Below are 52,736 nucleotides of genomic sequence, written 5' to 3' on the forward strand. Positions count from 1 at the left end.
GCGCGCCGCCACCAGCAGCCCCTGCGTATGGGCCAGCCCGCAGGCCAGCGACGCGAGGGTGAACAGCGTGATGCCCGCCAGGAACAGCCGCCGGTGGCCATACAAGTCCCCGAGCCGCCCGCCCAGCAGCAGGCAGCCGCCAAAGGTGAGCATGTAGGCGTTGACCACCCACACCAGGGACGTTTCGGTGAAGCCCAGGTCGGCCTTGATGCTGGGCAGCGCGACGTTCACGATGGTGGTGTCGAGCACGATCATGAGCTCGCCCAGGCACAGCAGGATGAGGGCGGGCCAGCGTGCGCGGCCTTCGATGCGGAGGGTCATGGAGCGGCGGGAGTGAAAAAAAGGATTCGCAGCGCGGCGCGTCCCCGCCAGGGGGGTGCACCGCGGCGGCTCAGGGGGTTCTCGTGTATTTTGCTTGCATGATCTGGTTCCAGCTGCCGTCCGGCTGCTGGCTGAACGACGTCAGCGTGCGCTCGGTGGCGCTCACCAGCGTGATCACGTCACGGTAGCGGGCGGTCTTGCCGTCGCCCTTGAAGCTGGGGCCTTCGGTCTCCAGCGTGAGCACCTTCTGGTCGGCATCGAGCGTGCCGCGATAGACCCACATGTGGGTCATCATCGAGCCCACCCAGGTGCCCAGGAACACGTTCTTCTCGGGGTCGTAGCCCAGCGTCATCTGCATGCGCGCCTCGCCGCCACCGGGCATGGTGCCGGTGCCTTCGAGGATCACCCACAGGTCGCCCAGGGCGCGGCCGTGTTCGGCGCCCACGGACTGCTGCGCCGGTTCGCCCGGCGGCGGGTCGCAGTCGGAGGTGCTGGTCCAGTGGCCCAGCAATTGCTGCAGCCAGCGGTGCATGGCATGGGGTTCGGGATTCATCATGGAAGTCTCCTTGCAGGGGAATGTGAGGGGGTGTGAGGGTTGGGGGGGTCAAGCCGCCCGGCCGTCGTAGTGGTGGACGGGCACGCTGCCCAGGTCGAGGCCCTCCACGCAGCGCAGATTGACCGCCGCCACGGGCTGGCCCTTGGGGTCCACGCCTTCGCCAAAAGGATGGATGCCGCAGGCCGGGCAGAAACGGTGCCGGATCACGTGCCTGTGGAAGGTGTAGGTGGCCGCGTCGGCCTCGGGCGTGGTCAGCCGCAGCGCGCCGCGCGGCACGAACCACAGCAGCGATCCGCGCCGGTGGCACATGCTGCAATTGCAGGCCAGGCCGCTGTCGACGGTGCCTTCCACTTCGAAGGCGACCTTGCCGCAGTGGCAGCTTCCCTGGTACTTCATGGCCGCCGCGCTCATTCCGGCGCCACCACCATCCACGACACGCCAAAGCGGTCGGCCACCATGCCGAAGGCTTTCGAGAAGAAGGTCTTGGCCAGCGGCATCTGCACCTGCCCGCCCTCGGCCAGCGCGTCGAAGTAGCGCTTGGCCTCCGCCTCGTTCGCGGGGCTCAGCGCCAGCGAGATGCCCTGGAAGTTCAGCTGGCCCGAACCCATGCCGTCCGACGCCATGAGCTGGGTCTCGCCCACGTTGAAGGCGGCGTGCATGACCATCTCGGGCGTGGGGCCGGGGCCGGCGCCCTCGGCGCAGCCCTGGCCGGCGGCGGGCTCGGGGTTGTCCTTGTAGCGCATGAGCATGGTGACCTGCGCGCCCAGGGCGCGGCGGTAGAAATCCAGGGCCTCTTCGCAGCGGCCTTCAAACATCAGATACGGCTCGACTTTCATGGGGGTCTCCTTGGGAAGGTCTCGGAACATGGATTTCGGCGCACAATTGTGAACACCGTTCACAAACAATACCAAAGATAATGGACAGTGTCCACATCTCACCGCCCATGACCGTAACCACTCGCAACACCCCCGCCGCACGCAGCACCTACCGCCATGGCGACCTGCGCCGCGCCCTGCTGGACGCGGGCATCGAGCTGGCGCGCCAGGGCGGCCCCGACGCCGTGGTGCTGCGCGAGGCCACGCGCCGCGCGGGGGTCGCGCCCAATGCGGCCTACCGCCATTTCGCCAACCGCGACGACCTGCTGGACGCGGTGCGTGCCGCCGCCGTGGCGGCCGTGGCCCAGGCCATGGAGGCCGAACTGGCCCAGGTGCCCGCCGCAGGCACGGCCACCGAGCAGGCCCACGCCAAGGTGCGCGCCGTGGGCGCGGGCTACCTGCGCTTCGCGCATGCCGAGACAGGCCTGTTCCGCACCGCCTTCGGCGGGCGCTTCACCGTGCAGCACGACCCCGACCCGGCCATGGGTGGCGCCACGGGGCTCAACCCGTTCCAGCACCTGAGCGCGGCACTCGATGACCTGGTGACAGCAGGCGCCCTGCCGCCCGAGCGCCGCCCGGGGGCCGAATACCTGGCCTGGTCCACCGTGCACGGCATGGCGCTGCTCTCCATCGACGGGCCGCTGCGCGGCACGCCGCAGCAGATGCTGGACCTGCTGGGCCTGCGCCTGCTGGACATGGTGCGGCGCGGCCTCTAGGCGCCCGTTCCCGGCGCGCGCAGCGCCGCATGTCCGAAGCCATTCCACGCGCTGGCGCTTGAAGAACAAGCGCTTTAAGCTATATATTTGATAGCAAGTTCAATTCTGCTGCTCAGCCACCGTCCAGCCCGTACATCCGCGCCGTGGCCCGCACCCGGGCCACCAGCGCGCGGCGCAGGGCGGCGGGCCGCAGCACCTCCACCTGCGGGGACAGGCGCAGGAGCTGGCCGCAGGCGTGCTCCACCGACTCGATGGGAATGGTCACCGCCACGCGCCCGTCCGCCCGGCGCGGGGGGGCGGCCGTGGGCGCGGTCGCCACGGCCCGGGCCACCGCGCTGCTGAGCGCGCGCAGCCCCTTGAGCCCGGCGGGCGTGGCCAGCAGCGCCGCCTCGCCGGTGTAGAGCCCGGATTCAAAGCGCCGGATCGAGCGCGCCCAGTAGCCCGGCAGGTCGAACCGCGCGGGGCGGCGCACCGGCGTGGCGAGCGCCTGCGCCGCCAGGATGTTCGAGACGCGGTAGGTGCGTGGCCCGCTGTCGCCACCATCGCCACCATCACCGCCGCCCTTGCCCGTGGCCTTGTCCGCCGGCAGCGCCACCAGGTACCAGGCACCCGCCTTGAGCACCAGGCCCAGCGGGCTCACGGTGCGCTCCACGGTGTCGGACCAGCTTTCATAGCGCATCGCGATCTGGTGCCCGCTCCACACGGCGGCGGCCACCGTGGACAGGTGCGGCGTGGGGTCGCTCTCGCGGTACCAGTCCACCGGGTCCAGGTGCAGGCGGGCGCTCACGCGCTGCGCGTCCTCGCGCCATGCGGCGGGCAGGGCGGCCAGCAGCTTCAGGCGTGCGCCCTGCACGTCGCTGCCCAGGCCCAGGTCCTGCGCGGGGCCGGGCAGGCCGCTGAGGAACACGGCCTGCGCCTCCGACGGCGTGAGGCCCGTGAGCATGGTCTTCCAGCCCGGCAGCAGCGCAAACCCGCCATGGCGCCCGCGCTCGGCATAGATGGGCACGCCCGCGGCGCTGAGCTGGTCCACGTCGCGGTACAGCGTGCGCACCGACACCTCCAGCGCCCCGGCCAGCGCCGGCGCGCTCATGCGGCCCTGGGTTTCGAGCAGCATCTGGAGCGAGAGCAGGCGGCTGGCGCGCATGGCGGGAAGGAAGTGGTCCGGTAGGGTGCGGCGCGGGCCCGGGGCCCCTGGCCAGAAAAAAAGAAGGCAGCTGCGGCGAAGATACCTGAAATACCTGCCATGCGGTGTCATGTATGGGGGCGCAGACTGCGGGCATGACTTTCATCGACCCCCACCCTGCAGGAGCCCGCATGCACGACACCGCCATGGCCACGCGCCACCCCTGCGCCCCGCCCACCGCCGACGAATGCGCCATCGTCGAGCTGCGCCAGTACACGCTGCACCCGGGGCAGCGCGACGTGCTGATCGAGCTGTTCGACCGCGAGTTCGTGGAGACCCAGGAGGCGCAGGGCCTGCGCGTGCTGGGCCAGTTCCGCGACCTGGACCGGCCCGACCTGTTCGTGTGGCTGCGCGGCTTCGGCAGCATGCAGGCGCGCCGCCAGGCGCTCGAAGCCTTCTACGGCGGGCCCACCTGGGCCGCGCACCGCGACGCCGCCAACGCCACCATGATCGACTCCGACAACGTGCTGCTGCTGCGCCCCGCCTGGCCCGGCGCGGCCGCCGCGTTGCCCCAGCACGCGCGCGCGGCGCCGGGCGCCAGCGGCGCGGCCCCCGGCGTGGTGGCGGCCACGGTGTTTCACCTGCGCGAGGCCGCCACGCCCGCGCTGCTGGACTTCTGCCGCCACCGCATGGCGCCCACGCTGCAACGCGGGGGCGCGCGCCAGGTGGCCTGGTACTGCACCGAGACCAGCCCCAACACCTTTCCCCGCCTGCCCGTGCGCGAGGGAGAACATGTGCTGCTGGGGCTGGCGCTGTTCGGCCGCGAGGCCGCGCTGGAGGCGTTCACCGGCAGCACCCCCTGGGCGCGGGGGGTGGCGCCGGGCCTTGCCCCCTGGCTGGCCCGCGAGCCCGAGACCCTGCGCCTGCAGCCCACCGCCCGCTCCGCGCTGCACGCCTGACGCCCCCCGCTTCACCGATGAAAGACCCCACCATGGCCACCCCGAACCTCATCACCATCCCCTCGCCCGCCGTGGCGCCCAGCGCCGCGCGCGACTTCGACTTCCTCATGGGCCCCTGGCGCATCCGCAACACGCGCCTGGTGCGGCGCCTGGCCGGCTGCAGCGACTGGGAGGTGTTCGACGCCACCGGCACCGCCCGCCCCCTGCCCGCCGGCATCGGCAACTGCGACGACTTCACGCCCCTGGCCTGGAAGCCGGGCTTCGTGGGCATGACCCTGCGCGTGTTCAGCCCCGCCACGCAGCGCTGGAGCATCTACTGGCTCGACAACGCCACCGGCGGCCTGGACCCGGCCACGGGAATGCTGCAGCCCCCGGTGGTCGGCGGCTTCCAGGACGGTGTCGGCATCTTTGACGGCCAGGAGCTGTTCGAGGGCCGCCCGGTGCGGGTGCGCTTCGAGTGGTCACGGATGCACACCGGCGCGCCACGCTGGCAGCAGGCGTTTTCCGAGGACGGCGGCGCCACCTGGGAGGTGAACTGGGTGATGGAGTTCACGCGCCCGGTGTAGGCGCGCTCCGGCCGTTCTCAGCGCGCGGCCGACATCACCCCGGCCAGCCAGTCCACGAAGACCCGCACGCGCGGCGACAGCTGGCGGCTGTGCGGGTACAGCACCGACACCGGCATGGGCGCGGGGCGAAACGGCGCCAGCACCTCGCACAGGCTGCCATCGGCCAGCCGGGGCGCGATGTGGTAGCGCGGCACCTGGATCAGCCCCAGGCCCGCGGCGCAGCAGGCGTGGTACGCATCGGCATCGCTCACGGCCACGGGGCCCTTGAGCTGCACGCTTGTGGCCACGCCGTCCACGATGAAGTCAAAAGGCAGGGGCTTGCCCGTGCGCTGCGAGAGGAAGTTGACGGCCCGGTGCCCGCGCAGCGCCTCCACGGTGGCGGGCGTGCCGTGGCGCGCCAGGTACCCGCGGCTCGCGCAGGTCACCTGCTGCAGCAGTGCCACGCGCCGCGCCACCATGGTGGAGTCGCGCAGCTCGCCGCCGCGCAGCACGCAGTCCACGCCCTCGCGCACCAGGTCCACCAGCCGGTCGCCCATGCCGATCTCCAGTTCCACCTCGGGGTAGCGCGTGCAGAACTCGCCGATGCGCGGCAGCACGAAATGCCGGGCCAGCGTGCCCTGCAGGTCCACGCGCAGCTTGCCACGCGGCGCGCTCGCGGCGTGGCCGAATGCCGCCTCTGTTTCCTCCAGGTCGGCCAGCAGGCGCTGGCAGCGCTCGTAGTACGCCTGCCCGTCGGGCGTGGTGCTCACGTGGCGCGTGGTGCGCTGCAGGAGCCGCGTGCCCAGGCGCTTTTCCAGCGCCTGCACCGCCAGGGTCACGCTCGCGCGCGGCAGCTGCCGGTCTTCGGCCGCGCGGGTGAAGCTGCCCAGCTCGACGATGCGCGTGAAAAGCTGCATGGATTGAAAGCGGTCCATCGCGAAGGGCTCCCCGGTGGGTCTTGATTGTTGTGCCGCATTGAACAGTGAAGTCAATTCTAGGTATTTATCAATCTTCACAACAACAGAACAATACCGCTGCCACACGCCGCCACCGGGTGGCGTCCCTTCCCCACCGCACCAGGAGCCTTGCCATGCAGCCGCTGTCCACCACCCCTTCCTCCTACGCCCCTTCCTCCTCCTCTTCCCCTGAGTCCGCCCCCACGGGCCCGCGCACCGCGATCGTCACGGGCGCATCGCGCGGCATCGGCGCCGCCATTGCCCACCGGCTCGCGCGCGACGGTTTCCGCGTGGTGGTCAACTACGCCGGCCGCACCGAAGACGCCCAGGCCGTGGTGCAGGCGATCACCGCAGCGGGCGGAGCGGCCGTGGCGGTGCAGGCCGACGTGGCCGACAGCGGCGCCGTGCGCCAGCTGTTCGATGCCACCGAGCAGGCCTTTGGCCGCGTGGACGTGCTGGTCAACAACGCGGGCGTGATGCCATCCACCCTGCCGCACCTGGCGCAGACGGACGACGCCACCTTCGACCGCGTGGTCGCCATCAACCTCAAGGGCACGTTCAACACCCTGCGCGAGGCCACGCACCGGCTGCAGCCCGGGGGGCGCATCGTCAACTTCTCGACCAGCCTGGTCGGCACGGCCCTGCCGGGCTATGCCGTGTACGCCGCCACCAAGAGCGCGGTGGAGACCCTGACCAGCGTGCTCGCCAAGGAACTGCGCGGCCGGAACATCACGGTGAACGCCATCGCGCCCGGCCCCACGGCCACCGCGCTGTTCCTGGACGGCAAGACGCCCGAGCTGATCGGGCGCCTGGCCCAGGCCAACCCCATGGAGCGCCTGGGCACGCCCGAGGACATCGCCAGCGCCGTGGCCTTCCTGGCCGGGCCGGACGGCGGGTGGATCAACGGGCAGACCCTGCGCGCCAACGGCGGCATGGTGTGACGGCGCGCTCCGCGCGGGCCCCGGCACCTACGCCGGCGCGTGGATCACCGGCGCGCCCCGCCCCAGCGGATCGAGCGCCACCGCCAGCCGCGGGGCATCCGCCAGATCGGGCCGGCCCGTGCCGCCCAGGTCTTCCAGCGCGGTGAACTGGCCGTCAAGGAAGAGGAAGCTCGTCGTGCGCGCGATGTGCGCCAGCGCCTCCCGCGCACCGGCGAACCCGCTGCCCGTGGCCTGGTCGCCGTCGAGCAGGTAGGCGTAGGTGCCGCCGTCTCCCTCCTGCGACAGGCGCCCCAGGTCCACGAGCTTGTGCCTGACGTTGCTGGCGTACACGCGGCCCTGCAGCGCATACAGCACGAAGCGCGCGCCCGCGGGCGCCGGGGAGGGCGAGGCGGCGGTGGTGTTGGTGTTGGTGGAAACAGGCATGCCGGGCTCCTCACGATGAACGGCGGCGGGCGGCCCACACGCCAAGGCCCAGGCCGACCACGCCCAGCACGGCCACCAGGCCCATGCCGTGGCGCCGCGCATCGCGCTGGCCGCCATCGATGGCGGTGCCGCGCGACGGTGCGAACAGGTTGCCGTCGCTGCGGGGCGCGGGCCGGGCGCCGCGCAGCGCACGCTCGGTCACCCAGCGCATCGCGGCGCCCAGGCGCTGCGGCGCCAGGGCATGGACCACGCGGCCCGGCGCGGCACCGGCGCCCAGCCAGGTCACGGCCCTGGGCCGGTCGGCCAGCGCGGCCACCGCCTGGGCGACCCGGCGCGGGTCCAGCAGCGGAATGCGGGGCTGGATGCTGCGGCCCGTGTAGTTGGCGCCGTGCGAGAGGCCCGGCGAATCGACGAAGGTGGGCGCCACGTCGCACACATGGACCCCCGGCAGGTCCGACACCTCGGCGCGCAGCGCCTCGGAGAGCCCTCGCAGCCCGAACTTGCTGGCCGTGTACGCGGCCGCATATGGCGACGGCAGCCAGCCGCCCACCGAGATCATGTTGATGAGCGTGCCCTGCCCGCGTTCGCGAAAGTGCCGCAGCGCCGCATGCGCGCCATGCAGGTGCCCGAGCAGGTTGGCCTCCAGCACGCGGCGGTGCGCGGCCAGGGGCGTCTGGTCGAACCGCCCCACCGCGCCCACGCCCACGCCGTTGACCCAGACGTCGATGTGGCCATGGTGGCGCAGCGCCGTATCGGCCAGCCGGGCCACGGCATCGGCGTCGGTCACATCGGTGGGCACGCCCAGCGCCGCCGCCGCGCCCGCGTTGCGGCAGGCCATGGCCACCGGGGCCAGCGTGTCGGGGTTGCGCGCGGCGAGCACCAGGCACGCGCCCCGCCGCGCGAACGCGAGGGCGGTGGCGTGGCCGATGCCGCTGGACGCGCCGGTGATGACCACCACCTGCGCCGGGGGCGGCGGCAGCGGCACGGTGGCGGCATCGGCCGGGGAAACAGGGTCGGCCGGCGCGGCCGAAGGAGCGCCCGGGAGCGCGGCGGGGTAAGTGGGGGAAGTGGGGGAGGAAGACACCATGGCAGAAGAAAAGCGCTTGCTGGAGGACTGGGGAATGGCTGGCCCACGGGCTGGCGGCAATGCGGCAAGCCTGTGCCTGTTGTAGATCGTCCGCCGGTCCGGCGCTGTAGGACGGCTGCCAGAAAGCCTTGCGGACAGGACAGCACCCGCCGCGGCGGGCGGGCCGGCGGATCCGAGCCCCCATGGCATCCAGCGCTGTCTTCGCAATGCCCCAATGCTATTCATTCAATAGCAAACGCAGCCAGTGGCCGCCCCTTCACGTCACGGCCGTCCCGGCAGCCTGGGGAAAGTCCGTCGACGCGGCCACGGCGCTCCACTGCGCGGTCTCGGCGGCCACCCGCGCATGCTGCTCGGCGATGGTGCGCAGCGTGTCGGAGCCCAGGGGCAGGCGCACCGGCGGCATGGGGCTGGCCACCAGCTGCAGCAGGGCGCGGGCCAGCCGCGCCGGGTCGCCGGGCTGCTGCAGGTTGATGCCGGGCACCGCCTGGCGCACCACGCCCGCGCTGGCCGCATAGTCGTCCAGCACGCGGGGCGAGACCTCCAGCGACGCGCCATCCAGGAACTCGGTGCGGAAGTACCCCGGCTGCACCGCCGTGGCATGGATGCCCAGCGGCGCGAGCTCGGCGTGCAGCGCCTCGGTGATGCCTTCCACCGCGAACTTGGTGGAGCAGTACAGGCCAAAGCCGGCACTCGAGCGCACGCCCCCCAGGGAGGAAATGTTGATCACGTGCCCCGCGCGGCGCGCCCGCATGGCCGGCAGCACCGCGCGCGTGACGTTCAGCAGGCCGAACACGTTGGTGTCGTACAGGCGGCGCACCTCGTTGGCGGTGGCCTCCTCCACCGCCCCCATCAGGCCGTAGCCCGCGTTGTTGACCAGCACGTCGATGCGGCCGAAACGCGCGAGCGCGGCCTGGACGGCGTGCTGCGCCTGGGCCTCGTCGGTCACGTCCAGCGCCAGGGGCAGCAGCGCGCCCCCGCCGCCCAGGCGCTGGCCGACGGCTGCGGCATCGCGCGCGGTGGCGACCACGGCATCGCCCTGGGCGAGGGCCGCTTCGGCGATGCGCGCGCCCAGGCCGCGCGAGGCGCCGGTGATCATCCAGACGCGGGAGGGTGAAACGGTGGTGGTGGTGGTCGTGTCGGCAAAAGCCATGGCGAATCCTTCGGGGGTTCAGGGGTGGTGGATGGGCTGGGTGGGCGCCTTGGCGGGCCCACGGGGGTGAACTGTAGGGAGCCCATTGACATCGGACTAGCCCATAATTTATGGATACATTCACAAGCAGCACTTGCCAATCCACTCCCCAATCCCACCATGGCCATCAACGAACTGCGCGCCATCGCCAACTTCGTGAAGGCGGCCGAACTGGGCAGCCTGCGCCAGGCCGCCGCCACGCAGGGCATCACGCCCCAGGCCTCCAGCCAGCTGCTGGTGCAGCTCGAGGCGCACCTGGGCGTGCGGCTGTTTCACCGCACCACCCGCAGCCTGAGCCTCACCGAAGAGGGGCGCCAGTTCCTCGCGTCGGCGCAGCCCGGCCTGGCCACGCTGCAACACGCCGTGCAGGGCGCACGGCGCGGCCGGGAAGAGATGGCGGGGCCGCTGCGCATCGTGGCGCCGCGCTCCATCCTGCTGGAGGTGATCTGGCCGGTGCTCGACGCGTTCTGCCGCCGCCACCCCCGGGTGGAGCCGGACGTGCAGCTCGACGACCGCATCGGCAACTGGGTGGAAGACCGCGTGGACGTGGGCTTTCGCTCGGGCTATCCGCCCGAGGGCGGCGTGGTGGCGCGGCGGCTGCTGGCGCTGCAGCTCATCGTGTGCGCCGCGCCGTCCTACATCGCACGACACGGCGCGCCCGCCAGCATCGACGCGCTGGCAACCCACACCTGCAGCGGCTTTCGGCACCCGTCCACGGGCAAGCCGATGCCGTGGGAATTCCAGGTGGGGGACGACATCGTCTCGCACGCCATCCCCGCCGCGTTCTGCACCAACGACATCGAGGTGGAAACCCGCGCCGTGCTGGGCGGGCACGCCATCGGCCAGCTGGTGGGCCCCACGGCCGCGCCGCTGGTGCGCAGCGGGCAGCTGGTGCCCCTGCTCACGGAGCACGTGGCCGAGCACCTGGGCCTGTACGTGTACTACGGCAGCCGCACCGCGCTGCCCGCCCGCGCGCGCGCCTTCATCGACCTGGCGGTGGAGATGGTGGCGAACAACCCCGCCCATGCGCTGACGCCGCAGGAGCTGGCGGCATCCCCCGGCCGCAAGGCCCGGCCGCGCAGGGCCAAGGGCCAAGGGCTGAGAAAGAGAAACCGCCCCGGGCTCGCCCGCGCGGCGGCTCAGGCCGCGAAGCCGCCGTCGATGAGCAGGCTGGCCCCGGTCACCATGCCCGACTCGGGCCCGGCCAGGTAGGCCACCATGCCCGCGATCTCGTCGGGGTGCGCGTGGCGGCCGAGCGCCATCAGGCCGTGCATGCTGCCGGCCATAGGGCCGTCGGCGGGGTTCATGTCGGTGTTGACGGGACCGGGCTGCACGTTGTTCACGGTGATGCCGCGCGGCCCCAGGTCGCGCGCCAGCCCTTTCGTGAGGCCCACGATGGCGGCCTTGCTCATCGCATAGACGCTGAACCCGGCCCATGGCACGCGGTCGGAATTGGTGCTGCCGATGGTGATGACGCGGCCGTAGGCGCCGCCCTGGCCCATGTGGCGCGCGGCGGCCTGCGTGGCCACGAACACGGCGCGCACGTTCACGTCGAGGGTGTGGTCGAAGTCCGCCAGCGCGAAGCTGTCCAGCTCGCCCGCCACCGCCACGCCGGCGTTGTTGACGAGGATGTCCAGGCGGCCCAGCGTGCGCGCCGCGCCGTCGATGGCCTGCGCGAGCGCCTGCGCATCCGCGCTGTCGGCCCGCAACGCCAGGGCCTTGCCGCCGTCCGCCTCGATGGCGGCCACCAGCGCCTGGGCGGGGGCTTCGGAGCTGCTGTACGTGAAGGCCACGGCCGCGCCATCGCGTGCCAGGCGCCGCACGATGGCCGCGCCAATGCCGCGCGCGCCGCCGGTGACGAAGGCGGCCTTGCCGGCCAGCACGCGTGAAGCAGCGGCGGGCCCGGGGGCGGGGAGTGTGGTGTGGGGCACGGAAGACATGGTGTTTCTCCAGAAAAAGTGATGGTGAAGAGGAAGCGGTTCGTGGCAGAACCGGGAACACCTGCAGTGTCGGAAAACCATTGCACGGGCGGTAGCCATGAATGGGCTGGATCTATTTCAACCAGCAGTTGAAAATGTGGGCCATGCAGCCCCTGAGCCATCTCGAGTCCTTCGTCCAGTCCGCCGAGTGCGGCAGCTTCTCGGCCGCCGCGCGGCAGATGGGCCTCACGCCGGCCGCCGTGAGCAAGAACGTGGCGCGCCTGGAGGCCAGCCTGGGCGTGCGGCTGTTCCAGCGCAGCACGCGGCGCCTCACGCTCACCGAGGGCGGGCAGCGCCTGCTCGCGCAGATCGGCCCGCCGCTGACGGCGCTGGCCGATGCGGTGGACCACGCGGCCGAGGCCGAGCAGCAGCCCGCGGGCACGCTCAAGGTGAGCATGGGCCAGGCCTTTGGCCGGGCCTACCTGGTGCCGCTGCTCACCGAGTTCTTGCAGCGCTACCCCGCCATCCAGCCCGACTGGCGCTTCGAGAACCGCCAGGTCGACCTGATCGGCGAGGGCTTTGACGCGGGCATCGGCGGCGGCCTGAACCTGAACCCCGACATGGTGGCGCGCACGCTGGGCCCGATCCACCTGGTGGTGGTGGGCTCGCCCGCGCTGCTCAAGGGCTGCAAGGCACCGCGCCACCCGGCGGACCTGGCGCGGTGGGACGGCATCGCGCGCCGCGCCATCCGCACGGGGCGCATCCCGGTCATCACGCTGCGCAACAGGGCGGGCGAGGCCGCCGCGGCCGAGTTCCGCCCGCGCGCCGTGTTCGACGACCCCGAAGCCATGTGCCAGGCCGCGCTGATGGGCCTGGGCCTGGCCGTGCTGCCCATGCCGTTCGCGCAGCCCTGGCTGGCCAACGGCGGCCTGGTGCGCGTGCTGCCCGGCTGGTGGGCAGACGCAGGCCCCACCTCGCTCTACTACCCCAGCAAGAAGCTGCTGCCCGCGCGCACCCGGGTGTTCGTGGATTTCGTGGTGGAGCAGTTCGCGCAGCGCGGCTTCGCGCAGCGGGTGCGCGGAGACTGACCCGCAGCGCCCGCGCGCAGGCGGCCGTGGCCCACCGGGCATGGCCGCGTGGGAAGCGCTGCTGGCATCATGGCGCCTGTCCGCCGACACGGCGCCCTCCGGCCACCCGCCCAACCGCATGACCGCTTCCATCACCCCCGCCCCTTCCATGCCTTCCGGGGCCGCGCCGCTGCACATCGGCATCGTGGGCTGCTCCGCCGAGGGCGCGGCGCTGTGCTACCGCACCATCTGCACCGAAGGTGCCGCGATCCTGGGCCAGGCCCATGCGCACCCCGAGGTGTCGATGCATACCCCCTCGCTGGCCGCCTATGTCGACTGCCTGGAGCGGGGCGACCTGCAGGGCGTGGCCGACCTCATGCTGGCATCGGCCCGCACGCTGGCACGCGCGGGCGCGGACTTCCTGGTCTGCCCGGACAACACCATCCACCAGGCCTTCGACCGCGTGGCCCCCCACTCGCCGCTGCCCTGGCTGCACATCGCCGAGGTGGTGGCCGCCGAGGCGGCGGCGCGGGGCCACCGGCGGCTGGCGCTGACGGGCACGCGCTGGCTGGTGGACAGCAGCGTCTACCCCGACAAGCTGGCCGCCCAGGGCCTGGCCTGCGTGCGCCCCACCGAGGCCGAGCGCACCGAGATCGGCCGCATCATCATGGACGAGCTGGTGCCCGGCGTGGTGCGGCCCGAGGCGGTGGCCACGTTCCAGCGCGTGATCGCGCGCATGCAGCGCGAAGAGGGCTGCGATGCCGTGGTGCTGGGCTGCACCGAGATTCCGCTCATCATCAGCGACGCGAATTCCGCGCTGCCCACGCTGGACTCCACGCGGCTGCTCGCGCGCGCGGCGCTGCGCAGGGCCGTGGGCAGCGGCGGCAGGGCCTGAGCGCAGGCGCGCGGCACTGCGCCCCGCCGCGCCGCCTTTGTTCTTTGGCCGGCGCAAAGGTTGCGGCGCCTACACTGCGCGCACCGTCCGTTCTTCGCCCGAAGGAGCCCGCATGCGCCCCCGCTGGACCCGCCGTTCGACCTGCATCGCCCTGGCCCTGCCCGCCTGCCTGGCCGCTGGCGCCGCGCTGGCCCAGCCGGCACCCGCCGGCGCCTGGCGCGAAGCCCCGGCCCCCGGCGAGCAGGCACTGGATGCCGCCGCCTTCCAGGGGCCCGATGCCGCGCTGGCCCGCGAGTTCACCGACGTGCAGAGCGCCGTGGTGGTGCTGGACGGGCGCGTGGTGTACTCGTTCTACCGCGACGGCGACGCCGAGAAGCTGCGCGACACGCAGTCCGCGTCCAAAAGCGCGCTGTCGGTGCTGCTGGGCACGGCCCTCGCGCAGGGCCGCATCGCCAGCGTGGACCAGCGCGTGGTGGACCTGGTGCCCGAGTGGGCCGGAGCCCACAGCGACCCGCGCGCGGCCGCCATCACGCTGCGGCACCTGCTCACGCTGACGGCGGGCTTCGCGGTCCGCGACGCCATCGGCACCGCCGCGCCGCTGCGCCCGCGCGATGCCTGGGCACGCCCGCTGGCCAGCGCCCCGGGCCAGGCCTTCGCCTACGACAACTCGGTCGTGCCACTGCTCGTCGCCGTGCTGGAGAAAGCCACGGGCATGCCCCTGGCCGACTACGCGCGCCAGCAGCTGGTGGGCCCCCTGGGCTTCGCCGAGCCGTCGTACCGGCAGGGCCTGCACCTGCGCACGCTCGACATGGCCAAGCTGGGCCAGCTCTACCTGCGGCATGGACGGTGGAACGGCCAGCCGCTGGTGCCCGAGGCGTTCGCCGATGCATCGGTGAAGGCGCAGAACGCGGGCGGCCCGCCGGTGGGCCTGTCGTACGGCTACCTGTGGTGGGTGGTGCCGTCGCCAGCGCCGCGCCCGACCTTCCTGGCCAGCGGCTACGGCGGCCAGTTCATCTGGGTGTATCCGCCCCTGGACCTGGTGGTGGCCACCACCTCCACCGTGTCGCCGGACAGCCACCGGCGCGGCCATGCGCTGCAGTGGATCCGCACGCAGGCGTTCGCGGCGGCCCAGCAGCGCGCGCAGGGCGCGCCGCGCTGACCCGCGAAAGCCGCCCAGGGAATTTCAGGCAAAAAGGCCTTCAGCGCTTATCCATTCAGCGCTGATAGCTATATTTTTAATAGCAAATGTAGACAAATGCGGACGACGGCGCTCAAGGCTGCGGCTTGTTCACGAAAGCCACCACCAGCCCCCGGGCCGTCACGGTGATGGGCCCCGGCTGCAGGCCCAGGCCGTCGAACACGGCCGTGTCCTGCGGGCGCAACTGGTGCAGCACCACCTCGCGCAGCGACTGCTCGGCGAGCACCGGGCCGTAGGCGTTGAGCATCTCGTTCACGGCCGGCTTGAGGCTCGGGAAATCCAGGCGCCCCAGCCGGATCTGGTGGGCACGCACCGTGCGGTCGCCGGCCTCGTAGCGCAACGCGAATTCCACATCGAACGAGCCCGCATGGCTGCGGCGCAGCGCCGGGCCCGTGACCTCCACGGCCATGGTGGCTCCCAGCCGGTTGGCCTCGGGCAGCAGGCGCAGGCGCGGCGCCTGCACGACCAGGTCCACCAGCCCCTGCACCGGCACGCTGCGCGGAAACTTCTGCGCCACGGCCTCCTGCAGCTGCCCGAGCGGCACGGTGTAGCTGGGCTGGGCCCGGGCGGCGCGCAGCCCGGCCAGGGCGGAGGCCCCCCCGGCCAGGCCCCGCAGCGCGGTGCCCAGGAATCTTCTGCGGTGCACCATGCGTGCGCTCCTTTGCTGCGGTGATGGTGGTGGTGGGATCGGCCCCGGGCGGCGCGGGCCCGCAATAATCGGCGCCATGACGCCCCCGCCCGTGCACCATTGCCAGGTTTTTGCCTCGCCCTGGCAAGGTGTGTACTGCACACGCGCCGAAAGTTCCCGCCGCTACGGCAAGCACTGGCACGCAGTCTACGGGCTGGGCCTGCTGGACGACGGCGCGCAAAGCTCGGCCAGCGGGCGCGGGCCGGTGGATGCCTATGCGGGCGACCTCATCACCACCAACCCGGGCGAGGTGCACGACGGGCAGCCGCTGGGCAGCGCATCGCGCCGCTGGCGCATGGTGTACATCGAACCGGCGGTGCTGCAGGCCCTGGCCGACGACGAGGGCGCCGTGGCGGGGCAGGCCGGCATCGCGCTCACGCGCCCCGTGATCCAGGACGCCGCCCTGGCCCGCGCGCTCCACACCCTGGTCGCGCGCATCGCCCTGTGGAATGTGGTGCAGCCGCCGGCGCCGCCCACCGCAGCGATGGCCGGCGCCGTGGACCGCCTGGCCTGCGAGGAGTCGCTGGCCCAGACCTGCGCCCTGCTGCTGCAGCGCCACGCCAGCACGCCCCCGGCAACTGCCCCGCGCACCGCCCACGCCGCGCCCGCGCTCGGGCAGGTGCGCGACTGGCTGGCCGACGCGCCCCTGGCGCCCCCCACGCTCGCGCAGATGGCCGCCTTCGCCGGGCTCAGCCGCTACCAGCTGCTGCGGCGTTTCGCCGGCACCTACGGGCTGCCGCCGCACGCCTGGCTGCTGCAGCAGCGCGCCGAGCGCAGCCGCCACCTGATCGGCCAGGGCGTGGGCCTGGCCGATGCGGCGGCGGCCAGCGGCTTCGCCGACCAGAGCCACATGACGCGCATGTTCACGCGGCAGTTCGGCTTCACGCCGGGCGCGTGGCAGAAGGCCCGGCGCGGCCCGGCGGCGCAATAACGTTCAAGACGCGCCGCGCCAGACGCCGCAGACTGGCCGCTGATTCACCACTTCGGCAGGGTTTCCGGTCATGTCAGATTCATTCAAGGGCCAGCTGCTGTGCAGCCTGGCGATGGTGCTCGTGGGCAGCACGGTGGTGGCCAGCAAGGTCATCGGCCAGGACATCGAACCTTTTCTCGCCACCGTGCTGCGGCACGCGCTGGCGCTGCCCGTGTTCTTTGCGCTGATGCGCTGGCGCGGCCAGCGGCTGCCGCGCGTGGGCCGGCGCGACGCGGTGCTGCTCACGGTGCAGGCGGCCGCAGGGAGCGTGGGATACTCGGTGCTGCTCATCCTGGGCGTCACGCTGTCGAGCGCATCGGACGCGGGCATCGTGGCGGGCACGCTGCCTGCCGCGGCCGCGCTGCTCTCGGCCGTGGTGCTGGGTGAGCGGCCCGCGCTGCGCCTGGTGCTGGCCATCGGGCTGGCCACGCTGGGCGTGATGGCCGTGGCTTTCTCGCCCGGCGGCGGCGGGGCCAGCCCCGCGCGGCTGGCAGGCATCGCGCTGGTGCTGGCCGCCGTGGCCTGCGAGGCGGTCTTCATCCTGGCCCACAAGCGCCTGGCGCGGCCGGTGCCCGCGCTGGCGCTGTCCACCCTCATGTCGGCGGGCGGCCTGCTGCTGTCGGCCCTGCCCGCCGCCTGGCTGGCGTGGCGCGCCGCCACCCCCCTGGCCTTCGGCGCGCCCGCGCTGGCGGGCGTGCTGTACTACGCGTGGGTGCCCACGGTGGGCGGCTTTCTGCTGTGGTACGCCGGCAGCGCGCGCACCAGCGGCGTGCGCGCCTCGCTGGCCACGGTGTGGCTGCCCGTGTCGGCCCTGGTGCTGTCAGTGCTGCTGCTCGGCGAGTCCGTGCGCCCTTGGCAATGGGCGGGCCTGGCCTGCGTGCTGCTGGCCATGGTGCTGGCGGCCAGGGGCGCCCCGGAGCGGGCGACGGCGCGCGGGGAACGGGCCACCCTGCGCGCCTAGCGCCCCACCACCGACCAGCCGGCCTGCTGGTTGGTCTTGTCGTTCTCGTACTCCCACGCGGTTCCGCAGCGGTCGCACACGTAGCGGGTGATGGTGACGGAGCCGTGGTCGCGGTCTTCCTTGCGATTGCCCCGCTGCACCAGTTCGGCATGGCCCGGCGCCTTGCGCCAGTTGCGCTGGATGCCCTGGCAGGGCTCGCACAGCGCCATGGGTTTGAGTTCGTTCTGTCGCGCCAGGTCTTTGGTCATGGGGGGGCAGCCTTGGGGGCCGTGGTGTCGGGGTGGGATTGCATGCTGCGGGGCGGCTACTGTAAGCCACCCGCGCACGCCCGGGCGAAACACGGCGCCCGAACCACTCCCCGCCACAGGCTCGGCAGCGCGCCGGCGCTGGATGGATCGGCACAGCAAGCTATCAAAACAAGAGCTTAATGCGGCCCCAGCAGCTTGGCCATGCGCGCATTGCGCAGCACCACGCCCTGCCGCTCGGCGTGCTGGCGTGCCAGGACCTCGAAGCCGCTGGCGGCGAAGAAGGACTCGGCGGCCAGGCTCACATCGGCATGCAGCCGCGCGATGCCGCGCCGCGCCGCCTGCGCGTGGATGTGCGCCATGAGCGCGCGGGCCACGCCCTGGCCGGCCCAGTCGGGCGCGACGAAGAACTGGTCGACGTACCCCGTGGGCTGCAGGTCGGCAAACCCCGCGATGGCGTTGCCGTCCGCGGCCTGGGCGACGAAGGGCTGGTTGGCCCGCATGCGGGCGGCCCACTGCGCGGCGTCGTGCTGCGGAGGTGCCCAGGCCGCGAGCTGCCCGGGGGTGTAGTGCCTCGCGGCCAGGCCGTGCACCGACGCGTGGAAGACGGCGTGCAGCAGGGCTTCATCGCCGGGGCGAAAGTCGCGGATGAGTATCTCGGGCAGGGGCATGGGCGTGAAGGCGGACGGGGGGCAGAGGCAGGAAAAGCGCGCGATTGTGCCGCACGCCGGGGGCGCTGCGGCCCGACAGGACGCACCGGCGCTGCCTCGGGCTGCGGGGACGTAGGCCGTGGCGCACGGAAGCCCGGGATCACCCACCGCGACGCCCTCCCCGGCGCCCCGATAGCATTGCCCGCATGCCCCGCGCCCCTTCGCCCGCCCTGCACCTGCCCGCAACACCCCCGCCCGGCCCGCCGCTCGTGCGGGCCGCCATCGATTTCGCGGCCCCCGCGCACGAGGTGGCGCGGCGCCTGATCGGCGTGACGCTGCTCGTGGACGGCGTGGGCGGCCGCATCGTGGAGACCGAGGCCTACGACCAGTCGGACCCGGCATCGCACACCTTTGGCGGGCCCACCGCGCGCAACGCCGCCATGTTCGGGCCACCGGGCTGCGCGTACGTGTACCGCTCGTACGGCCTGCACTGGTGCATCAACACCGTGTGCCGCGAGGCCGGGCACGGCGCCGGCGTGCTGCTGCGCGCGCTGGAGCCCACCCACGGCAGCGGCACCATGCAGGCGCGGCGCGGGCTGGAGGACGTGCATCTGCTGTGCGCGGGCCCCGGGCGCCTGGCCCAGGCGCTGGGCATCGATGCCAGCTTCAACGGACGGCCACTGCACCAGCCGCCATTCGCGCTGCTGGAGCCCGATGCGGCCGGCGCCCCCGGCCACCACCCCGTCGGCGTGGTGGCCGGCCCGCGCATCGGCATTTCCAAGGCGGTCGATGTGCCGTGGCGCTTCGGGCTTCGCGGGTCGCGCTACCTGAGCCGCGCGTTTGCCGCTCCGGCGGGCGCTGGCGGGCACGGCCGCCGCTGAAAGGACGCCTCAGCCCGCGGCCATGCGCAGCCTGCGCGCCGCGTCCTCGGCCCGCGCATCGTCGATCTCGCGCAGCACCGCCTGCATGTCCACGTCGGCATGGTCCGGCGCGTAGCGGCCCGTGAGCGGCGTGGCGTTGTCGAGCAGGCCGCCCTGGAACAGGCTCCAGATCTCGGGGCCGTACTGGGTGCTGCGCAGCTCGGGCGCGAACTGGCCGAAGAAGTCGCGCAGGTTGGCCACGTCGCGCAGCAGCATGCGCTGGGCATGGTTGTTGCCGGCGGCGTCCACCGCCTGGGGCAGGTCGATGATGACGGGGCCATCGTGGCCGCCTTCGCCGCCTTCGCCATCAGCGCCGGGCAGGCGCGCCAGCAGGATGTTGAACTCCGACAGGTCGCCGTGCACGACGCCTGCGCACAGCATGCGCACCACCTCGGCCACCAGCGTGGCGTGGTGGGTGCGCGCGTCCTCGGGCGTGAAGCTCACGTCATTCAGGCGCGGGGCCGCGTCGCCGTGGGCGTCGGTCACCAGCTCCATCAGCAGCACGCCGTCGTGAAAGTTGTAGGGCTGCGGCACGCGCACGCCCGCGGCGGCCAGGCGGTACAGCGCATCGACCTCGGCGCTTTGCCAGGCGGCCTCCTGCTCCTGCCGGCCGAACTTGCTGCCCTTGGCCATGGCGCGGGCCGAGCGCGAGTTCTTGACCTTGCGGTTCTCGGTGTAGTCCACCGCCTGGCGGAAGCTGCGGTTGTTGGCCTCTTTGTAGATCTTGGCGCAGCGGGTGTCGTCCCCGCAACGCACCACGTAGACCATGGCCTCCTTGCCGCTCATGAGCTGCCGGACCACGGTGTCGATCAGGCCTTCCTCGATGAGGGACTGGAGTCTGGGGGGTGCTTTCATCGGGCCTGTGCGCTAGAGGGGAAGCGGACCATTGTCGCCGCATGGCCGGTGCACGGCCTTGGCGGGTGGGGGCGGGCGCGGCGGACGCCACGTGCTGAACGACAATCCGGCGGCTGCCCGCCCGTGGGCACGCCATCCCTTCCCCGCCGCGCCCAGCTCCCCGGAGACCTTCCCCATGCCCTTCGCCATTGCGCCCCCAGCCCCTGCCCTGCGCGCCGTCTTGCTCGGGTGCCTGCTGGCCTGTGGGTGCGCCGGGGCCGCGCAGCCGGCGGCGGCGGCCGGGTTCCGCCCGGGCGCGTACGCCGATGCGCTCGGCGGCCCGGCGGTGGTGTGCGTGACCTCGGAGCACATGGCCCGCCTCACGGCCGCCGCCTGGAAGATCGCCCTGCAGCAGCGCGGCGTGGACTGCACGCTCAGCGAGTCCGCCCGGCCGATGCCCGGCCACGAAACCTGGGCGGCCAGCTGCACGGGCCCGGCCCTGGGCGCCAGCGCCCCGCACCGCTACCGGTTCACGGTGCACGCCGACGGCGACCAGCTCGTCATCGACAGCAGCATGGCGGCTTCCGCGGGCCCGCCGATGATGATGACGAAGAAGGCCTTTGCCGGCAGGTACCAGGGGGCGTGCGCGCCCGGCCACCCGCCCCTGGACGTGGAGGCCTACCTGGACGGCATGCACGGCAGCGAAGGCACGCCCGCGCAGGCAGGCGCCCGCAAGGCGGTGGCCCTGGACCTCATCCGCTGCGGCCATGTGTTCAACGGGCTGTCGCTCGGCGTGGCGAAACCCCGGCAGGAAGGCATGCGCGCAGCGGCGGCGGCGATGATCGCGGCCGCCGTGGAGCTGCACCCCGGGGAGGGCGGCTTCCACCTGGAAGCGCTCAGGCAATCCGCGCCCGAGGTGTCCGCCGAGCTGGTGGGGGCGCCCGCGGAGAAGAAGTTTGCGCTGTACCAGTCGTGCAGCCCGTACCTGGAGCCGGAGGGTGTCGCGCGGGCCGTGCAAGGCCGCATGGCGGCGGACGCGGCCGCACGCTAGGCCCGTGATACGCGATGCGCGGCTACAGCGCCCCCGCGTCCCGGGCGCGAAGCGCGGCCAGCCGCTGGTGCACCGCGTCGCCCGCATCCACGGGCCGCTGGTGCTTGGCCTCGAGGTAGTGGGTGGTGAACACGTCCAGGTACGCCTCCAGCGCCTGCGCGGCATGTGCCTCGCCCGCCAGCTCCAGGCACAGGGCGCCGACCTCGGACGTGCAGAAATGGTCCCTGCGCGTGGACCGGCGCAGGTGGTAGCGCGAGAGCTGCTCGGGCTGCAGGCTGAGCACGGGCAGGAGGTCGAGGTACGGGCTCTTGCGGAACATCTTGCGGGCCTCGGGCCAGGTGGCGTCGAGCAGCACGAACAGCGGGCGCTTGCCTTCTGGCATGGCCACCTGCGTGACCACGCGCCCGGGCGCCACGAACTCGCCGGGGAACACCACATACGGCTGCCACTGCGGGTCGGACAGCAGCGCCAGCAGGCCGGGGTGCACCTCGGTGCGGGCCCAGCCAAAGGCAAATGTGTCGGGCACCACGTCGGCGATCAGCCAGCCCGTGTTGCTGGGCTTGAGCGGTTCGATGTCGGCCATCAGCAGGCACATGCCCGCGCGCGTGGGCAGCACGGGCCGCAGCGCGCAGATGCAGTGGCTGGGCACCAGGCGGCAGCCCGCGCAGCGCTCGCCCCTGGGGCCGCCCCGGGCCAGGAAGGGCTTGGCGCTGCGCGCCAGGCGCTCGGCGCGCAGGCGCGCCACCGCGTGCGGCGCGGCGGGGTTCGCGGGGGAATGTGTCACTGCCCGCCCGCCTGTTCCAGGGCAAACAGCGGCACCTGGGCCTGGCGGCTCAGCCACATGCCGCCGCCCAGTTCGATCGCGCCCTCCTGCAGGCCGCGCCGGTACAGCTCGGCCCGGTGGCGGAACAGGCGCGGATCGGTCAGGTCCTCGTCGATGATGTCGCGCTCGTAGTCCTCGCGCGAGACGGCCTCCACGTACAGCGCGCCGCGGCTCAGGCGCCCCAGGTTGTGCAGCGCGGCCTTCAGGTCCGGCGGGCTCAGGTAGGGCAGCACGCCCTGGCAGATGACGAGGTCGAACGGCTCGCCGGCCGCATAGTCCACCACCGAGCCCTGCTGCCATCCGAAGCGCTCGCACAGGTAGGCGCTGAACTCCACGCCCTGGTAGGTGGCCAGCGGGAAATGCCGCGCCACGATGTCCTTCCACAGCCCGATGCCGCAGCCCACGTCCAGCACGCGCTGCACCGGCACGCGCAGGTACTTGAGGTAGCTGCACACGAACGTGCCCAGGCGCTCGACATGGTCCGGGTCCACCACGCTGGTCTTCTTGTCGAAGTAGTAGCGCTGGTAGTAGGCCTCGTCGAAGGTGGTGGCGCTGGCGGATTTCAATGGGGGTCCTTGTGTCTAGGCCGTGGGGGGCCCCCCGCGGCGGCCGGGGGTGTGAAGCGGGCGAGTATCCCCCACCCGGCCGCGCACGGCCCTGGCGCACGGCTGCGTGTAGGCTGTCGCCATGGATTCGCTGATCACCGCCGCCGCACGCGCGCTGGCCGCCGGGGACCCGCTGGGCGCGCTCAAGCGCGTGGCGCTGCGCGACGACCCGCCCGCGCTGGCTCTGCGCGGCATCGCCATGGCCCAGCTGGGTGAGCTGGCCCGCGCGCGCGACCTGCTGCGGCAGGCGGGCCGCGCGTTTGGCGCCCACGAGGCCCGGGCCCGCGCGCGCTGCGCGGTGGCCGAGGCCGAGGTGGCGCTGGCCCTGCGCGACCTGGGCGGCCAGGGCCAGGCACTGCTGGCGGCGGCCGACACGCTGCAGGCCCATGGCGACGCGATCAACGCCCTGCAGGCCCGGCTGGTGGCGGCCCGCAGGCTGATTCTGCTGGGGCGGCTGGCGCAGGCCTCCGCCGCACTCGCAGCCGTCCAGGCGGCGGGCATGCCGGCCCAGCTGCCCGCGCCGCTGGCCGCCGTGGCCGCGCTCACGGCCGCAGAGCTGGCCCTGCGCACCTTGCACATCGACGCCGCAGACGCCGCGCTGCAGCGGGCCGCCGAGGCGGCCGGCCACGCCGGGGTGCCCGCCCTGGTGGCCGAGGTGGCCCACGCCCGCACGCTGCTCCAGCAGCCCGCGGCCCGCCGCCTGGGGCCGGGCACAGAGCACCTGCTGCAGCTGCGGGACGTGGCGGCGCTGCGCGCAGCGGGCGACACACTGGTGGTGGACGCCTGCCGCCACGGCGTGCAGGCGGGCGGCGCGTGGCACCCGCTGGCGCGCCGGCCGGTGCTGTTTGCACTCGTGCGCGCGCTGGCCCAGGCGTGGCCGGGCGACGCGGACCGCGATACGCTGATCGCCGACGTGTTCCGCACGCGCCACCCCGACGAGACCCACCGCGCCCGCCTCCGCGTGGAAATGGGGCGCCTGCGCGCGCTGATGGCACCGCTGGCGGGCGTGGAGGCCACCGCACGCGGCTTCGTGCTGCGCCCCCAGGGGGGCCGCGGGGTGGCCGTGCTCGCGCCGCCGGTCGATGGCGCGCAGGGCGCGCTGCTGGCGCTGCTGTCCGACGGCGCCGCGTGGTCCACATCGGCCCTGGCGCTGGCGCTGGGCGACAGCCAGCGCACCGTGCAGCGCGCGCTGGCCGAGCTGGAGGCCGGCGGCCAGGTGCGCGCCATCGGCCAGGCCCGCGCCCGCCGCTGGCTGGCGGCGCCGCTCGTCGGATTCACGACGATCTTGTTACTCCCCACGGCGCAGCCGATTCCCTAAAGTGGCATCACCAACCGTTGAAGGAGCCCAGCCATGACCGCCATCACCCGCACCCCACAAGCCCCCCGCGACGCAGCCTGCAGCAGCCAGGTGGGCGACACCCCGCCGCCGCACCGGCAGATGCCCATCGCCTCGCGCCAGCCCGCCCAGGTGGTGCGCGAGTACGGACCGTTCGGCGATGCCGGGGCGGTCCATGGCGTGACGCACGACGGCCAGCGCGTGTGGGCCGCGACGGGCGAGCACCTGGTGGCTTTCGACCCCGCCAGCGGCACCACCGCCCGCACGCTCGACGTGGCGTGCGACGCGGGCACGGCCTTCGACGGCACGCACCTCTACCAGATCGCCGAGGCGCGGATCGACAAGATCGACCCTTCCACCGGCCGCGTCCTGGCCACCATCCCCGCGCCGGGCGGCGGCAACGACTCGGGCCTGACCTGGGCCGAAGGCAGCCTGTGGGTGGGCCAGTACCGCGACCGCAAGATCCACCAGATCGACCCCGCCACGGGGGCCATCCGCCGCACCATCGAGTCCGACCGCTTCGTGACCGGCGTGACCTGGGTGGACGGCGAACTGTGGCACGGCACCTGGGAGGGCGACGAAAGCACGCTGCGCCACATCGACCCCGCCAGCGGTGCCGTGCTGCAGCAGCTGGACCTGCCGCAGGGCATGGGCGTGAGCGGGCTCGAGTCCGACGGGGCCGGCCTGTTCTACGCCGGCGGCGGCAGCAGCGGCAAGGTGCGCGCCGTGCGCCGGCCCGGGGCGCCCCGCGCCTGAACGGGGCGGCCGCGCGCCGCGCCCATCGCCGTGCACCCCACGGGCCCTGCACCGGCGCCGCGCCTTCCGCGCGGGCCGCAGGCCGGGGGCAGGTGCGCCTGGCCCGCCCGCGAGCCCATCCTTCTTCTACGCCACCCGCCACCCCATCGAGGAGTCCTCCATGAACGCCCCCACACAACAACATCCCGTGGTCTCCGCCCGCCAATGGCTGGCCCAGCGCCACACCCTGCTGGCCCGCGAGAAGGCGCTGACCCGCCTGCGCGACGAGATCGCCCAGGAGCGCCGCGCGCTGCCCTGGACCCGCGTGGACAAGCGCTACACCTTCGACACGCCCCAGGGTCCGCGCGCCCTGGCCGACCTTTTCGACGGCCGCAGCCAGCTGCTGGTGCAGCATTTCATGTTCGGCCCGGGGTGGGAGCAAGGCTGCCCCAGCTGCTCGTTCATGGCCGACCACCTGGGTGGCATGGAGCTGCACCTGCAGCACCGCGACGTGTCGTTGCTTGCCATCTCGCGCGCGCCGCTGGCCGAGATCGAGCGCTTTCGCGAGCGCATGGGCTGGCGGTTCCGCTGGGTGTCGTCGCACGGCAGCGACTTCAACCACGACTTCGCCGTGAGCTTCACGCCCGAGCAGCGCGCACGGGGGAACGGCGAGGTCTTCTACAACTACGGCATGCAGCCGTTCCCCGCCGAGGAGGCGCCGGGCATCAGCGTGTTTGTGCGCAACGATGCGGGCGAGGTGTTCCACACCTACTCGACCTTCGGGCGCGGCGTCGAGGCCATGATGGGCACCTACCAGCTGCTGGACCTGACGCCGCTGGGGCGCCACGAAACCAACCCGGCATACCCCATGGACTGGGTGCGCCACCACGACCGCTACGCACCCGCCGACGCCGCCCGCACTCCGGCTGCGCAGGCAAGCCAGGCCCACCCGGCACCGGGCGCGTGCTGCGCTGCACGGGGCTGAACACCGCCCCACGGCCATGGACACCCTCTGGCCCTGGCTCGCCACCGCCGCGCTGGGCGCCCTGCATGGGATGAACCCTGCCACGGCCTGGGGACTGGCGGCAGCCTGGGGCCTGCGGACGCGCGACCACGGCATCCCGCTGCGCGCCGTGCTGCCCCTGGCCACCGGGCACCTGGCCTCGGTGGCGCTGGTGGCCGCCACGGCGGTGTGGGGCCTGCCGCTGGCCCGGCCCGTGCTGCTGGCGGTCGCGGGCGGATTGTGCGCGGTGGTGGTGCTGGCCCACCTGCGTGGGCATACTGCGCCGGCCGGCATCCGCAGGCCTGCCGGGCCCGCGGGCCTGGCCCTGTGGTCCTTTGGGACGGCCACCGCCCACGGCGCGGGGCTGATGCTGGTGCCCGCGCTGGCGCCGCTGTGCCTGGGCGGCGGCGCGGCAGGGGGCGGTGCCGCATCCACCCCCTGCTGCTGGCGCTGGCCGCACTGGGCGTTCACACCCTGGCCATGCTGGCGGCCAGCGCTGCCATGGCCGCCGCCGCATGCCGTGGCGTGCAGGGGGCCACACGCTGGCTGCAGCGCCACAAGCGCCGCGCCTGCCGCCCAGTCCGTTGACTACGCCTTTGGGGGGCGGTGCAGCGCGCAGAGCTTGTTGCCGTCCGGGTCGCGCAGGTACGCCAGGTACAGCTTGCCGCCGGGGCCTTCGCGGTAGCCGGGCGGGTCTTCGCAGGTGGTGCCCCCGTGGGCGACACCCGCCGCATGGAACGCATCGGCCTGCTCGGGCGACTGCATGGCAAAGCCGATGGTGCCGCCGTTGGCAAAGGTGGCGGCCTCGCCATTGATGGGGGTGCTGATGCAGAAGGTGCCGGAGGGGCCCCGGTAGAAGTAGCGGTTCTTGTTGGCGACGCCAGGGGGCACACCGATGGTGCCGAGCAGCGCGTCGTAGAACTTTCGGGATACCTCCAGGTCGTTCACACCGACCATCACATGACTGAACATACTTTTTTGTCTCCGCTGGGCCCCGATGGGGCGGTTGATGGGCGAAGGGATGTTACCGGCTGCGCACCCGCGCGCTGTCGCCCAGCAGACCGTGGCGCGGGCAGCGCCTGCGTGGAGTGAGTGGCCTGCACGGCGCGCGGGGCACCACTGCCGGCGAACACGCTGCAGCCTGGCATTTTTCAAGCCAAAATGCCCTGGAGCGCACATTCAATCACCGCCATCAGCTATCAATTAAAGAGCATTCAGCCTCCCGCCATGCCACCCACCGCCCACTTCACCCCCGTCCCCCTCGACAAGGCCTACCGCCTGCTCAACCACGGCCCCACCGTGCTGGTGTCTGCCGCGCACGCCGGCCAGCACAACGTGATGGCGGCCGCCTGGGCCTGCGCGCTGGACTTTTCCCCGCCCAAGGTGACGGTGGTGCTCGACAAGGCCACGCGCACGCGCGAACTGGTGGAGGCCAGCGGCGCCTTCGCGCTGCAGCTGCCCACCGTGCCCATGGCGGCGATGACCGTGGCCATTGGCACCGACAGCGCCAAGACCCACCCCGACAAACTGCGGCAGCACGGCGTGGAGCTGTTCCACGCCCCCGGCCACGCCAATACCCCGCTGGTGCACGGCTGCGCGGCCTGGCTGCTGTGCCGCGCCATCCCCGAGCCGCACAACCAGCAGGCCTACGACCTCTTCATCGGCGAAGTGGTGGCCGCCTGGGCGGACGAGCGCGTGTTCCGCAACGGGCACTGGGAGTTCGACACCGCACCTCAGGCGCTGCGCACGCTGCACTACGTGGCGGGCGGGCAGTTCTATGCGACGGGGGCGTCGGTCGTGGTGTGAAAGGCGCTGTGGCCACCACAGCGCGGCAGGAAGGGCAGTGGGCGCCGCCTCCCGGAGAATCCGGTCCATGCGGAATACCCTAGTGGCTCCGGTTCTTTGACCAGATAATATGCATGCATAGCGAATGCGAAGCCGCTGCGCTGCCGTGCCACGGTCAACCGCAGTCCCGGCGCGCTGCATGTATCCCCGGTTGTAGATGAAACAAGGAAGCTGAAATGAACATGGGTTTTCGAAAGACCGTGCTGGCCGTGGCGAGCGGCGTGGTGGTGTCGGTAGGTGGGGCAGGGGTTGCGCAGGCGCAGTCGCTCACCATCGCGCTGGCGGCCGAACCGACCGCGGCCGATCCGCACTATCACAAGATGACGGCCAACGATGCTTTTTCGGCCCATGTCTATGACTCGCTGGTGGCGCGCAACGCCAAGATGGAGCTGATCCCTTCGCTGGCCACGTCGTGGAAGAACCTGGACGACCTGACCTGGGAGTTCAAGCTGCGCCCCGGCGTCAAGTTCTCGAACGGCCAGCCGTTCACGTCCAAGGACGTGCTGTTCACCATCTGCCGCACGCTGAACAACGAGACCAACGTCTCGGAGTCGTACACCGACACCACCAAGCGCATCACCGACGTGAAGACGCCCGATGACCTGACCGTGATCATCAAGACCGTGGCGCCGCTGCCGCTGCTGCCCGCCGAAATGGCGCGTTCATTGCCGATTCTGTGGAGCGGTATTGCCCAGGGCGGCAAGCTCGCGTTCGCACCCAAGACGGGCTGCGGCGTGACCGGCGCCTGGCCGACCGTGACCGATTTCAATACCGGCAAGACCGCCATCGGCACCGGCCCGTTCCTGATGAAGTCCTACGTCAAGGGCACCGGCATCCAGCTGGAGCGCAACGAAGCCTATTGGGGCGAGAAGCCCCACTGGAAGACGGTGAAGATGGTGCCGGTGCCCAGCGCCGGCCCGCGCCTGACGGGCCTGCTGTCGGGTGACTACGACGTGATCGAGAACCCCGCCGCGCGCGACCTGACGCGTGTGAAGGACAACGCCAAGTTCGACTTCGTCGCCACGCCATCGACGCGCCTCGTGTTCCTGCAGCCCGACATCGGCCGCAACCCCAGCCCCCTGGTGAAGGCCGCCGACGGCAAGAACCCGCTGCAGGATGTGCGCGTGCGCCGGGCCATGAACATGGCCATCGACCGCAAGGCCATCGTGCAGCGCATCATGGACGGCATGGCCACGCCCGCCTACCAGTACATGCCCGACGGCATGTTCGGCGCGCTGCCCCAGGCCCCCGAGATCAAGTTCGATCCCGAAGGCGCCAAGAAGCTGCTGGCCGAAGCCGGTTACCCCAACGGCTTCGAGCTGACGCTGTCATCCACCAACGACCGCTACGTGAACGACGCCCAGGTGGCCCAGTCGGTGGCGCAGTACTTCACGCGCATCGGCATCAAGACCAACGTGGATGCGATGACCGCGTCGATCTACTTCCCCAAGCGTGCCAAGCGCGAATTCAGCCTGCCCATGGGCGGCTGGCCCGCGGAAACGGGCGAGGCGTCGGCGCTGTTCCAGCTGTGGGTGGCATCGCTGGATGCGCCCAAGGGCCAGGGCACCAGCAACTACGGCGCCAACTACAACCCCGAGTTCGACAAGCTGTACCTGCCGGCCGCCGACACGGTGGACCCCGCCAAGCGCAAGGCCGGCCTGGAAGCCGCCACCAAGTTCGCCCTGGACAACGTGGCGCTGATCCCGCTGCACTTCGAGAGCAGCATCTGGGCCTTCAAGAAGGGCCTGAGCTACGAAGGCCGCCGCGACCAGTACACGCTGGCCACCTCGGTCAAGGCCAAGTAAGCCACTGCCGGCCAGTGGACGGATACGGGGTGCGCTTGCGCACTCCGTATTTTTATTTGCCACGCCGCGTTGTCGCAGGCCCGCCATGTCCAGGCCCCCACGCCTTGGCCTTTGCAACGCCACCGTGGCGCGGCTTCCATCCATTTCGCAAGGGGGTGCCTGAGTGCTCGTCTTCATCCTGCGAAGGTTCATGCAGAGCCTTCTTGTCCTCCTAGCGGTGTCGCTGGTGGTGTTCTTTGCGGTGTATGCCGTGGGCGACCCCATCGAACTGCTGGTCAACGCCGAGGCCAGCGAGGCCGACCGCCTGGCGATGATCAAGCGCCTGGGCCTCGACCTGCCCATCTGGCAGCAGTACACGAGCTTTCTGTTTCGCGCGCTCAAGGGCGACCTGGGCACCTCGTTCGTGCACGGGATTCCGGCCATCGAACTGATCGTGCAGCGCATTCCGGCCACGCTGGAGCTGGTGCTGGTGGCGATCACGCTGACCATCGTGGTCGGCATTCCGCTGGGCCTGGTCGCCGGCCTCAAGAATGACAAGCCCACGGGGCGGGGGCTGATGGCGGGCTCGGTGCTGGGTTTTTCGCTGCCCAACTTCTGGCAGGGCATGGTGCTGATCCTGTGTTTCGCCGTGTGGCTGCAGTGGCTGCCCGCCGCGGGGCGTGGTGACACGGTGGCGGTGTTCGGCGTGCCGCTGTCGTTGCTGACGGCGGATGGCTGGTCGCATGTGATGCTGCCGGCCGTGAACCTGGCGCTGGCCAATATCGCGCTGGTGCTGCGCCTGACGGCGACGGGCGTGGTGGACGCCAAGACACAGGAGTACGTGAAATTCGCCCGCGCCAAGGGCCTGACGCCGCGCCGCATCCTCACGCGCCACATCCTGCGCAACATCCTGATCCCGGTGGTCACGGTGATCGGCATGGAGTTTGGCTCGCTGATTGCCTACTCCACCATCACCGAGACCGTGTTTGCCTGGCCCGGCATGGGCAAGCTGCTGATCGACAGCATCTACCAGCTCGACCGCCCCGTGGTCGTGGCGTACGTGATGCTGGTGACCTTCATCTTCGTGATGATCAACATGCTGGTGGACATGCTGTATGCGGCGCTGGACCCGCGCGTGCAGCTGCAAGAGTCCGAATAGGAAAGCGGGCACAAGCGATTTATGCAAACTCCAGAATCCCCCCCCACTCCCCACGCCCCGTTGACGGAAACGCCGCGCCGCCGGGCCATCCTCAAGCAATTGCGCAGCCGCCCGTCCCTCAGGGGCTCGGCGATTTCGCTGGTCGTGCTGCTGCTGGTGGTGATGCTGGCGCCGTTCCTGGCGCCGCAGAACCCCTATGACCTGGCCGCCCTGGACCTGATGGACGGGCGCCTGCCGCCGGGCTCGGCCAGCATGGACGGCTTCCACTACTGGCTGGGCACCGACAGCCAGGGCCGCGACATGCTCAGCGCCATCCTGTATGGCCTGCGCATCAGCCTGACCGTGGGCCTGGCCGCGGTGGCGCTGGCCACCGTGATCGGCAGCCTGATCGGCCTGCTCGCGGCCTACGTGGGCGGCCTGGTCGACACCGTGCTGATGCGCATCGTGGACTTCATCCTGGGCTTTCCGACCATCCTGGTGGCGCTGGTGCTGCTGGCGATGCTGGGGCGCGGCGTGGACAAGGTCGTGATCGCCATCGTGATGGTGCAGTGGGCGCACTACGCGCGCATCATGCGCAGCCGCGCGCTGCAGGAGCGCCGCAAGGAATACATCGAGGCGGCACAGAACCTGGGCTTTCCGGCCTGGCGCATCATGCTGCGCCACCTGCTGCCCAACTGCCTGGGCCCGGTGATGGTGTTTGCCACCATCCAGATCGCCAACGCCATCGTGCTGGAAGCCACGCTGTCGTTCCTGGGCGTGGGCGTGCCCATCACCGAGCCATCCCTGGGCCTGCTCATCGCGAACGGCTTCCAGTACCTGCTGTCTGGCGACTACTGGATCAGCATGTTCCCCGGCCTGGCCCTGCTGGCCCTCATCCTGGCGATCAACGTGATCGCCGACCGCCTGCGCGCCGCGCTGGACCCGAGAAGCCCATGACAACCCCTTTGCTTGCAGTGCGTGGCCTGCACACCGTTTTTCACACCGAGGAAGGCGCCTGGCCCGCCGTCAGCGGGATCGACCTGTCCATCGGGACTGGCGAGATCCTGGGCCTGGTCGGCGAATCCGGCTCGGGCAAGTCGGTCACCGGCTTTTCCATCTTCGGCCTGATCGACCCTCCCGGCGAGGTGATCGCCGGCGAGGTGCTGTTCAAGGGCCGGAACCTGCGCGACCTGAGCGAGGAGCAGATGCGCCAGCTGCGCGGCGACCGCATCGCGATGATCTTCCAGGACCCTCTGATGACGTTGAACCCGGTGCTGCGCATCGAGGAGCAGATGCTCGAGGCCATCCAGACCCATGCCAGCGTGCCGCGCACCCAGGCGCTCCAGCGCTGCGTGGAGGCGCTGGAGATGGTGGGCATCCCCGCCCCGGCTTCGCGCCTGCGCAACTACCCGCACGAGTTCTCGGGCGGCATGCGCCAGCGCGTGGCGATCGCCATCGCCATGCTCAACAAGCCCGAGCTGATCATCTGCGACGAGCCCACCACGGCGCTCGATGTGACGATTCAGGGCCAGATCCTGTACCGCATGCAGGAGATCTGCCGCACGCACGGCACGGCGCTCATCTGGATCACCCACGACCTTGGCGTGATCGCCGAGCTGGCCGACAAGGTCGCGGTGATGTACGCGGGCAAGATCGTCGAGTCCGGCCCGGTGGATGAGGTGCTGGATGCCCCGGTGCACCCGTACACCCGTGGCCTGCTCGATTCGCTGCCCGGCGCCGCCCTGCCCGGCGGACGCCTGCGGCAGATCAGCGGCATGGCGCCGATGCTGGGCAACCGCCCCGCCGGCTGCGCCTTTGCGCCGCGCTGCGCGCACGCCCTGGCGCAATGCGCCACGGGCGAACCGGAGAACACCACGGTGAATGGGCGTACCTACCGCTGCTTTGCCCCCCTCGTTGCCCTGGACCCTGCCGCATGAGCCACACCGCACCACCTCCCGTCATCGAATTGCGCAATGTGTACAAGCGCTTTGTCAAAAGGCAGGACCTGATCGGGCGCGTGTTCGAGCTGGCCGGCAAGAAGCCCGAGCCGCGCACCGTGCATGCCGTCAACGGCGTGAGCCTGGCGATTGCGCAGGGCGAGGTGCTGGGCCTCGTGGGGGAGTCCGGCTGCGGCAAGTCCACGCTTGGCCGCATCGTCGCCGGCCTGCACCGCCAGACCGAAGGCGAACTGCTGTACCAGGGCGCCGCCGTGGACGGCCTGGACCGGGCCGCCAGACTGGCCTACACACTGGGCGTGCAGATGGTGTTTCAGGACCCCCAGGCCTCGCTCAATCCGCGCCAGCGGCTGCACCAGATCCTGGGCGAGGCGCTGCACGTGCACAAACTCGCGCCCGCCGGCGAAATACCGGCACGCGTCGACAGGGCGCTGGCCGAAGTGGGCCTGGCCGCCGAGTACCGCACCCGCCTGCCGCACCAGCTCTCGGGCGGGCAGCGCCAGCGCGTGGGCATTGCCCGGGCGCTGATGGTGTCGCCCCGCTTCCTGGTCTGCGATGAGCCGGTCGCGGCGCTGGACGTGTCGATCCAGGCGCAGGTGATCAACCTGTTCATGGACCTGCGTGCCCAGCACGGCCTGACCTCCCTCTTCATCAGCCATGACCTCGGTGTGGTGCGCCACATCTCGGACCGCGTGGCCATCATGTACCTGGGCAAGATCGTCGAGATCTCGACCACGGCCGAGATTTTTGCGCGCGCCAACCATCCATACACCCAGGCGCTGATGGCCGAGGTGCCGAACCTGGAGCGGCGCAAGCGCGTGTTCGTGCCGATCCAGGGGGAGATTCCCTCGCCACTGAAACCGCCACCGGGCTGCACCTTCCACCCGCGCTGCCCGCACGCCATGGCCCGCTGCCGCGAGGAAGCACCGGCGCTCGAAGCCATCGCCCCCGGCCATTGGTCGGCCTGCCACCTGAACACCGCAGCGGCCTGACAACGGCAATGTCGCCCCGCCTGCTGCCCTGCCCCATTTCTTGCCTATGCCCAACGAACTTCCTCTGCAATCGCTGCGCGACGCCGTGCAGCGGGTGGGCCGCCACGCGGTGGACTACAGCAACAGCCCCCTGCCCGGTGGCCGCTCCATCACGCTGAACACCTACCGGCCCGCACACGCCACGGACCACAGCCCCATCGTGCTGGTGCAGCACGGCGTGATGCGCAACGGCGACGACTACCGCGACTTCTGGATGCCCGCCGCCGACGAGCATGGCCTGGTCATCATCGCGCCCACGTTCTCGAACGCGCAGTGGCCCGACGTGGTGAGCTACAACAACGGCAACCTGCTGGCCACCGCCGACCGCGAAGCCCACGCCGACACGGCTCCGGCGAACCCACCCGGGCACTGGTCGTACACCGTCGTGACGCGGCTGGTCGATGAGCTCAAGGCATCGGGCGTGTTGACCACGCAGCCGCTGTACCTGTTCGGCCACTCCGCCGGCGGGCAGTTCGTGCACCGGCTGATGAGCGTGCTCACGCCCGGCACCTTTGCCGGTGTGGCCGCGGGCAACCCCGGCTGGTACACGCTGCCGCTGCTGGAGCTGCCGTTCCCCGAAGGCCTGGCCGGCACCCCCGCGGACACCGGCAGCCTGGCGCGCCTGTTCGCCTACCCGTTGACCATCCTGGCGGGCGACCAGGACATCGCCACGGCCGACGTGCACTTGCCGTCCGAACCGGCGGCACTGCGCCAGGGCCCGCACCGCTATGCCCGCGCGTTGAACTACTACGCCACCGCCCGGGCCGAGGCCGCGCGCCGCGGCCTGCCGCTGGCTTGGCAGCTGCACACCGTGGCGGGCATTGGCCACGATGGCAAGGCCATGTCGGCCGTCTGCGCGCACCTCTGGTTCCACGGCCACCTCCCCGACGCTGCACAACTGGCCCGGCTGGCCGGCGAGCACACGGCCTGACGCCCGCCGCCTGCACCTCCTCGACCTCAGCCCTCCGTCCTGCGGGAAGCAGGCGGAGCCCCCGAACCACCCTGTCCCACCTTGCACCGCCATGACCACCTCCGCCACGACACAGACGCTCATTGACGGCATCACCGCCTGGATGCAGTGCGAGTCACCCACCAGCTCGCCCGCGGGCGTGGCGGCCATGGTGGCCGACATGGCCCGCTATGCCCTGGAAGGCGGACTGCAGGCCACCGTGACGCCACTGGGCGAGCGCGTGGGGCCGCTGCTGCACGTGACCAACCGCGCAGCCGGCGACACGCGCCCCGGGCTGCTGGTCCTGGGCCACTCGGACACCGTGCACCCGGTGGGCACCTTGAGCGACAACCCCTGCCGCATCGAGGGCGACCGCTTCTACGGCCCCGGCGGCTACGACATGAAGGCAGGCATCTACCTGGCCATGACGGCCCTGCGCGACCTGGCGGCCGCCGGCGCCAGCGCAATGCCGATCGACTTCGTGGTCGTGCCCGACGAAGAAACCGGCAGCCACGCTTCGCGTGTGCACATCGAGCGTTTTGCGCACAATGCCCGCTACGCCCTGGTCTGCGAGCCTGCCCGTGCCAATGGCGGCAGATGCGTGACCGCGCGCAAGGGCACGGGCATGCTGCGCCTGGGCGTGAAGGGCCATGCGGCCCATGCGGGCGTGGCGCATGAAAAAGGCCGCAGCGCGATCCGCGAAATGGCGCACCAGATCCTGGCGCTAGAGGCCATGACCGACTACGCGCGCGGCGTGACGGTGAGCGTGGGCACCATCGAAGGTGGCACCGCCACCAACACGGTGCCGGCGCAGTGCCGCTGCGTGGTGGACTTTCGCCTTCCCGACCTGCAGGCCGCCGACGAGCTGGTGCACAAGATGCAAGCGCTGCGCCCGGTGGGCGCGGACATGGAACTCGACATCGAGGTCGAGGTGAACCGCCCGCCCATGGTCAAGAGCGAGGCCGTGGTGGCCCTGCTGGACCGCGCCAAGGCGTCGGCCCGGCATGCGGGCTTCGCGCTCGAAGATGCGCCCATGACCGGCGGCGGCAGCGACGCCAACTTCACCTCGGCCCTGGGGGTGCCCACACTCGACGGGCTGGGTGCCGACGGCGACGGCGCCCACACGCTGCAGGAACACATCCTCGTCTCGACCCTGGAGGCGCGCCTGAACTTCTGGCGCCATCTGCTGGCGCACCTGGCGTAAGGGGGCGATTCCCTGGTGGGCGCCTGAAAGGCGGCGTCAGGGCTGTTCGAGGTAGCGGGCGGCCAGCGCCTGCCGGGCCGCCGCGCTCACGCCCAGCACGTCGCGCAGGTAGGCATCGACGCCCTGGAACTCGGTGTCCACCATGTGCAGGGCTGCATTGAGAAACTCCTCCTGCACACGCCACAGCACGGCCAGCACTTCGTCGGGCGCGTGGCTGGCCAACCCCTCGGGGCGGCGGTAGAGGGTGTTGGTGAGCAGGTAGTCCTGCATCACCACCTCGCGCGGCACGCCCAGCGCCAGCAGGATGAGGGCGGCGGCAAAGCCTGTGCGGTCCTTGCCCGCGGTGCAGTGGAACACCAGCGGGGTGGCGCTGCCTTCATCGAGCAGCAGGCGGAACAGCTCGGCAAATCGATGCGCGTTGTCGTGCACAAAGCCCCGGTAGGTGTCCTGCATCAGCGCCACGGCGTCTTGCGCGGTGAGCTGGCGGCCGGTGCGCTGCAGTTCCAGCGCGCGCTGCACCACCGTGGGCTCGATGGCCAGCGGGTGGTAGCTGATGCCCGGCAGCGCGTAGGCATACGCGGCGCTTTCGGCCTGGCCGCGAAAGTCCACCGCGCGGGCCACGCCCAGCTCGGCCAGCAGGGCCCGGTCCTGCGCGGTGAGGCCCGCCAGGTGGTCCGAGCGGAAGATGCGCCGCCATTTGACGGTGCGCCCGCCATGGCCGGCGTAGCCGCCCAGATCGCGGAAGTTGGTGGCCCCGGCCAGGGGAAGGGAGCGGGTGGGTGCTGACTGCATGTTGCGTGGCGGGGGATGCGGTGGTGGGCTGGTGAAGCGGAAAGGATAGCCGGGCGGTGCGGCAGGCGCATGTCGCGCGCGTGGCTGGACGGGTGTTCCTGCCAGCACATCGCCGGTGTGCAGAATCCGGGCATGCAGCGTCTTGTGCCCCTCCCCTCCGATCTACAGCCCTGGTTGATGGCAGCGGTGGTGATCGATGCCCCTGCGGAACTGGCGCAGTCGCATTTCCCGGCGATGGTGTCGAGCATGCTGGTGGTGCGGCTGGCCGGGCAGGTGCGGTGCCGGGGCGCGCTGGTGCCGCCGTCGGCCTGGATCAGCGCCAGCACCACGGCCACGGTGTACGAACACGGCGGACCGGTGCGGGCCGTGGGGCTGGTGCTGCAGCCTGAGGCCGCCGCGGCGCTGTTTGGCAGTGCACGCGGGCTGGTGAACACGCTACGGCCGCTGGCGGAACTGGTGGGCCCGCAATGGGCAGAGGTGGAGCATGGCGTGCTGGCGGCGGCAGACGATGCCACACGGCTTACGGTGCTGCACCAGTTCGTCCGGCAGCTGGCCGCACCGCCGTCGCCTTGTGATGCATGGCGGCGGCAAGCCCTGGCCTTGCTGCAGGCGGCCAGCGCCGACGCCACGGGCGCGGAATCAGGCCACCAGCGCATGGGCCTGGGCCAGCGGCAGTTTGAGCGGCGCTTTGCGGCGCACTGGGGCATGGCGCCCAAGCAGTTTCAGGTGATTGCGCGGCTGAACCGCACGCTGGGCAACGCCCTCGCCGCGCCCGGCGGCCCGGTGGTGGACCTGGCCGCCGGCCAGGGGTACTACGACCAGTCGCACATGGGGCGCGATGTGCGCAGGCTGGCGGGCCACCCGCTGCAGGCTCTGGTGCAAGGCACGCGCAGCCCGCTCACCGCGCACTGGCCCTTGCAGATCGGCGCGCAGGCCCTGCCGAATCAGCCTGCCCCACCCTTGGAGCCCACGCGCAAGCGCTGAGCCAGGTAGAGCGGCATCACAAACGCGAGGCCAATGCAAAAGCAGGCCGCGATGTAAGCCCAGCGCCACGCACCCAGGCTGCGGTCTGCCGCCACCCAGGCCGAGAACGCCACGGCGGCCAGGTACACGTCGAGGGTGATGCCGGTGGTGAGTGCATTGGCAAACGCATCCCGCCAGAAGACATCGGGCATCACGCTGCCGCCCGCCAGAAAGTACACCCCATTGAAGTACCAGGGGACGGCCAGGCCCACGAGGGCCAGCAAAAGAAAAAAGGTGCGCAGGTGTGTGTGTTTTTGCATCGGTGCATGCGGCCCCCCAAAGAAAAGGAGAGAGGCCCTGGGTAGTGAATCAATGCACCGATTGAATCCGCGCAGCCCCCTGGCGGGCTAGGAAAAAAGCGACATGCCTCACACCGGCGGGCCTGCCGCTGCCCGCCACCTTCATGAACTTACTGCGCGCGGGGCAGCGAGGTCACGGCGCCATCCACCGGCAGCTCCTGCGTGCCCTTGGGGCAGGGCTGGTCGGTGTAGGTGGTGCGGCCGTCCTTCACGCACTTGCGCGGCTGCGGGGCCGCGGGCTCGGACGCGCCGCCGTGCGCAGCGCGGGCTTGTGCGGCGGGCTGCTGCTTGCCGGGCGGCAAGGTGTCGGGGCCGGGGCGGGTGATCTTCTTCCAGGCCTGCTCGGTCCACGGCCCGGCGTGGGGCAGCCACTGGTCGGCCGTCCACCATGCGGCGGCTGCGGCGGCCAGCAGCAGTGCGGCCAGGATGGACCAGAGGGTGCGTTCGCGGGTGCTGCGCATGGGGTGGGCCTGTGGTGTGGTGGGTGACCACCAAGCTTAAAACATCACGACGCCCACCCGACCACGCGGTATCACGGCTGCTTGCCTTTGGCCGCAGGGCGCCCATAGCGCGCCGTGAGCGTGGCCTTGCCCAGGCTGTTGGCGTTGATCATGTAGCCGGCCAGCGCGGCGGTGGCGTCGGCAGGCAAGTCCAGGCGCGGCACCTTGAGCGCGTGCACGGTGAAGATGTAGCGGTGCGGCGCATCGCCCTCGGGCGGGCAGGTGCCGCCCCAGGCCGCCACGCCGTAGTCGATACGCACATGACTGGCGCCTGCGGGCAGCTTGGCGCCACCGGCAGCACCCGCGTCGGGCCGCAGCTCGGTGGTGCTGGCGGGGATGTTGACCACCGACCAGTGCCACCAGCCCGAGCCTGTGGGGGCATCGGGGTCGTAGGCGGTGACGGCAAAGCTCTGTGTACCCACAGGCGCGCCGCTCCAGCGCAGGGCGGGCGACTGGTTGTCGCCCGCGCAGCCAAAGCCCTTGAACTCAAACCGCTGGGGCAGTGTGCTGCCCGCCGCAAAGTCGGGGCTGCTGAGGGTGAATGCCTGGGCGTGGGCGGCTGGGGCCAAGCCGATCGTGGCGAGTGCCGCGATGGCGGTGCCAACGCGAAGAGGGCGCGAAAGTGGGTGGGGCATCTGAAAAGCTCCTTGCAGTAGCGGTGTGAAACAAGGGCTTGATGGTGCTGCGCGCCGCGCCTTCGCATTGGCCCGGTGGCGTCAATGGCTGTGCGCTGCGCGTCAGCCGCAGGAATCAGGGCCGCAGCTGCGAGGGCGGAAAGCCAAAGCGTTCGCGGAAGGCCGCGCTGAAGCGGCTGTGCGACTCGTAGCCGCAACGCGCTGCGATCTCGGACACCTGCAGCGCGGAGCTTTGCAGCAGCACCAGCGCCGTCTCTAGCCGCACGTCGCGCAGGCACTGGCTCACGGTTTCGCCCTCTTGCGCCAGGCGGCGCTGCAGGGTGCTGGCGCTGGTGGCAAAGGCGCTGGCGATGCGCTCCACCGTCCAGTCGGCCTGCGGGCTGGGGGCCACCAGGCGGCGCACGCGTTCGGCCCAGCCCAGCTCGCCGGGCGGGGCGAAGACGATGCCCGCCTCAGCCAGCATCAGCAGCACTTCGAGCGCGCGGTGTTCGCGCAGCGCCTGCGAGCTGGCTTCGCTCTCCAGCGCGGCCACGGCGCGCATGAAACTGTCTTCAAAGGCGGCGTCGGCCGCGAGGCCCGCGCAGCCTTGCACTGGTGGAATGGCCGCGAACTGGCCGAACTGGCGGTGGAACTGCGCCACCAGCTCGGGCGCGAAACACAGCAGCCGCGCCACATAGCGGCCTTGGGGCGCCGGGTCGTTGACCACCTCCCACTGCGCGCCGCACGGCAGCACGAACACCCGCCCGCTGGGGTAGCGGTGCCCGCCGCCGGGCGTGACCAAATGCTTGGTGCCCGACACCACCCAGCCCACCGAATCCATGCGCACGGTGACGGTGTGGATGCGGTGGTGCACCGTGGTGGCGATCTGCAAGGACAGCGCGGGTTCGCCCATCATTCGTTCCCCTGCGGTTCAGGTTCCATCATCGACCGTGGGGGCGGAAAGGCTGGCTCCGCGCAGGTTCGGCAGGTTCAGCGGGGACGGCCTGCAAGGCAGCACACCCCGCGTCAGCGCGTGCGCTCCCGCGATACGCCCACATCGATATCGCCAAACACGGTGACGCCGCTGGCACCCTGCGGTTGCTGCGGGCTCGCGGGGTCGCTGGAGCGCGCAGAACCTGTCGTACTGCTGCAGCCCCCCAGCGCGCCAACGACCGCGAGAGCCACCAGCGCGGTGCGCCAGAAGCCCCACACAGGCGATGCTGCGGATGCTGCGCGTGGCTTCATCCTTCGCCACCCAGGTGGTTGCCCAGAATGCCCGCCAGCTCGAACATGCCCGCGCTGTCCTTGCCAAACACGGCGCGCAGCTTGTCGTCGGCGACGATGGTGCGCTTGTCCTTGGGGTCCTGCAGGTTGTTTGCCTTGATGTATTCCCACATCTTCTTGACGGCCTCGGGCCGGGCCACGGGCTCGGCGCCGATCACGGCGGCCAGGGCGGCGCTGGGGGCCTTGCCGGCTGCGGCCTTGCGCGGTGCCTTGGCAGCGGCGGTCTTGGTGGCCGGGGCTTTCTTGGCGGCGGCAGGTTTGGCGGACTTTTTGGCTGCAGCGCTTGTCTTTCCAGCCTTGGCAGCTACTGTTTTTGCAGCAGCGCCTGGGCGCGGCGGGAACTTGCTCGGTGCGAACTCGAAGTTGACCTTGCCCGCCTCCTTGTCCCATGCCAGGTGGGCCTTGAAGGCGCGGCGCGTGCGCATGCTCACGAACTTGTCGAGCAGGTCGGTCTTGCCCGTCTCCAGCAGCTTGTGCATCTGCTCGCGCTCCACGGGCTGCTGCAGGATGATCTTGCCGCTCTTGAAGGTGCAGCTGGGCGTGGGCTGCGCGGCGGTGGGCACGGCCTTGCTGCACACGTAGTTGCTGCCGTGCTCGTGCACTTCCGATCCGCAGATGGGGCAGGGGCCGAGCGCGGCGTCTTCAAACTCCACGAGCTCGCCCGATTCCTCGCCCTTCTTGTCGTCGCCAAAGTCGAATTCGAGCTTGTAGTTGTGCGCCTCGTCGTCGTACTTGATGACGATCTCGGAGGTGAAGGGCCAGCCGGCCTTGGAGCGGAAACCCTCCAGCGGGCCGATCTTCTTGTCGCGCAGCAAGGCGTTGGCCTCGGCCGTCTCGAAGGTGCGGCCGGCTGGCGACTTGCCGAAGCTGAAGCCGCAACCCTCGGCACCAGGCTTGCCCACGCAGGCAAAGCGGCGGTAGTTCTCTTTCACCACACCACCGCAGTTGGGGCAAGGCGATTCGAGCGTGGCGTAGTCGCCGGGGATGGTGTCGCGGTCGTATTCCTTGGCCTTCTTGACCATGCGCTCGGTCATGGCGGCGATGTCGGCCATGAAGGATTCGCGGCTGAGCTGGCCCTTTTCCATCTGCGAGAGCTTGAACTCCCATTCGCCGGTCAGGTCCGCGCGGCACAGTTCCTCGACCTCCAGCCCGCGCAGCAGCGTCATGAGCTGGAAGGCCTTGGCCGTGGGAATGATTTCGCGGCCTTCGCGCAGCATGTACTTTTCGGTCAACAGGCCTTCGATGATGGCCGCGCGCGTGGCAGGCGTGCCCAGGCCTTTTTCCTGCATGGCCTCGCGCAGTTCGTCGTCGTCGATCTGCTTGCCGGCGCTTTCCATGGCGCCCAGCAGCGTGGCTTCGGAGTAGCGGGCGGGCGGCTTGGTCTTGAGGCCCTTGGGGTCGGCTGCCAGGGTGTTGACGCTTTCGCCGGGCTTCACGGGCACGAGGTTCTGGCCCTTGTCGCCGTCCTTGCCACCTTCCACCTCATCGGCGGCTTCCTTGCCGTAGATGGCCAGCCAGCCGGGCCTGACCAGCACCTTGCCTTCGGTCTTGAAGCTGTGGGGCGCCACCGTGGAAATACGGGTGGTGACGGTGTATTCGGCGCTCGGGAAGAACACCGCCATGAAGCGGCGCACGACCAGGTCGTACAGCTTCTGCTCGGCGTCGGAGAGGCCGCTGGGGGCCTGCAGCGTGGGGATGATGGCAAAGTGATCGCTCACCTTGCTGTTGTCGAAGATGCGCTTGGACGGGCGCACGTAGTTGTTGCTCAGCGCCGTGGCGGCGTGCGGCGCGAGGTGGCGCATGCCGCTGTCGGCCAGCATCTCGAAGGTCTGCCTGGCCACGGGCAGGTAGTCCTCGGGCAGCGCGCGCGAGTCGGTACGCGGGTAGGTCAGGGCCTTGTGGCGTTCGTACAGGCTTTGCGCCAGCGCCAGCGTGGTCTTGGCCGAGAAGCCGAACTTGCCGTTGGCCTCGCGCTGCAGGCTGGTCAGGTCGAACAGCAGGGGCGACGCCTGCGTGGTGGGCTTGCTCTCTTCGGTGACGGTGGCCTGCTGGCCGCGCACGGCGTTGGCGATGGCCGTGGCCTCGGCGGCGGACCACACGCGGTCCGCGCGCATCTCCACGTCCTCGCCCTTCTTCCACTTGGGGTCGAACCACTTGGCGGGGTACTCGCCGGCCTGCGCGCCGAAGGTGGCGTGGATTTCCCAGTAGTCGCGGCTCACGAACTTGCGGATCTTTTCCTCGCGCTCCACCACCAGCGACAGCGTGGGCGTCTGCACGCGGCCCACGGTGGTCAAGAAGAACCCGCCGTCGCGCGAGTTGAACGCCGTCATGGCGCGCGTGCCGTTGATGCCCACCAGCCAGTCGGCCTCGCTGCGGCTGCGCGCGGCGCTGGCCAGGCCCGCCATCTGCTGCTCGGTGCGCAGTGCGTCGAAGCCGTCGCGGATGGCCTGGGGCGTCATGGACTGCAGCCACAGGCGCTTGACGGGCTTGCCCAGGGGCTTGGCGCCGCCGGCGTACTGCTCGATCAGGCGGAAGATCAGCTCGCCCTCGCGGCCCGCGTCACAGGCGTTGATGAGTTGCGTCACGTCCTTGCGCTTGGCCTGCTTGACCACCGCGTTCAGGCGCGTCTTGGTCTTGTCCACGGGCTTCAGGTCGAAGTATGGCGGGATCACGGGCAGGTGGGCAAAGCTCCACTTGCCGCGCTTCACGTCGAATTCCTCGGGCGCCTGGATCTCCACGAGGTGACCCACGGCGCTGGTGACCACGTAGCGGTCGTTCTCGAAGTGGTCGTCGTGCTTGTCGAACTTGCCCGCCACGGGGGTGAGCGCGCGCACGATGTCCTGCGCCACGGAGGGTTTCTCTGCAATTACCAGGGTCTTGGTCATTTGGGGCTCTTGCCTGTCATCGTCGTCGTTCGTTCTGAGCGCCCGGTTCCGGCCCGGTCGCTCCTACAATTCGGGTTTCGCGCGCATACACGCGCACGCACACATGTGTGCACTATCAAGTTAACAGAGTTTTTGCCATGCCCCGCTTTGCCTCGCCCGCCGCCCCCACCGCCGCACCGGGACGCCGCATCCAGACCCGGCGCTCGGGCGTCCATGGCAACGGCGTGTTCGCCGCCCAGGACATCGCCGAGGGCGAGGTGCTGGTGGAGTACACCGGCGAGGTCATCACCTGGCAGGAGGCGCAGGACCGCCACCCGCACGACCCCCTGCAGCCCAACCACACGTTCTACTTCCACGTGGATGAAGACCGCGTGATCGACGCAAAGTTCGGCGGCAATTCCTCGCGCTGGATCAACCACAGCTGCAACCCCAACTGCTACGCCGACGAACGGGACGGCCGCATTTTCATCACGGCGCTGCGCAATATCAAGGCGGGCGAAGAGCTGAACTACGACTACGGGCTGATCATCGAAGAGCGCTACACGCCCAAGCTGAAGGCGGAATACCCCTGCTGGTGCGGCAGCGACAACTGCCGCGGCACGCTGCTCGCGCCCAAGCGCGGCTGGGCGCCGCCGGTGCCGCGCAGCCCCGCCAAGGCGGCCACAAAGCCCGCCCTGCCCGCCAAACCGACCAAAACCGCCAAGGCCACCCAGCCAGTCCCAGGGAACCTCCAGCCCGGCGCCCGGAAAGGCCGCCGCCAGTGACCGCCGCCCCCATCCGCTGGCCCGCCGAGGCCGTGTGGGAGGCGGTGTCACCGCTGTTACCCGGTTTTACCGTCGAGGTGCTGCCCAGCATCGACTCGACCAACACCGAACTCATGCGCCGCGCCCGCGCCGGCCAGTGCGAGCCCACGCTGCTCGTGGCGGAGCAGCAGACCGCCGGTCGGGGCCGCATGGGGCGGGCGTGGCAGAGCGATGTGGGGTCTTCGCTGATGATGTCCCTGGGCCTGCCGCTCGCGCCGCGCGACTGGTCGGGGCTGTCGCTCGCCGTGGGCGTGAGCGTGGCCGAGAGCCTGCAGCCCGTGCTGCCGCCGCTGGGTGCGGGCCAGGCCGCCCGCGTGGGCCTGAAATGGCCCAACGACCTCTGGCTGGGCGGCGCGGGTGGCGACCGCAAGCTGGGCGGCATCCTGGTCGAGACGGCCAGTTTCGTGGCGCTCCAGGGGGCCGCGCCGTCCCCGCAGGGGCCAGCCGGCACGGCGCGCTACGTGGTCGTGGGCATCGGCATCAACGTGCTGCCGCGTGGCAGCGAAGGCATGAGCATGCCGCCGGGCAGCCTGCAGGACGTGGAGCCCGGCCTGGACGCACCCGCCGCCCTGCTGCGCATCGTGCCGCCGCTGATCGGCATGCTGCGCTCGTTCGAAGGCTACGGCTTTGGCCCCATGCAGCCACGTTTCGCGGCCCGCGACGTGCTGCAGGGCCGTGCCGTGGCCCTGAGCGACGGCACCGCGGGCACGGCCCACGGCGTGGGCGAAGACGGCGCGCTCCTGGTGCACACGGCCGGCGGCATGCAGGCGATCACCAGTTCCGAGATCAGCGTGCGGCCCAGCGCCGTGCAAGAGCTGGGGAGCCCCCCCTGAGCCGCGCCGCGCCTCTCCATCGGGGCGGAGGCTGCCCGTCGTGGCCTGGCGACGCCCGTTCCATGGCGGCCCTGGCCCTCGGCGGGCCCGCCACGCGGGCGGGGACGAGGACGCGCAACCCCATGGACAACCGGCGGGAAAACAAGGAAGGGGCCCCATGCTGCGACTTGCCGTGATCGCGCTGCTGCTGGCCAACGCGGGCTATTACGCGTGGTCGCAGGGGCTGCTTCGGGACTGGGGCTTCGCCCCCGAGGAGCAGGCCGAGCCCCAGCGCATGGACCAGCAGATACGGCCCGAGACGCTGCAGATCCTGCGGGTGAACTCCGGCAAGGCCCCCGCCGCGGCGCCCGCCGCCCCCAGCGCAGCGGCTGCGGCTTCCGCCGAGGCCCCCACCCCGCCCGACACCGGCGAATGCCTTCAGGCGGGCGTGTTCGACGAACGCCAGGCCGACGCCCTGCGCGCCGCCGCCGCCAACCTGCCCCAGGGCAGCTGGCTGCTCGAGCCCACGCCCGTGCCGGGCCGCTGGATGGTCTACATGGGCCGCTTCGAGGACCTGGAAACGCTGGACAGGAAACGGGCCGAACTGCGTGCCCGCAAGGTCGACCACGACCGCGCGGGCGGCACCCTGGAATTCGGCCTTTCGCTGGGCCGCTTCGCCTCGAAGGAGGCCGCCGAGCGCGAGCTGGCCACGTTGGGCGGCAAGGGCGTGCGCACGGCCCGCGTGGTGCAGGAGCGGCCGGACATGGCAGGTTTCACGCTGCGACTGCCCGCCGTGACCGAATCGCTGCGCCCCCAGCTGGACGCCCTGCGCACGGCGATGGCCGGCAAGACGATGCGCGCCTGCGGCTGAACCGTGGTGGCCGCGCTGGCGGTCGCGCCCGGCGTTCCGCGCCCATCCTTCGATTCCGCCCCTCCTTTCGCGAGCCCCGCGCCATGACCGAAGAACTCTCCGCCATCCACTGCAACCGCCACGGCGAAGCCACCGCCACCTACGTCTGCGGGCACCTGTGCCGCCAGCCGGCGCAGCGCTGGTTCTGCGACATGCCGGCGCCGGACTGCCCCTTTCCCGACGCCTGGTGCGCCAGTTGCCAGGCAGCCCTGGAGCGGGAGGGCGGCGAGTGGAACGAGCGCAACGAGGACTGCCTGGACCTGCAGATCATCTGCCACCACTGCTACCAGGACTCCATGGCGCAGAGTGTCGGCGCCATGGCGGATGCGCCGCACGACGCCTGGGTGGACGCGGTCACCGAAAGCCACCAGGCCCTGGTGGGCAAGCAGGATGCCCTGGAGACGGACCACGGCATCTCGCGCTTCGAGCGCTGGGACTATGACCAGGTGCAGGGCACGCTCACCTTCTCGCACGCCGGCGTGCCGCGGCTGGTGGCGGACATTGAATTCATCGGATCGATTTCCCGGACCAGCGGCACCTGGCTGTGGGCCTGGGCCAATTTCCACAACGACCCCCAGGTGGTGGCCCGCATTCCCGCAGTGTGGGAGTGGGGCGACGAGCGCGGCTTTGCGCCCCTGACGGTGCCGCGCTGGGAAGCGGACGAGACCGACGGCTGGGAACTCGCGGGCGTGGCGGCGCAGGTGCTGGGCGCGCTGGGGGTGTACCGCGCGCCCACCCAGAATGGCTTTCTCTTCATGGCGTTGATGTCCCTTCGCGCGCTGCGTCCGCCGCATGCGCCTGCGGCATAGCCGTCACGCTGCGTCCTTGCCGAGCGTGATGCGCGCAAACCGGCTGACGCGCCGCATCTTCTCGACCTCCTTGCGGATCTGCGCGGCAAACTCGTCCGGCAGGCTGCCCGAGGCAAACAGCCCCTGCTCTCCCAGGCGCGCCAGCACCGCGGGCTCGCGCAACACCGTGGCCACCGCGTCGCGCAGCCGCCGCGCCGTGGCGGCCGGCGTGTGCGCAGGGGCCACCAGGCCGAACCAGGACGGGTCGTTGTTCGAGAACAGGCTGAGCTCGGCGTAGGTGGGCACCTCGGGCAGCAGGGCCAGGCGCCGGCTCCACGACACGGCCAGGGCCCGCAAACGGCCGGCCTGGATGTGCGGCAGCGACGACGCCACCTGGTCGAAGTACACCGGCACCCGGCCCGCCAGCACCTCGGCCAGTGCTGCCGTGGCGCCCGCCTGGGGCAGGTGGTCCATGCGCACATTGGCACTGCTCTTGAGCAGCTCGCCCCACATGTGGCCGATGGTGCCGTTGCCCGGCGAGGCATAGGCCAGCTGGCCCGGCCGTGCCTTCAGGTGCTGCATGAACTGCGCGAAATCGCGCACCGGCAGGCCGGGGTGCACCACCAGCACGCCCGGGGCCTTGACGATCTCGGTGACGGGGGTGAAGCCGTCCAGCGCGTTGTAGGGCAGGTGTTTGTAGACGGCTGGGTTCACGCCATGGGTGGACAGCGTGGCCACGCCCAGCGTGGCGCCGTCGGGCGCGGCGGCAGCGACCTCGGCCATGCAGGTGGCACCGGCCGCGCCGGGGCGGTTCTCCACGGCCACGGGTGCACCCAGCAACTGCGACAGCGGACCGGCGAGGGCGCGCGCCGTGATGTCGGTGGCGCCGCCCGCGGCAAAGGGCACCAGCAGCCGCAGGGGCCGTGCGCTGCCCGTGGACACCGGGGCGGATTGCGCCTGGGCAGCACCTCCCAGGCAGGCAGCGGCGGTGGAGATCAGCAGCTTGCGCCGTTTCATCGTCGTCATCGTGGTCCTCTCCTCGCCTCGCGGCATGTGCGGCCCATTCTGGAGAGGCATGGCCGGGCTGGCTAACGACGTTTGGAACTCATCCCATTCCGGCGCGGAATGTGCCGCAGCGCGAAAGGCCGTGCGGCGGGGTGCACCCGGCCTGGCTCAGGACCCCGCCACCACATCCCGCGCCGCGAACCGCACGCTGAAACGCGCACCGGGCGGGTGGTGGCCAGGGCGCGCGTCTTCCAGCGTGACCTCGGCCCCGTGCTTGCGTGCGATCTCCAGCACGATGGGCAGGCCCAGGCCCGAGCCGTCGGCCTCGCTGCCCAGCGCCCGGTAAAAGGGCTGGAACACCAGCTCGCGCTCGGCCTCGGGCACGCCGGGGCCGGAGTCTTCCACCTGCAGCAGCAGCACGTGGCCGAAGGTATCGGCCAGCACGTGGGCCGTGACCACGCCGGGCTTGGCGGGGGTGGAAGGCGTGTAGTTGATGGCGTTGTCGAGCAGGTTGCGCACCAGTTCCTTGAGCAGCGTGGGGTTGCCGTCCAGCAGCACGCCGGGTGAGCCGGGCTCGGCGCCGTCGTAGCCCAGGTCGATGTGTTTTTCGAGCGCGCGCGGCACCGAGTCGCGCACCACCTCGATCACGAGGCGCGCCAGGTCGCAGGGCTGGCGCGCGATGCCCACGCCGCTGCCTTCCGCGCGCGCCAATGCGAGCAGCTGGTTCACGGTGTGCGTGGCGCGGATGCTGGAGCGGCCGATCTGCTGCAGCGAGCGCTTGAGCTCTTCGGTGCTGGTGCCTTCGCGCTGGGCCAGGTCGGCCTGCATGCGCAGGCCCGCCAGCGGGGTCTTGAGCTGGTGCGCCGCGTCGGCCAGGAAACGCTTTTGCGTGGCCAGCGAGTCGTTCAGGCGCGTGAGCAGGTCGTTCACCGACGAGACCAGCGGCGCGACCTCGAGCGGCACGGTGCGGTCGTCCAGCGGCGAGAGGTCGTCGGGGTTGCGCGCGCGGATGCGCTGCTCCAGCTGGTTCAGCGGCTGGATGCCGCGCGCGAGCGCCAGCCACACCAGCAGCACCGCCAGCGGCAGGATGACGAACTGCGGCAGCATCACGCCCTTGATGATCTCGGTGGCCAGCACGCTGCGCTTTTCGCGCGTCTCGGCCACCTGCACCAGCGCCACGGGCGTGCCCTCCAGCGGCAGGCGCACCCAGATGTAGGCCACGCGGATCTCGATGCCGCGCATCTCGGCGTCGCGCAGGCGCACCTCGCCGGACAGGGGCACTTCGTCGCTGGCGGGCTCGGGCAGTTCCCGTTCGCCGGAGAGGAATTCGCCCCCCGGGCCGATGACCTGGTAGTAGACGATGTCGGAGTCGTCCGCGCGCAGGATTTCGCTGGCCGGCTGGGGCAGGTTGAACTGCACCTTGCCGCCCACCACGGACACGAGCTGGGCCAGCGCATGGGCGTTGTACTCCAGCGCCCGGTCGAACGGCTTGTTGGCCAGACCCTGGGCCACGAGCCAGGTGAGCGCCAGGCTCACGGGCCACAGCAGCAGCAGCGGCGTGAGCATCCAGTCAAGGATCTCGCCGAAGAGGGAGCGCTGCTCTCGCTGGAAGATTTTCAAGGTTTCAAGCCCTTTGAGCCACTGGCGCCCGTCTAGAAAGCGCAAGCAGCTATCATTTCAGGAGCTACCCTGGAATCTTTTCGAGGCAATAGCCCAGGCCGCGCACGGTGGCGATGCGGATGGGCCCGCCCTCGATCTTCTTGCGCAGGCGGTGGATGTAGACCTCGATGGCGTTGTTGCTCACCTCCTCGCCCCATTCGCACAGGCGCTCCACCAGCTGCTCCTTGCTCACCAGGCGGCCCGCGCGCTGCAGCAGCACTTCCAGCAGGCCCAGTTCGCGGGCGGACAGCTCGATCATCTTGCCGTCGATGGTGGCCACGCGGCCGGCCTGGTCGTACACGAGCGGGCCGTGCTTGATGGCGCTGCTGGTGCCGCCCATGCCCCTGCGCGTGAGGGCCCGCACGCGTGCCTCCAGCTCCTGCAGGCTGAAAGGCTTGGCCATGTAGTCGTCGGCACCGAAGTCCAGGCCCTTGACGCGCTCTTCCACGCTGTCGGCCGCGGTGAGGATGAGCACGGGCAGCGCCGAGCCCCGGCTGCGCAGCTTCTTGAGCACCTCCAGCCCGTGCATCCGGGGCAGGCCCAGGTCCAGGATCAGCAGGTCGAACTCGTTGTTGGTCAGCAGGGCCGCGTCGGCCTCGCTGCCGCTGGCCACGTGATCCACGACGGCGCCCGACGCCCGCAGCGTGCGCAGCAGGCCATCGGCCAGCACCTGGTCGTCTTCGGCAATGAGGATGCGCATGCGGTGTCTCCTTGAGGGTTGGCTGCGGTCTGGCGTCGCGCCTGCCCTCGATTCTAGGATGGCCCCGCCCCTGCGCGCCGCGTCAGCGCGGATCGTGTGCGAGCAGCAGGCGCACCAGTTTCTGCAGGTCTGCCTGCAGCCGGGCCATGCCCTCGGGGTGCTGGGCGAGCGTGCCCTCGTCCATGTAGAGCTTGCGGTTGATCTCGACCTGGATGCTGTGGCGGTGCTGCGCGGGGTTGCCGTAGCGGCGCACCAGCTCCACGCCCTTGTAGGGGTGGTTGTATTCCACGCTGTAGCCACAGCCGCGCAGGTGCTCGCACACCAGCGCCGACAGCGCCGGGCTGGCGGTGGTGCCGTCGCGGTCGCCCACCACGAAGTCCGCGTGCTCCAGCCCCGGGAACTCGGTGGCGAAGCGCCCTGCCACGGCGGGCATGGAGTGGCAGTTGATGTGGATGCTGTAGCCGTGGCGCGCATGGGCGGCGTCGATGGCCTGGGCCACGGCCGCATGGTAGGGGCGCCAGCAGCGGTCGATGCGCGCGCGCACCTCGGTCACGGTGAGCTGGCGGCTGTAGATGGGCTCGCCCTCGTCGGTGAACTTCCAGATCAGGCCCTTGCCCAGGCGCACCTTGCTGAGCACCTGGGGGTCGGTGGAGATGGGGCCGGTCCACTCGCCGTCGAGCAGGGAGGTGTCGAGCTCGGTCGTGTCGCGGTTGGCATCGAGGTAGATGCGGGGGAAGTGGGCTTCGACCCAGGCCACGCCCAGCGCGGGGGCAAAGGCGTAGATCTTCTCGACGTGCGTGTCCTCGGCGCGGCGCAGCGTGGGCAGGTCGCAGGCCGAGCCGAAGTCGGCGGGGTATTGTGTGCCGCTGTGCGGCGAATCGAGCACCAGCGCCGTGGTGCCGGGCAGGTAGGTGAAGGCCGCAGGCGCCAGCGGGGTGCCGGGGGAACCGGTGGCACCGGGCTGGGCCTGCTGGAATCGTCGGTTGATCAGTTTCAAAGCGGCATGCATAGGCAGAGTGTGCGCAAAGTGGGGCGGCCGGCCTAGCCGCCCGGACCGGTTGGAGACCATGGTTATCCCTGAGACGGACTCCTCCAGCTGTGGCCGCCGGGCCCAGGGGCCCGGTATCGAAGAAAATGGGGCTCCCCCTGGCCGCCGGCCCGCCACCGCCCGTGGGGCGGATCGCGCGAGGCGGCTCAGCGGGGGCCCATGTCAATCCAGCGCCACCTTCGCAAAGGCCGCCACCCGTTTCATCTTGTCGATCTCGCGGGCGATCTGCGCCGTGAAGTCCCGGGACGTGGTGCCCGACGGGTACAGCCCCTGTCCCGCCAGGCGCTCGCGCACGGCGGGCTCCTTGAGCGCCTGGGCCACGGCCTGCTGGATGCGGTCCACCGCGGCCGCGGGCGTGCCCGCGGGAGCCACCAGGCCGAACCAGGACGGGTCGTTGTTGTTGGCGAAACCCAGCTGTGCGTAGGTGGGGACGTCGGGCAGCACGTCAAGCCGCTCGGGCCAGGACACCGCCAGCGCCCTGAGCTTGCCGGACTTGATGTGCGGCAGCGAGGAAGCCACCTGGTCGAAATACACCGCCACCTGGCCGGCCAGCACGTCGTTGACGGCCGGGCCCGCACCGCGGTAGGGAATGTGCACCATGGCCGTGCCGGTGCTGCTCTTGAACAGCTCGCCCCACATGTGGCCGATGGTGCCGTTGCCGGGCGTGGCATACGAAACCTTGCCGGGATGGGCCTTCAGGTACTTCACGAGGTCGGCAAAGTCCTTGACGGGCAGCACGGCCGGGTTCACCACCACGACGCCGGGGGCCTTCACCATCTCGGTCACGCCCACGAAGTCCTTGATGGGGTCGTAGGGCAGCTTGCTGTAGACGGCGGGGTTCACGCCATGCGTGGACAGCGTGGCCACGCCCAGCGTGAGGCCGTCGGCCGGAGCGCGCGCGGCTTCGGCCATGCCGATGGAGCCCCCCGCGCCGCCGCGGTTTTCCAGCACCACGGGCTGCTTGAGGATGCGGGCCAGCGACTCCTGCAGGCTGCGCACGGTCATGTCCGTGGCGCCTCCGGGCGGAAAGGGCACGATGATGCGCAGGGGCTTGCCTTCTTGCGCCAGAGTTATTCCAGGAACGAAAGATACTGTGGCCAGGGCTGAGAGCAGATGACGGCGTTGCATGGGACATTTCTCCTATGGGGTAGGTTGAGATTAATGGAATCCACGAGCCCTACCAAGCAATGGATATGCCTGATAACATTCCCATATGGAATGATTTGATAACTTACGATGTCTTCCCTGCGCCGCCTTTCACCCCCCTTGCACCTGCTGCGGGCGTTTTCCACCGTCACGCGCTTCGGCAGCGTCTCGCGGGCCGCCGAGGCCCTGCACCTCACGCAGAGCGCGGTGAGCAAGCAGGTGAAGGAACTGGAGGCCTGGGTGGGCGTGCCGCTGTTCGAGCGCAGCCGCAAGCGCCTGGCGCTGACCCCCGCGGGCGAGCGCTACGAGAAGGCCGTGCGCGCCGTGCTGGCGCAGCTGGAGGCCGCCACCCTGGAGCTGATCACCAGCGATGACGGCGGCGGCGCGCTGCACCTGTCGAGCCTGCCCACCTTCGCCGCCAAGTGGCTCATTCCGCGCCTGCCGCAGTTCCAGCAGCAGCACCCGCAGGTCACGCTGCACTTCGTGCCGTACGTGCACAGCTACAACTTCGAGCGGCCCGAGCTCGACTGCGCCATCCTGTTCGGCGATGGCCACTGGCCGGGCGCCCACGCCCACTACATCACGGGCAACGACGTGGCCCTGATCGCGCCGCGCGCCAAGGTGGCGGACTGGCCCATCCACACCCCGCGCGACGTGGCGCGCTACGCGCTGCTGCGCCATGTGACCGTGCCCGAGGCCTGGCTGCGCTGGAGCGAGACGCACGGGGTACAGGGCCAGCTCGACCCGCTGGCCGGCCCGCAGTTCGACCAGTTCCAGACCATGATCCGCGCGGTGATGGCCGGCATGGGCCTGGCACTGGTGCCGCGCTGCCTGGTGCAGGACGAGATCACCGCCGGCCTTGTGCGCGAGCCGCTGGCCGCCGCCGTCCAGCGCGGGGGCTACCAGAGCGAGGTGGGTTACTGGCTCTGCTACCCTGAAGGCCGCACGCAGCTGCATGCGCTGCAGTGCTT

General features: G+C 71.1%; 59 protein-coding genes (2 of these 59 running past the window's edge). 30 read left to right on the forward strand and 29 right to left on the reverse strand.

From position 1 onward, the window contains the following. The 4 genes from AC1RVY_RS10920 to AC1RVY_RS10935 form a co-directional block, all read right to left on the reverse strand. Positions 1–321, reverse strand: the 5' end (the start) of a protein-coding gene (locus AC1RVY_RS10920) for an MFS transporter (protein ID WP_218298067.1). It extends 1,119 nt beyond the left edge of the window; 321 of the gene's 1,440 nt are visible here — the first part of the coding sequence; its start codon is at positions 319–321; the stop codon falls past the left edge of the window. A gap of 70 nt (positions 322–391) precedes the next feature. Beyond that, positions 392–877, reverse strand: a complete 486-nt coding sequence (locus tag AC1RVY_RS10925; RefSeq protein WP_492806604.1) for a DUF1579 domain-containing protein — start codon at positions 875–877, stop codon at positions 392–394. Positions 878–925: 48 nt separating this feature from the next. Further along, positions 926–1,273, reverse strand: a complete 348-nt coding sequence (locus AC1RVY_RS10930; protein WP_218298069.1) for a GFA family protein — start codon at positions 1,271–1,273, stop codon at positions 926–928. Positions 1,274–1,284: 11 nt separating this feature from the next. Then, positions 1,285–1,713, reverse strand: a complete 429-nt coding sequence (locus AC1RVY_RS10935; RefSeq protein WP_218298070.1) for a VOC family protein — start codon at positions 1,711–1,713, stop codon at positions 1,285–1,287. A 107-nt stretch (positions 1,714–1,820) separates the two neighbouring features. Here AC1RVY_RS10935 and AC1RVY_RS10940 point away from each other — a divergent pair, with 107 nt between their 5' ends. Further along, positions 1,821–2,468: a TetR/AcrR family transcriptional regulator gene (locus AC1RVY_RS10940; RefSeq protein WP_492806605.1), complete on the forward strand. Its 648-nt coding sequence runs from the start codon at positions 1,821–1,823 to the stop codon at positions 2,466–2,468. A 112-nt stretch (positions 2,469–2,580) separates the two neighbouring features. Here the strand turns inward: AC1RVY_RS10940 and AC1RVY_RS10945 are convergent, their stop codons facing one another. Then, on the reverse strand, positions 2,581–3,612 hold the full coding sequence (locus AC1RVY_RS10945) for a helix-turn-helix transcriptional regulator (protein WP_492806606.1): 1,032 nt from the start codon (positions 3,610–3,612) through the stop codon (positions 2,581–2,583). 170 nt (positions 3,613–3,782) lie between these two features. On the opposite strand from AC1RVY_RS10945, the gene AC1RVY_RS10950 reads away from it, so the two are divergent. Together AC1RVY_RS10950 and AC1RVY_RS10955 are read left to right on the forward strand one after the other, a co-directional pair. Continuing rightward, entirely contained in the window at positions 3,783–4,550 is a 768-nt protein-coding gene (locus AC1RVY_RS10950) for an NIPSNAP family protein (protein ID WP_218298090.1), read from the forward strand. A gap of 32 nt (positions 4,551–4,582) precedes the next feature. Next, the gene (locus AC1RVY_RS10955; protein ID WP_369643680.1) at positions 4,583–5,116 is read left to right on the forward strand and encodes a hypothetical protein; all 534 of its coding nucleotides are present in this window, start codon (positions 4,583–4,585) and stop codon (positions 5,114–5,116) included. Positions 5,117–5,133: 17 nt separating this feature from the next. On the opposite strand, the gene AC1RVY_RS10960 is transcribed toward AC1RVY_RS10955, so the two are convergent. Then, the gene (locus tag AC1RVY_RS10960; RefSeq protein WP_218298074.1) at positions 5,134–6,030 is read right to left on the reverse strand and encodes a LysR family transcriptional regulator; all 897 of its coding nucleotides are present in this window, start codon (positions 6,028–6,030) and stop codon (positions 5,134–5,136) included. Positions 6,031–6,185: 155 nt separating this feature from the next. On the opposite strand from AC1RVY_RS10960, the gene AC1RVY_RS10965 reads away from it, so the two are divergent. Next, positions 6,186–6,992 carry an SDR family oxidoreductase gene (locus AC1RVY_RS10965; protein WP_492254159.1) on the forward strand — a complete coding sequence of 269 codons (807 nt, stop codon included), beginning with the start codon at positions 6,186–6,188 and terminating at the stop codon, positions 6,990–6,992. A gap of 27 nt (positions 6,993–7,019) precedes the next feature. On the opposite strand, the gene AC1RVY_RS10970 is transcribed toward AC1RVY_RS10965, so the two are convergent. The 3 genes from AC1RVY_RS10970 to AC1RVY_RS10980 all read right to left on the reverse strand — a co-directional run bounded on the left by AC1RVY_RS10970 (position 7,020) and on the right by AC1RVY_RS10980 (position 9,652). Next, a complete protein-coding gene (locus tag AC1RVY_RS10970; protein ID WP_492254160.1) occupies positions 7,020–7,415 on the reverse strand; it encodes a hypothetical protein in 396 nt (131 codons plus the stop codon). A 10-nt stretch (positions 7,416–7,425) separates the two neighbouring features. Then, positions 7,426–8,502, reverse strand: a complete 1,077-nt coding sequence (locus AC1RVY_RS10975) for an SDR family oxidoreductase (protein WP_492273074.1) — start codon at positions 8,500–8,502, stop codon at positions 7,426–7,428. Positions 8,503–8,758: 256 nt separating this feature from the next. Then, positions 8,759–9,652, reverse strand: coding sequence for an oxidoreductase (locus AC1RVY_RS10980; protein WP_492806607.1), 894 nt, complete (start codon positions 9,650–9,652; stop codon positions 8,759–8,761). A gap of 159 nt (positions 9,653–9,811) precedes the next feature. Between AC1RVY_RS10980 and AC1RVY_RS10985 the strand changes: the two genes are divergently transcribed. Further along, the gene (locus AC1RVY_RS10985; RefSeq protein WP_492806608.1) at positions 9,812–10,903 is read left to right on the forward strand and encodes a LysR family transcriptional regulator; all 1,092 of its coding nucleotides are present in this window, start codon (positions 9,812–9,814) and stop codon (positions 10,901–10,903) included. Here the strand turns inward: AC1RVY_RS10985 and AC1RVY_RS10990 are convergent. Continuing rightward, positions 10,831–11,631 (reverse strand): SDR family oxidoreductase, encoded by an 801-nt coding sequence (locus AC1RVY_RS10990; protein WP_492806609.1) that lies wholly within the window; start codon positions 11,629–11,631, stop codon positions 10,831–10,833. The two genes, AC1RVY_RS10985 and AC1RVY_RS10990, sit on opposite strands and share 73 nt — an antisense overlap. Before the next feature lie 143 nt (positions 11,632–11,774). Between AC1RVY_RS10990 and AC1RVY_RS10995 the strand changes: the two genes are divergently transcribed. The 3 genes from AC1RVY_RS10995 to AC1RVY_RS11005 all read left to right on the forward strand — a co-directional run bounded on the left by AC1RVY_RS10995 (position 11,775) and on the right by AC1RVY_RS11005 (position 14,731). Further along, positions 11,775–12,698, forward strand: a complete 924-nt coding sequence (locus AC1RVY_RS10995; RefSeq protein WP_369643810.1) for a LysR family transcriptional regulator — start codon at positions 11,775–11,777, stop codon at positions 12,696–12,698. Between the two features lie 118 nt (positions 12,699–12,816). Then, entirely contained in the window at positions 12,817–13,572 is a 756-nt protein-coding gene (locus AC1RVY_RS11000; protein WP_255593114.1) for an aspartate/glutamate racemase family protein, read from the forward strand. A gap of 112 nt (positions 13,573–13,684) precedes the next feature. Next, positions 13,685–14,731 carry a serine hydrolase domain-containing protein gene (locus AC1RVY_RS11005; protein ID WP_492806610.1) on the forward strand — a complete coding sequence of 349 codons (1,047 nt, stop codon included), beginning with the start codon at positions 13,685–13,687 and terminating at the stop codon, positions 14,729–14,731. 112 nt (positions 14,732–14,843) lie between these two features. Here AC1RVY_RS11005 and AC1RVY_RS11010 read toward each other — a convergent pair whose 3' ends face one another. Beyond that, positions 14,844–15,419, reverse strand: coding sequence for a DUF1439 domain-containing protein (locus AC1RVY_RS11010; RefSeq protein WP_492806611.1), 576 nt, complete (start codon positions 15,417–15,419; stop codon positions 14,844–14,846). 76 nt (positions 15,420–15,495) lie between these two features. On the opposite strand from AC1RVY_RS11010, the gene AC1RVY_RS11015 reads away from it, so the two are divergent. Both AC1RVY_RS11015 and AC1RVY_RS11020 read left to right on the forward strand, forming a co-directional pair. Then, positions 15,496–16,389 (forward strand): AraC family transcriptional regulator, encoded by an 894-nt coding sequence (locus tag AC1RVY_RS11015; protein WP_369643688.1) that lies wholly within the window; start codon positions 15,496–15,498, stop codon positions 16,387–16,389. Positions 16,390–16,459: 70 nt separating this feature from the next. After that, a complete protein-coding gene (locus AC1RVY_RS11020; protein WP_492806612.1) occupies positions 16,460–17,389 on the forward strand; it encodes a DMT family transporter in 930 nt (309 codons plus the stop codon). Here the strand turns inward: AC1RVY_RS11020 and AC1RVY_RS11025 are convergent. Together AC1RVY_RS11025 and AC1RVY_RS11030 are read right to left on the reverse strand one after the other, a co-directional pair. Then, positions 17,386–17,637 carry a hypothetical protein gene (locus tag AC1RVY_RS11025; protein WP_218298083.1) on the reverse strand — a complete coding sequence of 84 codons (252 nt, stop codon included), beginning with the start codon at positions 17,635–17,637 and terminating at the stop codon, positions 17,386–17,388. The two genes, AC1RVY_RS11020 and AC1RVY_RS11025, sit on opposite strands and share 4 nt — an antisense overlap. Positions 17,638–17,813: 176 nt before the next feature. Continuing rightward, the gene (locus AC1RVY_RS11030; RefSeq protein WP_492806613.1) at positions 17,814–18,305 is read right to left on the reverse strand and encodes a GNAT family N-acetyltransferase; all 492 of its coding nucleotides are present in this window, start codon (positions 18,303–18,305) and stop codon (positions 17,814–17,816) included. A gap of 185 nt (positions 18,306–18,490) precedes the next feature. Here AC1RVY_RS11030 and AC1RVY_RS11035 point away from each other — a divergent pair, with 185 nt between their 5' ends. Further along, positions 18,491–19,165, forward strand: coding sequence for a DNA-3-methyladenine glycosylase (locus tag AC1RVY_RS11035; protein ID WP_492806614.1), 675 nt, complete (start codon positions 18,491–18,493; stop codon positions 19,163–19,165). Positions 19,166–19,174: 9 nt separating this feature from the next. Here the strand turns inward: AC1RVY_RS11035 and AC1RVY_RS11040 are convergent, their stop codons facing one another. Then, on the reverse strand, positions 19,175–20,059 hold the full coding sequence (locus tag AC1RVY_RS11040) for a PA4780 family RIO1-like protein kinase (RefSeq protein WP_492806615.1): 885 nt from the start codon (positions 20,057–20,059) through the stop codon (positions 19,175–19,177). 175 nt (positions 20,060–20,234) lie between these two features. Between AC1RVY_RS11040 and AC1RVY_RS11045 the strand changes: the two genes are divergently transcribed. Continuing rightward, positions 20,235–21,089: a DUF3617 domain-containing protein gene (locus tag AC1RVY_RS11045; protein WP_492806616.1), complete on the forward strand. Its 855-nt coding sequence runs from the start codon at positions 20,235–20,237 to the stop codon at positions 21,087–21,089. 22 nt (positions 21,090–21,111) lie between these two features. Here AC1RVY_RS11045 and AC1RVY_RS11050 read toward each other — a convergent pair whose 3' ends face one another. Further along, entirely contained in the window at positions 21,112–21,873 is a 762-nt protein-coding gene (locus AC1RVY_RS11050) for a tRNA-uridine aminocarboxypropyltransferase (protein ID WP_218298087.1), read from the reverse strand. Continuing rightward, positions 21,870–22,478 carry a class I SAM-dependent methyltransferase gene (locus AC1RVY_RS11055; RefSeq protein WP_369643692.1) on the reverse strand — a complete coding sequence of 203 codons (609 nt, stop codon included), beginning with the start codon at positions 22,476–22,478 and terminating at the stop codon, positions 21,870–21,872. The genes AC1RVY_RS11050 and AC1RVY_RS11055 overlap by 4 nt, the downstream gene beginning before the upstream one ends. Before the next feature lie 121 nt (positions 22,479–22,599). Between AC1RVY_RS11055 and AC1RVY_RS11060 the strand changes: the two genes are divergently transcribed. From AC1RVY_RS11060 to AC1RVY_RS11075, 4 genes are all read left to right on the forward strand, one after another. After that, the gene (locus tag AC1RVY_RS11060) at positions 22,600–23,835 is read left to right on the forward strand and encodes a helix-turn-helix domain-containing protein (protein ID WP_369643693.1); all 1,236 of its coding nucleotides are present in this window, start codon (positions 22,600–22,602) and stop codon (positions 23,833–23,835) included. A gap of 120 nt (positions 23,836–23,955) precedes the next feature. Next, entirely contained in the window at positions 23,956–24,609 is a 654-nt protein-coding gene (locus AC1RVY_RS11065; RefSeq protein WP_218339512.1) for a Vgb family protein, read from the forward strand. A gap of 160 nt (positions 24,610–24,769) precedes the next feature. Further along, on the forward strand, positions 24,770–25,573 hold the full coding sequence (locus AC1RVY_RS11070) for a DUF899 domain-containing protein (RefSeq protein WP_492806617.1): 804 nt from the start codon (positions 24,770–24,772) through the stop codon (positions 25,571–25,573). A 16-nt stretch (positions 25,574–25,589) separates the two neighbouring features. Beyond that, positions 25,590–26,276 carry a hypothetical protein gene (locus tag AC1RVY_RS11075; RefSeq protein WP_492806618.1) on the forward strand — a complete coding sequence of 229 codons (687 nt, stop codon included), beginning with the start codon at positions 25,590–25,592 and terminating at the stop codon, positions 26,274–26,276. Here the strand turns inward: AC1RVY_RS11075 and AC1RVY_RS11080 are convergent. After that, positions 26,180–26,563 (reverse strand): VOC family protein, encoded by a 384-nt coding sequence (locus tag AC1RVY_RS11080; protein ID WP_218297200.1) that lies wholly within the window; start codon positions 26,561–26,563, stop codon positions 26,180–26,182. The two genes, AC1RVY_RS11075 and AC1RVY_RS11080, sit on opposite strands and share 97 nt — an antisense overlap. A 255-nt stretch (positions 26,564–26,818) precedes the next feature. Between AC1RVY_RS11080 and AC1RVY_RS11085 the strand changes: the two genes are divergently transcribed. From AC1RVY_RS11085 to AC1RVY_RS11120, 8 genes are all read left to right on the forward strand, one after another. Then, positions 26,819–27,397: a flavin reductase family protein gene (locus tag AC1RVY_RS11085; protein ID WP_218339474.1), complete on the forward strand. Its 579-nt coding sequence runs from the start codon at positions 26,819–26,821 to the stop codon at positions 27,395–27,397. A gap of 221 nt (positions 27,398–27,618) precedes the next feature. Then, positions 27,619–29,241, forward strand: coding sequence for an ABC transporter substrate-binding protein (locus AC1RVY_RS11090; protein WP_218339511.1), 1,623 nt, complete (start codon positions 27,619–27,621; stop codon positions 29,239–29,241). A gap of 163 nt (positions 29,242–29,404) precedes the next feature. Then, positions 29,405–30,379, forward strand: a complete 975-nt coding sequence (locus AC1RVY_RS11095; RefSeq protein ID WP_492806619.1) for an ABC transporter permease — start codon at positions 29,405–29,407, stop codon at positions 30,377–30,379. Between the two features lie 21 nt (positions 30,380–30,400). Then, a complete protein-coding gene (locus tag AC1RVY_RS11100) occupies positions 30,401–31,315 on the forward strand; it encodes an ABC transporter permease (protein ID WP_218297197.1) in 915 nt (304 codons plus the stop codon). Beyond that, a complete protein-coding gene (locus tag AC1RVY_RS11105; RefSeq protein ID WP_492806620.1) occupies positions 31,312–32,295 on the forward strand; it encodes an ABC transporter ATP-binding protein in 984 nt (327 codons plus the stop codon). Before AC1RVY_RS11100 ends, AC1RVY_RS11105 begins: the two co-directional genes overlap by 4 nt. Then, the gene (locus AC1RVY_RS11110) at positions 32,292–33,305 is read left to right on the forward strand and encodes an ABC transporter ATP-binding protein (RefSeq protein WP_218339471.1); all 1,014 of its coding nucleotides are present in this window, start codon (positions 32,292–32,294) and stop codon (positions 33,303–33,305) included. Before AC1RVY_RS11105 ends, AC1RVY_RS11110 begins: the two co-directional genes overlap by 4 nt. A gap of 46 nt (positions 33,306–33,351) precedes the next feature. Then, on the forward strand, positions 33,352–34,275 hold the full coding sequence (locus AC1RVY_RS11115; RefSeq protein ID WP_492806621.1) for an alpha/beta hydrolase family protein: 924 nt from the start codon (positions 33,352–33,354) through the stop codon (positions 34,273–34,275). 91 nt (positions 34,276–34,366) lie between these two features. Beyond that, positions 34,367–35,497 (forward strand): M20 family metallopeptidase, encoded by a 1,131-nt coding sequence (locus tag AC1RVY_RS11120; protein ID WP_492806622.1) that lies wholly within the window; start codon positions 34,367–34,369, stop codon positions 35,495–35,497. 36 nt (positions 35,498–35,533) lie between these two features. Here AC1RVY_RS11120 and AC1RVY_RS11125 read toward each other — a convergent pair whose 3' ends face one another. Next, entirely contained in the window at positions 35,534–36,289 is a 756-nt protein-coding gene (locus tag AC1RVY_RS11125) for a tyrosine-protein phosphatase (RefSeq protein ID WP_218339468.1), read from the reverse strand. A 132-nt stretch (positions 36,290–36,421) separates the two neighbouring features. Here AC1RVY_RS11125 and AC1RVY_RS11130 point away from each other — a divergent pair, with 132 nt between their 5' ends. Next, positions 36,422–37,273 (forward strand): helix-turn-helix domain-containing protein, encoded by an 852-nt coding sequence (locus AC1RVY_RS11130; protein WP_492806623.1) that lies wholly within the window; start codon positions 36,422–36,424, stop codon positions 37,271–37,273. Here the strand turns inward: AC1RVY_RS11130 and AC1RVY_RS11135 are convergent. From AC1RVY_RS11135 to AC1RVY_RS11160, 6 genes are all read right to left on the reverse strand, one after another. Next, entirely contained in the window at positions 37,234–37,572 is a 339-nt protein-coding gene (locus tag AC1RVY_RS11135) for a DUF2834 domain-containing protein (RefSeq protein WP_492806624.1), read from the reverse strand. The two genes, AC1RVY_RS11130 and AC1RVY_RS11135, sit on opposite strands and share 40 nt — an antisense overlap. Positions 37,573–37,721: 149 nt before the next feature. Next, a complete protein-coding gene (locus AC1RVY_RS11140) occupies positions 37,722–38,072 on the reverse strand; it encodes a DUF4124 domain-containing protein (protein ID WP_492806625.1) in 351 nt (116 codons plus the stop codon). Positions 38,073–38,143: 71 nt separating this feature from the next. Then, positions 38,144–38,746 carry a YbhB/YbcL family Raf kinase inhibitor-like protein gene (locus tag AC1RVY_RS11145; protein ID WP_492806626.1) on the reverse strand — a complete coding sequence of 201 codons (603 nt, stop codon included), beginning with the start codon at positions 38,744–38,746 and terminating at the stop codon, positions 38,144–38,146. A gap of 115 nt (positions 38,747–38,861) precedes the next feature. Then, positions 38,862–39,641 carry a helix-turn-helix transcriptional regulator gene (locus AC1RVY_RS11150; RefSeq protein WP_492806627.1) on the reverse strand — a complete coding sequence of 260 codons (780 nt, stop codon included), beginning with the start codon at positions 39,639–39,641 and terminating at the stop codon, positions 38,862–38,864. 110 nt (positions 39,642–39,751) lie between these two features. Next, positions 39,752–39,970: a hypothetical protein gene (locus AC1RVY_RS11155; protein ID WP_492806628.1), complete on the reverse strand. Its 219-nt coding sequence runs from the start codon at positions 39,968–39,970 to the stop codon at positions 39,752–39,754. Next, positions 39,967–42,894: a DNA topoisomerase III gene (locus tag AC1RVY_RS11160; RefSeq protein ID WP_492806629.1), complete on the reverse strand. Its 2,928-nt coding sequence runs from the start codon at positions 42,892–42,894 to the stop codon at positions 39,967–39,969. Before AC1RVY_RS11160 ends, AC1RVY_RS11155 begins: the two co-directional genes overlap by 4 nt. A 137-nt stretch (positions 42,895–43,031) precedes the next feature. Here AC1RVY_RS11160 and AC1RVY_RS11165 point away from each other — a divergent pair, with 137 nt between their 5' ends. The 4 genes from AC1RVY_RS11165 (at position 43,032) to AC1RVY_RS11180 (ending at position 46,228) form a co-directional block, all read left to right on the forward strand. Next, entirely contained in the window at positions 43,032–43,658 is a 627-nt protein-coding gene (locus AC1RVY_RS11165; protein ID WP_218297185.1) for an SET domain-containing protein, read from the forward strand. After that, a complete protein-coding gene (locus AC1RVY_RS11170) occupies positions 43,655–44,530 on the forward strand; it encodes a biotin--[acetyl-CoA-carboxylase] ligase (RefSeq protein WP_218339462.1) in 876 nt (291 codons plus the stop codon). The genes AC1RVY_RS11165 and AC1RVY_RS11170 overlap by 4 nt, the downstream gene beginning before the upstream one ends. 157 nt (positions 44,531–44,687) lie before the next feature. Next, positions 44,688–45,380, forward strand: coding sequence for an SPOR domain-containing protein (locus AC1RVY_RS11175; RefSeq protein ID WP_492806630.1), 693 nt, complete (start codon positions 44,688–44,690; stop codon positions 45,378–45,380). Positions 45,381–45,463: 83 nt separating this feature from the next. Then, on the forward strand, positions 45,464–46,228 hold the full coding sequence (locus tag AC1RVY_RS11180) for a DUF6882 domain-containing protein (RefSeq protein WP_218297182.1): 765 nt from the start codon (positions 45,464–45,466) through the stop codon (positions 46,226–46,228). A gap of 3 nt (positions 46,229–46,231) precedes the next feature. Here AC1RVY_RS11180 and AC1RVY_RS11185 read toward each other — a convergent pair whose 3' ends face one another. The 5 genes from AC1RVY_RS11185 to AC1RVY_RS11205 all read right to left on the reverse strand — a co-directional run bounded on the left by AC1RVY_RS11185 (position 46,232) and on the right by AC1RVY_RS11205 (position 51,747). Then, positions 46,232–47,224, reverse strand: a complete 993-nt coding sequence (locus tag AC1RVY_RS11185) for a tripartite tricarboxylate transporter substrate-binding protein (RefSeq protein WP_218339509.1) — start codon at positions 47,222–47,224, stop codon at positions 46,232–46,234. Between the two features lie 156 nt (positions 47,225–47,380). Then, on the reverse strand, positions 47,381–48,832 hold the full coding sequence (locus AC1RVY_RS11190; protein ID WP_218297181.1) for a sensor histidine kinase: 1,452 nt from the start codon (positions 48,830–48,832) through the stop codon (positions 47,381–47,383). Between the two features lie 64 nt (positions 48,833–48,896). Beyond that, a complete protein-coding gene (locus AC1RVY_RS11195) occupies positions 48,897–49,571 on the reverse strand; it encodes a response regulator (protein WP_218297180.1) in 675 nt (224 codons plus the stop codon). Positions 49,572–49,653: 82 nt separating this feature from the next. After that, a complete protein-coding gene (locus AC1RVY_RS11200) occupies positions 49,654–50,580 on the reverse strand; it encodes an N-formylglutamate amidohydrolase (protein ID WP_492245191.1) in 927 nt (308 codons plus the stop codon). A gap of 201 nt (positions 50,581–50,781) precedes the next feature. Then, the gene (locus AC1RVY_RS11205; protein WP_218297178.1) at positions 50,782–51,747 is read right to left on the reverse strand and encodes a tripartite tricarboxylate transporter substrate binding protein BugE; all 966 of its coding nucleotides are present in this window, start codon (positions 51,745–51,747) and stop codon (positions 50,782–50,784) included. A 108-nt stretch (positions 51,748–51,855) separates the two neighbouring features. Between AC1RVY_RS11205 and AC1RVY_RS11210 the strand changes: the two genes are divergently transcribed. Next, positions 51,856–52,736, forward strand: the 5' portion of a protein-coding gene (locus AC1RVY_RS11210; RefSeq protein WP_492806631.1) for a LysR substrate-binding domain-containing protein. The gene runs 91 nt beyond the window's last position; the window shows 881 of its 972 coding nt (coding positions 1–881); its start codon is at positions 51,856–51,858; its stop codon lies beyond the right edge, outside the window.

It is taken from the genome of Acidovorax sp. GW821-FHT11A03 (assembly GCF_058809075.1).

Excerpts from the sequence above, each read along its gene's own strand:
- AC1RVY_RS10925 (WP_492806604.1), bottom strand. The coding sequence starts at position 877 with ATGATGAATCCCGAACCCCATGCCATGCACCGCTGGCTGCAGCAATTG.
- AC1RVY_RS10930 (WP_218298069.1), bottom strand. The coding sequence starts at position 1,273 with ATGAAGTACCAGGGAAGCTGCCACTGCGGCAAGGTCGCCTTCGAAGTG.
- AC1RVY_RS10935 (WP_218298070.1), bottom strand. The coding sequence starts at position 1,713 with ATGAAAGTCGAGCCGTATCTGATGTTTGAAGGCCGCTGCGAAGAGGCC.
- AC1RVY_RS10940 (WP_492806605.1), top strand. The coding sequence starts at position 1,821 with ATGACCGTAACCACTCGCAACACCCCCGCCGCACGCAGCACCTACCGC.
- AC1RVY_RS10945 (WP_492806606.1), bottom strand. The coding sequence starts at position 3,612 with ATGCGCGCCAGCCGCCTGCTCTCGCTCCAGATGCTGCTCGAAACCCAG.
- AC1RVY_RS10950 (WP_218298090.1), top strand. The coding sequence starts at position 3,783 with ATGCACGACACCGCCATGGCCACGCGCCACCCCTGCGCCCCGCCCACC.
- AC1RVY_RS10955 (WP_369643680.1), top strand. The coding sequence starts at position 4,583 with ATGGCCACCCCGAACCTCATCACCATCCCCTCGCCCGCCGTGGCGCCC.
- AC1RVY_RS10960 (WP_218298074.1), bottom strand. The coding sequence starts at position 6,030 with ATGGACCGCTTTCAATCCATGCAGCTTTTCACGCGCATCGTCGAGCTG.
- AC1RVY_RS10965 (WP_492254159.1), top strand. The coding sequence starts at position 6,186 with ATGCAGCCGCTGTCCACCACCCCTTCCTCCTACGCCCCTTCCTCCTCC.
- AC1RVY_RS10970 (WP_492254160.1), bottom strand. The coding sequence starts at position 7,415 with ATGCCTGTTTCCACCAACACCAACACCACCGCCGCCTCGCCCTCCCCG.
- AC1RVY_RS10975 (WP_492273074.1), bottom strand. The coding sequence starts at position 8,502 with ATGGTGTCTTCCTCCCCCACTTCCCCCACTTACCCCGCCGCGCTCCCG.
- AC1RVY_RS10980 (WP_492806607.1), bottom strand. The coding sequence starts at position 9,652 with ATGGCTTTTGCCGACACGACCACCACCACCACCGTTTCACCCTCCCGC.
- AC1RVY_RS10985 (WP_492806608.1), top strand. The coding sequence starts at position 9,812 with ATGGCCATCAACGAACTGCGCGCCATCGCCAACTTCGTGAAGGCGGCC.
- AC1RVY_RS10990 (WP_492806609.1), bottom strand. The coding sequence starts at position 11,631 with ATGTCTTCCGTGCCCCACACCACACTCCCCGCCCCCGGGCCCGCCGCT.
- AC1RVY_RS10995 (WP_369643810.1), top strand. The coding sequence starts at position 11,775 with ATGCAGCCCCTGAGCCATCTCGAGTCCTTCGTCCAGTCCGCCGAGTGC.
- AC1RVY_RS11000 (WP_255593114.1), top strand. The coding sequence starts at position 12,817 with ATGACCGCTTCCATCACCCCCGCCCCTTCCATGCCTTCCGGGGCCGCG.
- AC1RVY_RS11005 (WP_492806610.1), top strand. The coding sequence starts at position 13,685 with ATGCGCCCCCGCTGGACCCGCCGTTCGACCTGCATCGCCCTGGCCCTG.
- AC1RVY_RS11010 (WP_492806611.1), bottom strand. The coding sequence starts at position 15,419 with ATGGTGCACCGCAGAAGATTCCTGGGCACCGCGCTGCGGGGCCTGGCC.
- AC1RVY_RS11015 (WP_369643688.1), top strand. The coding sequence starts at position 15,496 with ATGACGCCCCCGCCCGTGCACCATTGCCAGGTTTTTGCCTCGCCCTGG.
- AC1RVY_RS11020 (WP_492806612.1), top strand. The coding sequence starts at position 16,460 with ATGTCAGATTCATTCAAGGGCCAGCTGCTGTGCAGCCTGGCGATGGTG.
- AC1RVY_RS11025 (WP_218298083.1), bottom strand. The coding sequence starts at position 17,637 with ATGACCAAAGACCTGGCGCGACAGAACGAACTCAAACCCATGGCGCTG.
- AC1RVY_RS11030 (WP_492806613.1), bottom strand. The coding sequence starts at position 18,305 with ATGCCCCTGCCCGAGATACTCATCCGCGACTTTCGCCCCGGCGATGAA.
- AC1RVY_RS11035 (WP_492806614.1), top strand. The coding sequence starts at position 18,491 with ATGCCCCGCGCCCCTTCGCCCGCCCTGCACCTGCCCGCAACACCCCCG.
- AC1RVY_RS11040 (WP_492806615.1), bottom strand. The coding sequence starts at position 20,059 with ATGAAAGCACCCCCCAGACTCCAGTCCCTCATCGAGGAAGGCCTGATC.
- AC1RVY_RS11045 (WP_492806616.1), top strand. The coding sequence starts at position 20,235 with ATGCCCTTCGCCATTGCGCCCCCAGCCCCTGCCCTGCGCGCCGTCTTG.
- AC1RVY_RS11060 (WP_369643693.1), top strand. The coding sequence starts at position 22,600 with ATGGATTCGCTGATCACCGCCGCCGCACGCGCGCTGGCCGCCGGGGAC.
- AC1RVY_RS11065 (WP_218339512.1), top strand. The coding sequence starts at position 23,956 with ATGCCCATCGCCTCGCGCCAGCCCGCCCAGGTGGTGCGCGAGTACGGA.
- AC1RVY_RS11070 (WP_492806617.1), top strand. The coding sequence starts at position 24,770 with ATGAACGCCCCCACACAACAACATCCCGTGGTCTCCGCCCGCCAATGG.
- AC1RVY_RS11075 (WP_492806618.1), top strand. The coding sequence starts at position 25,590 with ATGGACACCCTCTGGCCCTGGCTCGCCACCGCCGCGCTGGGCGCCCTG.
- AC1RVY_RS11080 (WP_218297200.1), bottom strand. The coding sequence starts at position 26,563 with ATGTTCAGTCATGTGATGGTCGGTGTGAACGACCTGGAGGTATCCCGA.
- AC1RVY_RS11085 (WP_218339474.1), top strand. The coding sequence starts at position 26,819 with ATGCCACCCACCGCCCACTTCACCCCCGTCCCCCTCGACAAGGCCTAC.
- AC1RVY_RS11090 (WP_218339511.1), top strand. The coding sequence starts at position 27,619 with ATGGGTTTTCGAAAGACCGTGCTGGCCGTGGCGAGCGGCGTGGTGGTG.
- AC1RVY_RS11100 (WP_218297197.1), top strand. The coding sequence starts at position 30,401 with ATGCAAACTCCAGAATCCCCCCCCACTCCCCACGCCCCGTTGACGGAA.
- AC1RVY_RS11105 (WP_492806620.1), top strand. The coding sequence starts at position 31,312 with ATGACAACCCCTTTGCTTGCAGTGCGTGGCCTGCACACCGTTTTTCAC.
- AC1RVY_RS11110 (WP_218339471.1), top strand. The coding sequence starts at position 32,292 with ATGAGCCACACCGCACCACCTCCCGTCATCGAATTGCGCAATGTGTAC.
- AC1RVY_RS11115 (WP_492806621.1), top strand. The coding sequence starts at position 33,352 with ATGCCCAACGAACTTCCTCTGCAATCGCTGCGCGACGCCGTGCAGCGG.
- AC1RVY_RS11120 (WP_492806622.1), top strand. The coding sequence starts at position 34,367 with ATGACCACCTCCGCCACGACACAGACGCTCATTGACGGCATCACCGCC.
- AC1RVY_RS11125 (WP_218339468.1), bottom strand. The coding sequence starts at position 36,289 with ATGCAGTCAGCACCCACCCGCTCCCTTCCCCTGGCCGGGGCCACCAAC.
- AC1RVY_RS11130 (WP_492806623.1), top strand. The coding sequence starts at position 36,422 with ATGCAGCGTCTTGTGCCCCTCCCCTCCGATCTACAGCCCTGGTTGATG.
- AC1RVY_RS11135 (WP_492806624.1), bottom strand. The coding sequence starts at position 37,572 with ATGCAAAAACACACACACCTGCGCACCTTTTTTCTTTTGCTGGCCCTC.
- AC1RVY_RS11140 (WP_492806625.1), bottom strand. The coding sequence starts at position 38,072 with ATGCGCAGCACCCGCGAACGCACCCTCTGGTCCATCCTGGCCGCACTG.
- AC1RVY_RS11145 (WP_492806626.1), bottom strand. The coding sequence starts at position 38,746 with ATGCCCCACCCACTTTCGCGCCCTCTTCGCGTTGGCACCGCCATCGCG.
- AC1RVY_RS11150 (WP_492806627.1), bottom strand. The coding sequence starts at position 39,641 with ATGATGGGCGAACCCGCGCTGTCCTTGCAGATCGCCACCACGGTGCAC.
- AC1RVY_RS11155 (WP_492806628.1), bottom strand. The coding sequence starts at position 39,970 with ATGAAGCCACGCGCAGCATCCGCAGCATCGCCTGTGTGGGGCTTCTGG.
- AC1RVY_RS11160 (WP_492806629.1), bottom strand. The coding sequence starts at position 42,894 with ATGACCAAGACCCTGGTAATTGCAGAGAAACCCTCCGTGGCGCAGGAC.
- AC1RVY_RS11165 (WP_218297185.1), top strand. The coding sequence starts at position 43,032 with ATGCCCCGCTTTGCCTCGCCCGCCGCCCCCACCGCCGCACCGGGACGC.
- AC1RVY_RS11175 (WP_492806630.1), top strand. The coding sequence starts at position 44,688 with ATGCTGCGACTTGCCGTGATCGCGCTGCTGCTGGCCAACGCGGGCTAT.
- AC1RVY_RS11180 (WP_218297182.1), top strand. The coding sequence starts at position 45,464 with ATGACCGAAGAACTCTCCGCCATCCACTGCAACCGCCACGGCGAAGCC.
- AC1RVY_RS11185 (WP_218339509.1), bottom strand. The coding sequence starts at position 47,224 with ATGAAACGGCGCAAGCTGCTGATCTCCACCGCCGCTGCCTGCCTGGGA.
- AC1RVY_RS11195 (WP_218297180.1), bottom strand. The coding sequence starts at position 49,571 with ATGCGCATCCTCATTGCCGAAGACGACCAGGTGCTGGCCGATGGCCTG.
- AC1RVY_RS11200 (WP_492245191.1), bottom strand. The coding sequence starts at position 50,580 with ATGCATGCCGCTTTGAAACTGATCAACCGACGATTCCAGCAGGCCCAG.
- AC1RVY_RS11205 (WP_218297178.1), bottom strand. The coding sequence starts at position 51,747 with ATGCAACGCCGTCATCTGCTCTCAGCCCTGGCCACAGTATCTTTCGTT.